47 protein-coding genes and 5 pseudogenes (1 of these 52 cut by a window edge) are annotated in these 57,671 nt (G+C 60.5%); 23 read left to right on the top strand and 29 right to left on the bottom strand.

Annotated elements, in window-relative coordinates; all coding sequences use genetic code 11:
• The 4 genes from ACIGJB_RS32520 to ACIGJB_RS32505 all read right to left on the bottom strand — a co-directional run.
• On the bottom strand, nucleotides 1-592 hold the 5' end (the start) of the coding sequence (locus ACIGJB_RS32520; protein WP_483734969.1) for an MFS transporter. 743 nt of this gene lie to the left of the window's left edge; the window shows 592 of its 1,335 coding nt (coding positions 1-592); the start codon lies at nucleotides 590-592; the stop codon falls past the left edge of the window.
• 75 nt (nucleotides 593-667) lie between these two features.
• Entirely contained in the window at nucleotides 668-1,648 is a 981-nt protein-coding gene (locus ACIGJB_RS32515) for a Bug family tripartite tricarboxylate transporter substrate binding protein (protein WP_483734968.1), read from the bottom strand.
• 122 nt (nucleotides 1,649-1,770) lie between these two features.
• Nucleotides 1,771-2,964, bottom strand: coding sequence for an acetyl-CoA C-acyltransferase (locus ACIGJB_RS32510; RefSeq protein WP_483734967.1), 1,194 nt, complete (start codon nucleotides 2,962-2,964; stop codon nucleotides 1,771-1,773).
• A 106-nt stretch (nucleotides 2,965-3,070) separates the two neighbouring features.
• The gene (locus ACIGJB_RS32505; RefSeq protein ID WP_483734966.1) at nucleotides 3,071-3,997 is read right to left on the bottom strand and encodes a winged helix-turn-helix transcriptional regulator; all 927 of its coding nucleotides are present in this window, start codon (nucleotides 3,995-3,997) and stop codon (nucleotides 3,071-3,073) included.
• Between the two features lie 274 nt (nucleotides 3,998-4,271).
• Between ACIGJB_RS32505 and ACIGJB_RS32500 the strand changes: the two genes are divergently transcribed.
• The 5 genes from ACIGJB_RS32500 to ACIGJB_RS32480 all read left to right on the top strand — a co-directional run bounded on the left by ACIGJB_RS32500 (nucleotide 4,272) and on the right by ACIGJB_RS32480 (nucleotide 10,553).
• The gene (locus tag ACIGJB_RS32500; RefSeq protein WP_483734965.1) at nucleotides 4,272-5,264 is read left to right on the top strand and encodes an NAD(P)H-dependent flavin oxidoreductase; all 993 of its coding nucleotides are present in this window, start codon (nucleotides 4,272-4,274) and stop codon (nucleotides 5,262-5,264) included.
• 19 nt (nucleotides 5,265-5,283) lie between these two features.
• Nucleotides 5,284-7,011, top strand: a complete 1,728-nt coding sequence (locus ACIGJB_RS32495; RefSeq protein ID WP_483734964.1) for an AMP-binding protein — start codon at nucleotides 5,284-5,286, stop codon at nucleotides 7,009-7,011.
• Nucleotides 7,012-7,036: 25 nt separating this feature from the next.
• Nucleotides 7,037-7,831, top strand: a complete 795-nt coding sequence (locus ACIGJB_RS32490; RefSeq protein WP_483734963.1) for an alpha/beta fold hydrolase — start codon at nucleotides 7,037-7,039, stop codon at nucleotides 7,829-7,831.
• 14 nt (nucleotides 7,832-7,845) lie between these two features.
• Entirely contained in the window at nucleotides 7,846-9,360 is a 1,515-nt protein-coding gene (locus tag ACIGJB_RS32485; RefSeq protein WP_483734962.1) for a carotenoid oxygenase family protein, read from the top strand.
• Between the two features lie 86 nt (nucleotides 9,361-9,446).
• A complete protein-coding gene (locus tag ACIGJB_RS32480) occupies nucleotides 9,447-10,553 on the top strand; it encodes a porin (protein ID WP_483734961.1) in 1,107 nt (368 codons plus the stop codon).
• A gap of 604 nt (nucleotides 10,554-11,157) precedes the next feature.
• Here ACIGJB_RS32480 and ACIGJB_RS32475 read toward each other — a convergent pair.
• From ACIGJB_RS32475 to ACIGJB_RS32465, 3 genes are all read right to left on the bottom strand, one after another.
• The gene (locus ACIGJB_RS32475; protein WP_483734960.1) at nucleotides 11,158-11,763 is read right to left on the bottom strand and encodes a UbiX family flavin prenyltransferase; all 606 of its coding nucleotides are present in this window, start codon (nucleotides 11,761-11,763) and stop codon (nucleotides 11,158-11,160) included.
• Between the two features lie 78 nt (nucleotides 11,764-11,841).
• Nucleotides 11,842-13,170, bottom strand: a complete 1,329-nt coding sequence (locus ACIGJB_RS32470; protein WP_483733270.1) for an IS4 family transposase — start codon at nucleotides 13,168-13,170, stop codon at nucleotides 11,842-11,844.
• Between the two features lie 160 nt (nucleotides 13,171-13,330).
• Nucleotides 13,331-13,666 carry a Bug family tripartite tricarboxylate transporter substrate binding protein gene (locus tag ACIGJB_RS32465; protein ID WP_483734959.1) on the bottom strand — a complete coding sequence of 112 codons (336 nt, stop codon included), beginning with the start codon at nucleotides 13,664-13,666 and terminating at the stop codon, nucleotides 13,331-13,333.
• Nucleotides 13,667-13,795: 129 nt separating this feature from the next.
• Here ACIGJB_RS32465 and ACIGJB_RS32460 point away from each other — a divergent pair, with 129 nt between their 5' ends.
• Nucleotides 13,796-15,133 (top strand): IS4 family transposase, encoded by a 1,338-nt coding sequence (locus tag ACIGJB_RS32460; RefSeq protein ID WP_483734868.1) that lies wholly within the window; start codon nucleotides 13,796-13,798, stop codon nucleotides 15,131-15,133.
• Here the strand turns inward: ACIGJB_RS32460 and ACIGJB_RS32455 are convergent.
• The 3 genes from ACIGJB_RS32455 to ACIGJB_RS32445 all read right to left on the bottom strand — a co-directional run bounded on the left by ACIGJB_RS32455 (nucleotide 15,105) and on the right by ACIGJB_RS32445 (nucleotide 18,460).
• Nucleotides 15,105-15,791, bottom strand: a complete 687-nt coding sequence (locus ACIGJB_RS32455) for a Bug family tripartite tricarboxylate transporter substrate binding protein (RefSeq protein WP_483734958.1) — start codon at nucleotides 15,789-15,791, stop codon at nucleotides 15,105-15,107. The genes ACIGJB_RS32460 and ACIGJB_RS32455 overlap by 29 nt on opposite strands.
• Before the next feature lie 14 nt (nucleotides 15,792-15,805).
• The gene (locus ACIGJB_RS32450; protein ID WP_483734957.1) at nucleotides 15,806-17,419 is read right to left on the bottom strand and encodes a UbiD family decarboxylase; all 1,614 of its coding nucleotides are present in this window, start codon (nucleotides 17,417-17,419) and stop codon (nucleotides 15,806-15,808) included.
• Between the two features lie 201 nt (nucleotides 17,420-17,620).
• Nucleotides 17,621-18,460: an IclR family transcriptional regulator gene (locus ACIGJB_RS32445; protein WP_483734956.1), complete on the bottom strand. Its 840-nt coding sequence runs from the start codon at nucleotides 18,458-18,460 to the stop codon at nucleotides 17,621-17,623.
• Nucleotides 18,461-18,683: 223 nt separating this feature from the next.
• On the opposite strand from ACIGJB_RS32445, the gene ACIGJB_RS32440 reads away from it, so the two are divergent.
• From ACIGJB_RS32440 to ACIGJB_RS32425, 4 genes are all read left to right on the top strand, one after another.
• Nucleotides 18,684-19,441 (top strand): IS5 family transposase gene (locus ACIGJB_RS32440; protein WP_483734955.1). Its coding sequence is split into 2 segments (ribosomal slippage): nucleotides 18,684-19,014 and nucleotides 19,014-19,441, totalling 759 coding nucleotides; the frame shifts between segments, so codons are not numbered across the junction.
• 99 nt (nucleotides 19,442-19,540) lie between these two features.
• Nucleotides 19,541-20,860, top strand: a complete 1,320-nt coding sequence (gene hisD, locus ACIGJB_RS32435; protein ID WP_483734954.1) for a histidinol dehydrogenase — start codon at nucleotides 19,541-19,543, stop codon at nucleotides 20,858-20,860.
• Complete coding sequence (locus tag ACIGJB_RS32430) at nucleotides 20,860-21,624, top strand: SDR family NAD(P)-dependent oxidoreductase (RefSeq protein ID WP_483734953.1); 765 nt, start codon at nucleotides 20,860-20,862, stop codon at nucleotides 21,622-21,624. Before hisD ends, ACIGJB_RS32430 begins: the two co-directional genes overlap by 1 nt.
• Nucleotides 21,621-22,634 (top strand): LacI family DNA-binding transcriptional regulator, encoded by a 1,014-nt coding sequence (locus ACIGJB_RS32425; protein WP_483734952.1) that lies wholly within the window; start codon nucleotides 21,621-21,623, stop codon nucleotides 22,632-22,634. Before ACIGJB_RS32430 ends, ACIGJB_RS32425 begins: the two co-directional genes overlap by 4 nt.
• A gap of 106 nt (nucleotides 22,635-22,740) precedes the next feature.
• Here ACIGJB_RS32425 and ACIGJB_RS32420 read toward each other — a convergent pair.
• The 3 genes and pseudogenes from ACIGJB_RS32420 to ACIGJB_RS32410 form a co-directional block, all read right to left on the bottom strand.
• A pseudogene (locus ACIGJB_RS32420) lies at nucleotides 22,741-22,949 on the bottom strand (tol-pal system YbgF family protein); the annotation flags it as partial.
• Between the two features lie 194 nt (nucleotides 22,950-23,143).
• Nucleotides 23,144-23,377 (bottom strand): DUF6429 family protein, encoded by a 234-nt coding sequence (locus ACIGJB_RS32415; protein WP_483734951.1) that lies wholly within the window; start codon nucleotides 23,375-23,377, stop codon nucleotides 23,144-23,146.
• A 25-nt stretch (nucleotides 23,378-23,402) separates the two neighbouring features.
• Nucleotides 23,403-26,336, bottom strand: a complete 2,934-nt coding sequence (locus tag ACIGJB_RS32410; protein ID WP_483734950.1) for a Tn3 family transposase — start codon at nucleotides 26,334-26,336, stop codon at nucleotides 23,403-23,405.
• A 621-nt stretch (nucleotides 26,337-26,957) separates the two neighbouring features.
• Here ACIGJB_RS32410 and ACIGJB_RS32405 point away from each other — a divergent pair.
• The 7 genes from ACIGJB_RS32405 to ACIGJB_RS32375 all read left to right on the top strand — a co-directional run bounded on the left by ACIGJB_RS32405 (nucleotide 26,958) and on the right by ACIGJB_RS32375 (nucleotide 33,684).
• Nucleotides 26,958-27,953, top strand: a complete 996-nt coding sequence (locus ACIGJB_RS32405; protein ID WP_483734949.1) for a Bug family tripartite tricarboxylate transporter substrate binding protein — start codon at nucleotides 26,958-26,960, stop codon at nucleotides 27,951-27,953.
• Nucleotides 27,954-27,973: 20 nt separating this feature from the next.
• Nucleotides 27,974-29,197: a CaiB/BaiF CoA transferase family protein gene (locus tag ACIGJB_RS32400; protein WP_483734948.1), complete on the top strand. Its 1,224-nt coding sequence runs from the start codon at nucleotides 27,974-27,976 to the stop codon at nucleotides 29,195-29,197.
• Nucleotides 29,198-29,259: 62 nt separating this feature from the next.
• Nucleotides 29,260-29,481, top strand: a complete 222-nt coding sequence (locus ACIGJB_RS32395) for a biotin/lipoyl-binding carrier protein (RefSeq protein ID WP_116321256.1) — start codon at nucleotides 29,260-29,262, stop codon at nucleotides 29,479-29,481.
• Nucleotides 29,482-29,491: 10 nt separating this feature from the next.
• Entirely contained in the window at nucleotides 29,492-31,072 is a 1,581-nt protein-coding gene (locus tag ACIGJB_RS32390; protein ID WP_483734947.1) for an acyl-CoA carboxylase subunit beta, read from the top strand.
• 170 nt (nucleotides 31,073-31,242) lie between these two features.
• On the top strand, nucleotides 31,243-31,419 hold the full coding sequence (locus ACIGJB_RS32385) for a hypothetical protein (RefSeq protein ID WP_483734946.1): 177 nt from the start codon (nucleotides 31,243-31,245) through the stop codon (nucleotides 31,417-31,419).
• A gap of 82 nt (nucleotides 31,420-31,501) precedes the next feature.
• Nucleotides 31,502-32,857, top strand: a complete 1,356-nt coding sequence (locus tag ACIGJB_RS32380) for an acetyl-CoA carboxylase biotin carboxylase subunit (protein WP_483734945.1) — start codon at nucleotides 31,502-31,504, stop codon at nucleotides 32,855-32,857.
• A 119-nt stretch (nucleotides 32,858-32,976) separates the two neighbouring features.
• Nucleotides 32,977-33,684 (top strand): GntR family transcriptional regulator, encoded by a 708-nt coding sequence (locus ACIGJB_RS32375; protein WP_483734944.1) that lies wholly within the window; start codon nucleotides 32,977-32,979, stop codon nucleotides 33,682-33,684.
• A 100-nt stretch (nucleotides 33,685-33,784) separates the two neighbouring features.
• Here ACIGJB_RS32375 and ACIGJB_RS32370 read toward each other — a convergent pair whose 3' ends face one another.
• A complete protein-coding gene (locus ACIGJB_RS32370; RefSeq protein ID WP_483734943.1) occupies nucleotides 33,785-34,483 on the bottom strand; it encodes a GntR family transcriptional regulator in 699 nt (232 codons plus the stop codon).
• Nucleotides 34,484-34,886: 403 nt separating this feature from the next.
• On the opposite strand from ACIGJB_RS32370, the gene bioA reads away from it, so the two are divergent.
• From bioA to ACIGJB_RS32340, 6 genes are all read left to right on the top strand, one after another.
• A complete protein-coding gene (gene bioA, locus ACIGJB_RS32365) occupies nucleotides 34,887-36,341 on the top strand; it encodes an adenosylmethionine--8-amino-7-oxononanoate transaminase (RefSeq protein ID WP_483734942.1) in 1,455 nt (484 codons plus the stop codon).
• Complete coding sequence (gene bioF, locus ACIGJB_RS32360) at nucleotides 36,331-37,554, top strand: 8-amino-7-oxononanoate synthase (RefSeq protein ID WP_483734941.1); 1,224 nt, start codon at nucleotides 36,331-36,333, stop codon at nucleotides 37,552-37,554. The genes bioA and bioF overlap by 11 nt, the downstream gene beginning before the upstream one ends.
• Entirely contained in the window at nucleotides 37,551-38,267 is a 717-nt protein-coding gene (bioD, locus tag ACIGJB_RS32355; protein ID WP_483734940.1) for a dethiobiotin synthase, read from the top strand. The genes bioF and bioD overlap by 4 nt, the downstream gene beginning before the upstream one ends.
• A 49-nt stretch (nucleotides 38,268-38,316) precedes the next feature.
• Entirely contained in the window at nucleotides 38,317-39,363 is a 1,047-nt protein-coding gene (gene bioB / locus ACIGJB_RS32350) for a biotin synthase BioB (protein ID WP_483735192.1), read from the top strand.
• Nucleotides 39,360-40,682, top strand: a complete 1,323-nt coding sequence (locus ACIGJB_RS32345) for a cytochrome P450 (RefSeq protein WP_483734939.1) — start codon at nucleotides 39,360-39,362, stop codon at nucleotides 40,680-40,682. Before bioB ends, ACIGJB_RS32345 begins: the two co-directional genes overlap by 4 nt.
• A 499-nt stretch (nucleotides 40,683-41,181) precedes the next feature.
• Nucleotides 41,182-41,442, top strand: a complete 261-nt coding sequence (locus tag ACIGJB_RS32340; RefSeq protein WP_140950091.1) for a hypothetical protein — start codon at nucleotides 41,182-41,184, stop codon at nucleotides 41,440-41,442.
• A gap of 216 nt (nucleotides 41,443-41,658) precedes the next feature.
• On the opposite strand, the pseudogene ACIGJB_RS32335 reads toward ACIGJB_RS32340, so the two are convergent.
• From ACIGJB_RS32335 to ACIGJB_RS32265, 15 genes and pseudogenes are all read right to left on the bottom strand, one after another.
• Nucleotides 41,659-42,538, bottom strand: a pseudogene (locus ACIGJB_RS32335) (IS66 family transposase); the annotation flags it as partial.
• A gap of 7 nt (nucleotides 42,539-42,545) precedes the next feature.
• Nucleotides 42,546-43,635: pseudogene (locus ACIGJB_RS32330) on the bottom strand (IS5 family transposase).
• Nucleotides 43,636-44,118: 483 nt separating this feature from the next.
• A pseudogene (locus tag ACIGJB_RS32325) lies at nucleotides 44,119-44,295 on the bottom strand (DUF202 domain-containing protein); the annotation flags it as partial.
• Entirely contained in the window at nucleotides 44,292-44,651 is a 360-nt protein-coding gene (locus ACIGJB_RS32320; protein WP_483734938.1) for a YidH family protein, read from the bottom strand. The pseudogene ACIGJB_RS32325 and the gene ACIGJB_RS32320, both read right to left, overlap by 4 nt.
• Nucleotides 44,648-44,890, bottom strand: a pseudogene (locus ACIGJB_RS32315) (hypothetical protein); the annotation flags it as partial. The gene ACIGJB_RS32320 and the pseudogene ACIGJB_RS32315, both read right to left, overlap by 4 nt.
• A gap of 29 nt (nucleotides 44,891-44,919) precedes the next feature.
• Nucleotides 44,920-46,086 carry a porin gene (locus ACIGJB_RS32310; RefSeq protein ID WP_483734937.1) on the bottom strand — a complete coding sequence of 389 codons (1,167 nt, stop codon included), beginning with the start codon at nucleotides 46,084-46,086 and terminating at the stop codon, nucleotides 44,920-44,922.
• A 714-nt stretch (nucleotides 46,087-46,800) separates the two neighbouring features.
• Nucleotides 46,801-47,982 carry a beta-ketothiolase BktB gene (bktB, locus tag ACIGJB_RS32305; protein ID WP_483734936.1) on the bottom strand — a complete coding sequence of 394 codons (1,182 nt, stop codon included), beginning with the start codon at nucleotides 47,980-47,982 and terminating at the stop codon, nucleotides 46,801-46,803.
• Between the two features lie 199 nt (nucleotides 47,983-48,181).
• Nucleotides 48,182-48,361, bottom strand: a complete 180-nt coding sequence (locus tag ACIGJB_RS32300) for an SDR family oxidoreductase (protein ID WP_483734935.1) — start codon at nucleotides 48,359-48,361, stop codon at nucleotides 48,182-48,184.
• A gap of 356 nt (nucleotides 48,362-48,717) precedes the next feature.
• The gene (locus ACIGJB_RS32295) at nucleotides 48,718-49,740 is read right to left on the bottom strand and encodes an alcohol dehydrogenase (protein WP_483735191.1); all 1,023 of its coding nucleotides are present in this window, start codon (nucleotides 49,738-49,740) and stop codon (nucleotides 48,718-48,720) included.
• A 387-nt stretch (nucleotides 49,741-50,127) separates the two neighbouring features.
• Nucleotides 50,128-51,549 carry an aldehyde dehydrogenase family protein gene (locus tag ACIGJB_RS32290; protein WP_483734934.1) on the bottom strand — a complete coding sequence of 474 codons (1,422 nt, stop codon included), beginning with the start codon at nucleotides 51,547-51,549 and terminating at the stop codon, nucleotides 50,128-50,130.
• Between the two features lie 46 nt (nucleotides 51,550-51,595).
• On the bottom strand, nucleotides 51,596-52,843 hold the full coding sequence (locus ACIGJB_RS32285) for a CaiB/BaiF CoA transferase family protein (RefSeq protein ID WP_483734933.1): 1,248 nt from the start codon (nucleotides 52,841-52,843) through the stop codon (nucleotides 51,596-51,598).
• 213 nt (nucleotides 52,844-53,056) lie between these two features.
• The gene (locus tag ACIGJB_RS32280) at nucleotides 53,057-54,328 is read right to left on the bottom strand and encodes a cytochrome P450 (protein WP_483734932.1); all 1,272 of its coding nucleotides are present in this window, start codon (nucleotides 54,326-54,328) and stop codon (nucleotides 53,057-53,059) included.
• 160 nt (nucleotides 54,329-54,488) lie between these two features.
• The gene (locus ACIGJB_RS32275) at nucleotides 54,489-54,809 is read right to left on the bottom strand and encodes a 2Fe-2S iron-sulfur cluster-binding protein (protein ID WP_483734931.1); all 321 of its coding nucleotides are present in this window, start codon (nucleotides 54,807-54,809) and stop codon (nucleotides 54,489-54,491) included.
• Between the two features lie 27 nt (nucleotides 54,810-54,836).
• The gene (locus ACIGJB_RS32270) at nucleotides 54,837-56,099 is read right to left on the bottom strand and encodes an NAD(P)/FAD-dependent oxidoreductase (protein WP_483734930.1); all 1,263 of its coding nucleotides are present in this window, start codon (nucleotides 56,097-56,099) and stop codon (nucleotides 54,837-54,839) included.
• Nucleotides 56,100-57,071: 972 nt separating this feature from the next.
• The gene (locus tag ACIGJB_RS32265) at nucleotides 57,072-57,386 is read right to left on the bottom strand and encodes a YidH family protein (RefSeq protein ID WP_483734929.1); all 315 of its coding nucleotides are present in this window, start codon (nucleotides 57,384-57,386) and stop codon (nucleotides 57,072-57,074) included.
• Nucleotides 57,387-57,671 lie beyond the last annotated feature (285 nt).

Here is a 57,671-nt window from a genome sequence, read left to right as displayed (position 1 = left end):
TTTGCGCCTTGTCGAACAAGGCGCCCGTACCCATCACCGCGAAGATGCCCAGGATGGTGCCCAGCGTGAACGCCGCGCCGAGCGTGCCGATCGAGAAGCCGAGCCGGCGTTCCGGCACGTGCTCGGCGATAAAGGTGACAGCGGTCGGGAACTCGCCGCCCATGGCCATGCCCTGGCACAGCCGACACAGCAGCAGCAGCAGCGGCGCCACGGCCCCGGCCTGCGCGTAGGTGGGCAGCAGGCCGATGCAGAGCGTGGGCGCGGCCATGAGGATCAGCGTCACGCCGAACATGCGCTTGCGCCCCAGCTTGTCGCCCAGGACCGACAGCACCAGCCCGCCAAGCGGCCGCACCAGGTAGCCCGCGGCGAAGATGCCCAGGGTCTGGAGCTGGCGCAGCCAGGCGGGCACCTCAGCGGGAAACATCACCGCACTCAGCATCGGCGCCAGGAAGATGAAGATGATGAACTCGTAGAACTCAAGCGCCCCGCCGAGCGTGGACAGGCCAAGCACGCGGTAGTGTTCGGCGTTGAGGCGGCCATGGGCCAGTTCCCCGCCGGGCTGAACGCCGGCGAGCGTGGTGGGTCGGTTCATGTCGTGCTCCGGGCTGGGCCGCTGCCGCGGCCGCGGAAAGGGAAAGACCGGCGCCCGAGGCGCCGGCGGAAGCGATCAGTCCAGCCTGATGCCCAGCGACGCCACCATCTTCTTCAGGCGGCCCGTCTCGCTGCTCACCTGCTGGCGGAACTGCTCCGGGCTGGTCGGCTGCAGTTGCAGGCCGTTGGCAATGAAGGCGGCCTGCACCTGCGGATCGCGCATCGCCTCATGGAACGCCGCGACGAGCCGGTCCCGCACCGCATCGGGAATTCCCGCAGGAGCCCCGAAGCCCAGCCATGACACGGCGCTGAACGACACGCCCTGCTCACGTACCGTCGGCACGTTCGGAAACTGCGGCGCGCGCTTGTCGCCCGTGGTCGCAAGCGCCACGAGCTTGCCCGACTCCACCAGGTTGCGCACGGTCGGCGAGGAGAAGGCCATGTCGACCTGCCCGCCGGCCAGGTCCTGCAGCAGCGGTGACTCGCCCTTGTAAGGCACGTGCAGCAGCTTGATCCCCGCCGTGCTGTTGAACGCCTCGCCCCAGATATGGAAGGCCGTGCCGGCGCCGGTCGAGCCGAACTTGTAGGCACCAGGCTTTTCCCTGGCCTGGTCCACCAGCTGACGCAACGTCCGTATGCCGCTGGACGCCGCCGTCGTGACGATAAACGGCGACTCGTAGCCCATCGTCAGGTAAGTGAAGTCCTTGCGGACGTCGTACTGGGTGGTGGCGTCCAGCACGGGGGCGACCACCGCCCCGGCCTGCGTGATGACACCGATCGTGTAGCCGTCGCGCGGTGCGCGCGCAAGTACTGCGCCACCAATGCGCTGGCCCGCGCCGGGGCGGTTTTCCAGCACCAGCGGCTGGCCCAGGATGGCCGACACCTTGGTGGTCAGGATGCGCACATTGGCATCCACGGGGCCGGGCGGGAACGGCACGATCACGGTGATCGGACGGCTGGGCCACGGCGGTTCAGCGTGCGAGTAGGCCGGTACAGCGGCGGCCAAGGCAACGAGGCCCAGCGCGGCAACGCGCAAGGCGGCATAGGGGCGCTTCATGGTTGTCTCCTGCGGGTGCGCTTGGTCTTGTCGGTCGCCAGCGCGCGTCACCCATCGCTGGCGATCTTTTATACTTCAATAGATGAACCTAGTAGACGGCACAGCACGACGCAAGCGGTCGTTCAGATGCGCTCGACTACCATCGCCACGGCGACGCCGGCGGCACCGGGTATGGCCACTACGGCGTACCGGCCGCCGATGCGCTCGAGTTCGTCCAGTGCCGTGCCTACGAGCATGGCGCCGGTGGCGCCCATCGGGTGGCCGAGGGCAATCGAACTGCCGTTCACATTGAACCGCTCGATGTTAATGCCGAGCGTATCGATGTAATGCAGCGTGACGGCGGCGAACGAATCGCGGACTTCGAACAGGTCGATCTCATCCAATGTCAGCCCAGCGCGCAGCAGCGCCTTCTGCGTGGCCTCGACCGCACCGGTCTGCACGAACGGCACACAGGCGTCCGCCACCGCCACGATGCGCGCGCGCGGTCGCAGGCCGTGGCGTTGCAGCGCATTGCCGGAGGCCACGAGCACGAGTGCCGCGCCGTCCGCCATGCACGGCGAGTTGCCGGCGTGGTGCACGTGGCGGACCGCGTCGAGTTCCGGATAGTGACGCAGCAGCCGGGCGTCGCCGCCCGCTTCGCCTTCCGCGGCGAAGGCCGGCTCCATGGACGCGAGCTTCGCCGCAGTGGCACCGGTCCGAATGGTCTCGTCCTGCTTCAGCACGATCTCGCCAGCCATGTCGCGCACCGGCACCATGGAGGCGGCGAAACGCCCCGCTTCCCTGGCGGCGGAGGCGCGCTGCTGGGACAACACGGCGTAGTCGTCGCAAGCCTCCCGGCTGAATCCATAGCGCGTCGCCACCAGATCCGCGCCGATGCCAGGCGACATGAAATGCGTGGCTTCGGCGATCTCGGGATCATTGCGCCATGCGCCGTTGTCGCTGAACATCGGCACGCGCGACATCATTTCCACGCCGCCGCCAACGGCAAGCCCGTCGGCCGCACCGGCCTGCAAGGCCGCAAGGCTGACGGCGGACAAGCCGGAGCTGCAGAAACGATTGATGGTGGCCGCCGGCATCGACGGGTTCCAACCGGCGTACAGCGCAGCGATCTTGCCGATATTCGACCCTTGTTCACCGGCCTGCGACACACATCCGATCACCGCATCTTCCACCGCGCCAGTGTCAATGCCGGTGCGCGCGGCCAGCGCCTCGTACATCTGCGCGAGCAGGTGTACAGGCTTGACGCCGGCCAGCGCACCGGTCGCGCGCGCCTGTCCGCGCGGTGAGCGCACGGCGTCCACGATAAAGGCATCCAATTCTTTCTCCTTTGCTGTCGGTCACATTAACTTCAATATACGAACTATGTACTGGCGATGTAAAGAAGATTGGATTTGGTGTTTTCCCTAGAGCACCTGAGAGGGCCTAGAACAGCTTGACGCGCTCGCGCTCCAGCACCTCGCCACAGTGGCTGCAGCGCAGGTCGGCATGGAAGGCATGGCCACAGGTGGTGTGGACCATGATCTGCGGCGGGCCCTTGTCGCCGGAAAGCCAGCGGTCGCCCCAGCGCATCAGTTGCAAGGTGTAGTGGTGCTGGGCCAGTCCCTTGGCGGTAAGGAGGTATTCGTCGCGCGGCGGGGAGTCCTGGTAGCGGCGGCGCTCGAGGAGTTCCAGCCCCACCAGTTCCTCCAGGCGCTGGCCGAGGAGGAAGGGCGGAATGTACAGCTCGGCCTCGATCTCGTTGAACCGCCGGCTGCCGCGGAAGATGCAGCCCATCACCATCGGCGTCCAGCGATCTCCCACTGACTGGATGATCTGCGAGCGCAGCGCGTGTTCGCCCGGGCTCTTGACGCTGCTGACGTTCATGCGCCGCCGCGAGCGCGGCGGCAGCATCGGCTCGGTGCCGTGCCCAGGCCCGGGACGGCGCGAGATGTCGGCCAGCTGCAACGGCTGCGCGCAATGGCTGCACGACGACACCGGGCGGATTTCATGGCCGCAGTCGAGGTGATCGAGCCTGAGGCGCATGTCGTTGGGGTCCGGGTCCCAGCTCACCTCCCAATCCCACATGGTCAGCAGCACGCGCCAGAAATCCAGGCCCATTTCGGTCAGCCGGTACTCGTAGCGCTGGGGCACGCTCTGGTATTCCTCCAGCGCAAACATCCCCGATTCGACCAGGTGGTTGAGCCGCTTGGTCAGCACGGCCTTGGGAATGCCAAGGCGCTCGTGGAAGTCGGAAAAGCGTCTGACACCGCGAAACGCTTCGCGCAACAGGCGCAGGACCCACCCGTCACCGACGATGGCCAGGGCTCGGACCACGGAACTGTTGGCGATATGTCTCTGGATCTCAGGCATGAAATTGGTTCGTTAAAGGACAGCGCATTTTACCCACGGCGTCATGGCGTGGCCGATCCCCAACCGAATCAGGGAAGACCCTAGAGCCACGACCCTTGACCTCCGCCGGCCGCACCAAATATATTGGTTCACATGTTGAAGTATATGCCACGGACCTGAATCCGGGCGAGCGCGCCGCGCGCCCCCGGGGGAGTTCTCCATTCAGGAACGTGGCAAAACTTCGACCACAAGGTTCATATATTGAAGTTATGGAACAAGTCCAACGCCCCCAATCATGAAGCCATCTGCCCCCCAAGCCTCCCTGTTAGAGCACCTGAGCCTGCCGCTGATCGTCGCGCCGATGTTCCTGGTGTCCTCGGTCGAGCTGGTCAATGCCGCCTGCGCCAATGGCGCCATCGGCGCTTTACCTTCGCTGAACGCGCGCACGCCGGAAATCCTCGACGAATGGATCACGCAGATCGCCGCGGCCCGCCATGAGCGGCTGTCCGCCGGGCAGCCGTGCGCGCCCTGGGCCGTCAACCTGGTAGCGCATACCTCCAACCAGCGTCTGCAGCCTGACCTGGAGATCTGCGTGCGGCACCAGGCACCGCTGGTCATCACGGCGCTCGGCGGACCGCGTGCCGTGGTGGAAGCGGTGCACAGCTATGGCGGCCTGGTGTTCGCCGACGTCAATACGCCCGAATACGCACGCAAGGCCGCGGCAAGCGGCGTGGACGGCCTGGTGCTGGTGTGCTCGGGCGCCGGTGGCCACACCGGACCGATGGCGGCGCCGGCGTTTGTCAGCGCGGTACGTGAATTCTTCGATGGCTACATCGTCGTCGGCGGCGGCCTGGGCGACGGTGCATCGCTGCGCGCCGTGCAGGCCATGGGCGCGGATTTCGGCTACATGGGCACGCGCTTCATCGCGACGCAAGAAAGCCATGCGGTCCCGGCTTACAAGCAGATGGTGGTGGACAGCGGTTTCGCGGAAATCATCTGCACCAATGCCATCACGGGCGCCTGGGCCAACAAGCTGCGGCCCAGCCTGGTGGCGGCCGGGCTCGATCCCGACAACCTGAAGCCGCGCGACCGCTTCGACCTGAGCAACCGCGAGCAGGACGCCAAAGCGTGGAAAGACCTGTGGTCGGCGGGGCACGGCGTGGGCCTGGTCAATGCCGTGGAGTCGACCGCCAGCGTGATCGGCCGTCTGCGTGCGGAATACCGGCAGGCCGTGATGCGGCTGAACGGCGACCGCTGGAGCCACGGCGTGCACGCCGGACAACTGTGACCAGGACCGGACGCGAACCATGATCATCACTCCGGACCACGATATAGAACGGTACACGCGCGCCGGCTGGTGGGGCAACGAGACGCTGTTCGATGTCTTCCGCGCCGCCGCCTCCACCGCACCGGACGCCATTGCCCTGGTGGACCCGCCCAACCGTCGCGATTTTACCGACGGCGCCCCCGCACGCCTCACCTGGCGCGAGGTGTCGGATCGCGTCGACCGCCTTGGCTGCGCGCTGCTCGATGCCGGACTGCGCGCCGACGACATCGTCGTCGCCCAGTTGCCGACCACCTGCGAGTTTCCCCTGGTTTACCTGGCCTGCTGGCGGCTCGGCATCATCATCTCGCCGGTGCCAATGCAATACCGCGAACACGAGCTGCGCCAGATTGCCGATCACCTCGGCGCCCGGGCCTATATCGGCATGCGTCGCCTTGGCAAGACCTGCCACGCTACGGTGGCGGCTGCGCTGGCGAACGGGCACGCGACGCTCACGCGTATCCTGCTGTTCGGCGACAACGTTCCGCCCGGCATGACGAGCCTGGATGACGTCCTGCGCCTGCCTGCCGACAGTGCACGCCTGGCGCGCCACGAGACACGGCATCCGGTGGACGCCAACGCGATCGCCACCATCATCTGGACCTCCGGCACCGAATCGCGCCCGAAGGCGGTGCCTCGCACGCACAACCAGTGGCTGGTGTCGCGCCGGCTGATGACCGACGCTGCGGGCTTGCGGACCGGTTGCCACATCCTCTCGCCACGCCTGCTCAGCACCATGGGGGGTATTTCGGGCAGCGTGGTGACGTGGCTCGACCGGGCCGCGCGCCTGGTGCTGCACCAGCCGATGACGATCGACGTATTCCTGCGGCAGATCCAGGACGAGCAGATCGAGTTCACCAGCGCGCCCCCACCCATGCTGCATGAACTGCTCAAGCATGACGCGCTGCTGCAGGGCATTGATTTCTCGCGGCTCCGGCACATCAGCTCCGGCTCGGCCGCGCTGCCGGAAGACGTGGTGCGCACGTTCCGCGAACGGCACGGTATCGAGATCCTGAACTTCTTCGGCTCCAGCGAAGGGGCGTCACTGGCCGCCACCGCGCTCGACCTGCCCGACCCGGGCCAGCGCGGCCGCTGTTTTCCGCGCTACGGTGCGCCGCAGTGCGTGTCGACCCAGGGCTCCGCAAGGTATGTCGAAACACGGCTGATCGACCCCGCCACCGGCGCCGCCATCGAGATGTCCGGCCAGACGGGCGAGCTGTGCTTCCGCGGCCCCAATGTGTTTTCGGGCTACTTCAACATGCCCGAGGTCACGGCCCGAACCTTCACTCCTGACGGTTTCTACCGCACCGGCGACCTGTTCCGCATTGCGGGCGAGCGCGGCGAGTACCTGGAGTTCGTCGGCCGCGCCAAGGACATCATCGTGCGCGGCGGGATGAACATTTCGGCGGAGGAACTCGAATCGTTGCTGATCGGCCACCCGGCAGTCGAGAGCGCAGCCGTGGTCGGCTATCCCGACGACAAGCTCGGCGAGAAGGTATGCGCCGTGATCGTGCCGGCTTCATCCACGGCGAACGAACCGCCCACGCTGCAGGCGCTTTGCGATTACCTGCTGCAAGTGCGCCAGGTAGCGATCTTCAAGCTGCCGCAGCGCCTGCTGATCGTCGCCGAACTCCCCCGCAACGCCGCGGGAAAGATCCTCAAGGCCCCGCTGCGCGAACTGGCGCAGCGGACCACGGACGCCACCACCTGACCGCCTTCCACACCCCTAGCAAACCATGACCGAGACACGACTCCCCGACTACAGCGTTACCGGCGACGGTGACACCACGGTCTTCCTGCTCCATGGCGCCTTTGGCGCGAAAGACTACTGGCGCGACCAGGTTGCCGCGTTGGTCGCGAACGGCTATCGCGTCGTGGCCTGGGACGCCCCCGGCTACGGCTTTAGCCCACTGCCGGACCCGTTCAATGTGGACGTTGCCGCTGCCGCCCTGGCGCACCTGATCGACGCGGTCGGCGGGCGACGCAATGTGCTGCTCGGTCACAGCATGGGCGGCATGATTGCCCAGGCCGCGTTCGACCTGCGCCGCGAGCGCGTCCATGGACTTGTGCTGTCGGCCACCAGCGCCGCATTCGGCAAAGCCGAAGGCGACTGGCAGCAGGAATTCGTGCGCGAGCGCGTCGCACCCCTCGATGCCGGCAAGACGATTGCCGAGTTCGGCCCCGGCATGCTGCGCAGGATGATGGCGCCGGACGCCACCGGCCCCGGTGTGGTGCGCGTCATCGATGTGGTCTCCGCGATGCGGCCTGAAACTTTCCGCGCCGCGATTCACGCCATTGTCGGCTTCGACGGCCGCCATATCCTGCCCCGCATGCAGGTGCCAGTGCTGTGCATCGCCGGCGAGCACGACCTGTCGGCCGCACCGCCTGCCGTGATGGAGAAGCTTGCCAGCCGCCTGCCCCACGGCGAGTTCGTCTGCATGCCAGGTGTCGGCCATTTCGCCTGGGCGGAACAGCCCGAGGCCTTCAACCGGCACCTGCTCGATTTCCTCCAACGTCGCCTCAGCGACTGACTCCTGTTCCCATCATGAAGACCATCAACTTCCAGGCCAGTCCCTCCATTGTCTGGCCGAACGAGAACCCCTACCTGAACGATGCGTGGCGTCCGGTCGATACAGAGTGGACCGCCGCCTCGCCCGACCTTGAAGTCATCGGCGAGATCCCGCGCGATCTCAGCGGACTGTACGTGCGCAACGGCCACAATCCGGTGCATGAGTCCCTCGGGCGCTACCACCCGTATGACGGCGACGGCATGGTGCACGCCATGGCCTTCCACGGCGGGAAGGTCCAGTACCGCAACCGATGGGTGCGCACGGTGGGCTTCCTGGCCGAGCAGGCGGCGGGCAAATCGCTGTGGCCGGGCATCATCGAACCGCGCAAGGCCGCGCTGCGTGGCTGGGGCTCGATCGGTGCCATGAAGGATAACGCCGGGACGGACATCATCGTCCATGGCGGCAAGATCCTGGCGGCCATGTCGCAATGTTCGGAGCCGTACCGGCTCTCGCCGTTCAGCCTGGAAACCACTGGCGTGGAACCGAACTGGGCGCGCCGGCTGTTCCCGCGCGGCATCTGCTCGCACTTCAAGGTGGACGAGCACACCGGCCACATGATGTTCTTCAACTTCGGCGAGACCCCGCCATACATGAACTACGGCGTTGTGGACCGGGACAACCAGCTCGTCCACTTCGAGCCCATCGAGCTGCCGGGCCCGCGCTGGCCGCATGACCTGGGCATGACCGAGAACTACTGCGTGCTGCATGACCTGCCGCTGTTCTTCGATCCGGAACGCCTGCGCCAGGGATCGCACCGGCTCGGCTTCTGGCGTGATGTCCCGTCACGCTTCGGCGTCATTCCCCGGTTCGGCACGAATGCCGACGTACGCTGGTTCGAGGCCGAGCCCTGCTACATATTGCACCTGTCCAATACGTTCGGAGATGGCGACGAAGTGGTAATGGATGGCTGCATCCAGACCAACCCGCTGCCTGACCTCTCTGGCTTGCCGGCCGAAGGCTACGAGCGACTGAAGGCCATGCTCGACCTGCACCTGCAGAAGGCCCGCATGCATCGGTGGCGCTTCAACCTGCGCACCGGAGAGACCCGCGAGGAAGATCTCGACGACCAGATCACGGAGTTCCCGATGGTCAACGGACTGCACAACGGGCGCTCCTACCGCTACAGCTACAACGCCATCCCGAACAAGGGCTTCTGGCTGCTGGAAGGCCTGAAAAAGTATGACCTGGTCACCGGTCAGACGCAGACGTACATGCTGCCGCAGGGGTGCTACCTCAGCGAGGCGCCGTTCGCGCAGCGTCGCGGCGCCACCGCGGAAGACGACGGCTACCTCGTCACCTTCCTCACCAACCTCAACACCGGCAAGGGCGAGTGCGCGATTTTCGATGCGCGCGACATCACCAAAGGACCGGTCGCCCGCATTGTGCTACCGCAACAGGTGCCCACCGGCGCGCACGCGTTCTGGGCCACGCCGGCCATGCTGCCGGGATTTGAAGCCGGCTTCGAGGCGGCCCTGCAAGGCCACTACTAAGCCAGCCGGTGCGCTGCTCGGCGCGCCGCCATCGACAGAGGGCCCGCAGAGGCCCAGCCAACCCTTGACAAGACGGAGAAAATTTCATGCAGCCCCTCACCCGCGCCGCGGCGCTGGCCTTTCTCTGCGTGCCGGCATTCGCCGGCGCGCAGACCACCATGCTGGTCGGCGGCCAGCTCAAGCTCGGCCTCGACATGACGTCGATCAGCGGCTCCGACCGTGCAGGCGGCACCGCGGCGCGCGCCTACCGCGAATCAAACAACACCAGCTTCTGGTTCATCGACGGCAAGGAGCAGCTGTCGCAGGGCCTGAAGGCCCTGTATCACCTGGAGTGGGACTTTGCGCTGGACACCGGCGTGCAGGGAGCCGGCCGGTCGTTCTACGTCGGCTTTGACGAAGAGCGCTTCGGGCGCCTGCAACTCGGCCGCCAGTCGGTCTACTTCAGCCACCACTGGTTCATCAACGACACCCACGGCTCGTTCGACGCCGCGCCCAACGCCGCCAACTCGCTCAACGTACTCGGCAGCATCAACGGCGCGAACTTTGCCGGCAACTTCCTGAACAACACGGTGCGCTACGAGTTCCCCACCATCGCCGGCTTCTCGGGCATGGCCTCGTACTCGTTCGACGCCGAACAGCCGGGCGCGGGCCGTAACCACACGTGGTACCTCAGCCCGACTTACACCAACGGCGGCTTCAAGGCCGGTTACTTCCACATGGAGCGCGACAGCCAAGGCACGCTGCCTCTGCAGACGGTCGGCGCGCTGGACCAAATGGCGGACAAGCTGGCCATCGGCTACACATGGAACGGTCTTCGCGTAGGCGTCGTCGTCGACCGCAACCAGGTTACGAACAAGGCCACCAATTCGCGGCAGTATCGCCTCGCATACGCCGTTCCGCTCGGCTACAGCTTCGGCCCTCACCTCGTTGCCATGACCTGGGGCCAAGCGTTCTCGGTACACCAGGACGGCCGGACGCAGGACGATACGGGCGCCAAGATGTTGGCGCTCAGCTATCAATACAGCATGAGCAAACGGACGACGCTGGACGTTTCCTACGTCGAAATCCGCAACGAGCGCAATGGCCGGTACAACTTTTGGCTCGGCGGGATCGGCGGCGGCTCGCAAATGGTCCCTGCCGACGCCGGAGCGCGTGCGCGGATGGCATACGCCGGTATCAAGCACCTGTTCTGAAGCGGCGCGCAGTCAGCATTGCATTCGCGGGACATTGAGGCGACGGTGCGGAAGCGGCGCGGCGGATTTCCAGCAACGCCAACTCTCGCCGCGCGTCGCCTCAACCAGGGGGGCTGCCACACAGGCCGGCGTCAATGGCGTACACCTGACGCAGGCGTAGTGCGACCTTGGTAGCGGCGGCGCCATTACGCGGTTAAGACGATGATCACGGCACGTGGAGAGCGGAATCCGGATGACGGTATTGCCCGGTGTCTGGCACGATGGTTCATGCTGAACCCGCGCCAACTACAGGACTCGGATTTTCAGTCCCTCTCGCCACCGGACGTCTTGGCACTGCCGCAACAGCAAATGCTCGCGCACATCCGGCAGCAGGAACGCGAGATCAAGCTCCAGAGCGCCCAAGATCGAGAAGCTTACCTTCGAAATGGTGCGGCTCAAGGCGGCAGTTCGGGGCCAAGACGGAGGCGACGAGCGCGCCAATCAGCGCCGGCTGTTCGAGGTGCCCCTGGCCGAGTACGAGGCTAGCCTGCAAGCGCAGTTGCAGCAGGCCAGGCGAGCGCTCTGCCGAGGATAAAGCCAAGTCAAAGCGCACGTGGCTTGCGCCCTACGCAGCTCGCTGCGGCTTAATTCCAGACCATCGTTTTAGTTCTGTTGCATGCAAGCCAAACAGATCAAGCGCTCGCCGTGCCGTATGACTTACCAGGTCGTCAATTGTATTTGCCCCTGAATAAAAGGCGGGCACGGGAGGAAAGATGACGCCACCCATCTCCGTAACTGTAGTCATGTTTCTCAAATGCACGAGGTTTAATGGCGCTTCGCGCGTGAGCAAGACGAGGCGTCTCCGCTCTTTCAAGACTACGTCTGCCGCCCTTGCAATCAAGTTGTCAGCATAGCCGGTGGCAATTGACGCAAGCGTCTTCATGGAACAAGGTGCGACTATCATGCCCTCGGTGAGAAAAGACCCACTGGAAATCGCCGCGCCGATATCGCGCGGATTGTAGGCGACGTCGGCAAGCTGCTCCACCTCCTTCCTCGACAGCTGGTGCTCGTGCCACGCATTCAGTACGCCCGCATCCGATATCACCAGATGGCTCTCCCAGCCTTCATACTCTTTCAGCTCCTGCAATATGCGCGCACCATAGGAGAATCCCGTCGCCCCGGTGATGCAAACGATGAGCTTCCGCTTTTCAGGATGCAAGGTTGAATTCAAATCTGCTCCAATTGAAAATTCCCACCAAACATTTCGGTCCGTCTCGAGGCAGGCTATACCCATTTCCTTATACGGAAGTCACGACTCTTCCCGTAGTGCTTGAATGGTGAGCGCGGCGTCCATGGTTCGCTGCATGCCGATCCAGATCGTCTTAGCGCCGGGCTCGCCATCGCTCTTCCGCCCAAGGAAGCCACCCAGGGAAGCAACCAACCGAATCATCTGATTGAGTGTGACCGGTGTCTTCGGGCGAGCTTTCTTGGAGAGCACGTATGCTCCCCGAATCTCGTCGGCATCAAAGAACAGCGACGCATCAAGATCCGGGCAGGTTCTGCCCAACCGCATCAGGCGGGCAATGCGCCACGCCACCACCATATACAGCGCCAAGGCCCGCTCTACACGATCCATGTGCGATAGCTGTAGCGCTTCGACCTTGCAGCCGGTCTTCAGGACATGGAAGAACATCTCCACTTCCCATCGGGCTCGGTACCAGTCGACGAGCTCGATGACAGCATCGGCGTCCTGCGCTTCTCGGTTCGTCAACAGCCGCCAAACCACTGGCTTGATGCCTGCGGGCGCTCCTATCTCCCTGGCCTCTACACAGGTAAGCGCAGGGCCATCCAGACCGGGCAGCCTCATACGTTTTGCGCGTAGTTCCTGTCTGACCTCGCGCGCTTTCTGGCCTGCACGCCCTGGCAAGATAAAGGTGATTTCCCCGAGTACCGGGCTTGCGTCGACGCTACCCCACAACTTGCCGCCCTCAGCAAGGTTGCGGTTGTGTTGACTGCGGATCAGCCAGTCGGCCGGTTGGCCAAGTTCCTGGGCGCGCGCCAGCAACTCGGCGATGTCCCCCTCGCGATCCGTCACATACACCAGCCGTGTCTGGGGCAGCATCGCGGCTTGCTCCGCCACCCGTTCGTACCCCTCAATCCAGCGTACGCTTTCCTTGATCCCGCCGCGGTTCCCGTCGGCGTCCTTTGGCTCGCGAGCCCACATCCAGGCATCGATCACCCCCAGAGGTTCACGGTCAGGCGTCACCGCGTAGGTCGGATGCAAATACATGCCCCGCTGGGCTTCGTAGCTCAACGGACCCAGCCCGTTCATCTCCTGGCCATTGAAGTTCAGCTCGGTCGTATCAGCGATACACAGCACCACCGGGAACTGTGCGACTCTGGCCGCCGTGCGTTCCCAATGCGGCTGCATCACGTCCCGCCAATCGATCTGCTCATTGCTGAGAAAGCGATACGCCGCAATGGTTTGCGACCAGTCATCGCATGCGCCGGGAATGCTGGCCGTAGGCAGGGCCGCAAACCGTTTGAGCAACTCCTTGGCCCGTCGATCCCGCCGCGGATCACCAAGATCCAGACTCTCAAATTCCTCGTCCACCCATGCCCCCGACTCGTTGCTCATTGCTGCACGAAAATCCGAGAGTAAACGCGAGTCTGTCGAAGTTAACAACCCCTTACCTTGAAATTGCCGCGGCCTCAGGCTCCATGCCACAGCGTGGAGGCGGTCCTACTTCTGTATAACGAGATGGGCTATACCGGCGGCCAGCAGTTGGTTTCAGCGCTTATTGCAGACTGATATGCTGGGCCGTTGCCACTCTGCGAAATTGCTCCATTTCAGTCTTGATCGTCTTTGCGAATTCGGCTGGGCCGACGTTTCGTACCGAATTACCGCCGGTTTCAAGTTGCGCCCGCAATTCAGGGGATGACAAGGCTTCGTGAAAGGCTCTGACGAGCTTGCCCGTGACATCTGGCGGTATGCCCGGCGGCGCTACAAAGCCTACCCATCCGGTCGCCGTCATGCTCTGGAGCCCAGCCTCCTTAAATGTCGGGACACCCGATAGGGTCGGTAGCCGGGCCGGGCCGCCCACCGCCAACGCCTTGATTTGGCCGGCATCCATAAACCCACCTCATTACACACAACTCCTGGCGGCTGGTGCTCCGCAGAAAGTCGTTTACGGTCAATGACATAGCGGGTGGGGTTGTAAACTCTTTCGGATTGTCGTTCACTCTTGCATTTTGGGCGGCACATGAAGCGAGAGGCAACGAGTTGGGCAGCGGCAGAATTCAAGGACATTGACTTGGGCGACCAGCGCCTGAACAAGCGGGCGGTGCTGCTAGCGGAGCGGCTCGCAGAGAAGCCGGCGGCAAGCATCCCCAGCGCATGCGGCGGCTGGGCGGAAACGGCTGCGGCATACCGCTTCCTGGCTCAGGATGAACTGGACTGGCGCGATATTCTGGCTCCCCACTGGCAGAACTCAGCCGAGCGGATGCGAGCTTGCGAAGTGGTGCTATGCATCCAAGACACCACGGAGCTGGACTTTAACGGCCAGGCCATCGCCGGCTTGGGACCGCTGTCGTATGAGGCGCAACGCGGGCTATATCTGCACCCGACATACGCGGTAACGCCAGCGCGCGAACCGCTGGGCGTGCTTGACGCCTACATGTGGGCACGCGAGCCCAAGGGTGCGGATGGCGTGCGCCCCGGCATCAAGGAAAGTACCCGCTGGACCGAAGGATATGAGCGGGTCGCCGAACAGGCGGCCGCACTGCCTGCCACGCGACTCGTCTATGTGGCTGACCGGGAATCGGACATCATGGCGCTGATGGTCAAAGCAAAGGAGTTGGGCCACCCGGCGGATTGGTTACTGCGCTCGCAGCACAATCGCACCTTGCCTGGCGGCGGCAAGCTGTGGGACCAGGTAACCGCGGGTGAGCCAGTGGGCAGGATTCACTTTACGCTGGCAGCCCGTCAGGCTCAGCCGGCGCGCGCAGTACGGCAGCAGGTGTGGGCGCAACGTGTCGCGTTGCCTGATGCTGCAGGCGGCGTGGTGAGTGCCACTTGTATCGTCGCCCGGGAGGTCGACCCGCCGGCCGGCGTCAAACCGATTGAATGGCGACTGCTGAGTAATCGCGAGGTGGGCGACCTTGACGCAGCGGCGCAGCTTATTGACTGGTACCGCGCGCGTTGGGAGGTGGAACTGTTCTTTCACGTGCTCAAGAACGGCTGTCGGGTCGAGGCGTTGCAACTCGCATCGATGGCGCGGCTTGAGCGTGCCTTGGCACTGTTCATGGTGGTGGCATGGCGCATCGCTCGGTTGATGCGACTGGGCCGAACTTGCCCGGACCTGGATGCAGGACTGCTGTTCGAGCGGGATGAATGGCGCGCGGCATTCATTCTCAACAAGAAGAAACCACCGAAGACGTCACCGCGTCTGAACGAAGTCGTGCGCTTGGTCGCTATGCTCGGTGGCTTCCTGGCGCGCAAAGGCGACGGCGAACCCGGAGTCAAGACTATCTGGCAAGGCCTGCAGCGAGTGGTGGATTTCGCCGCAGGCCTCAGGTACGCGCGTGAACTTGACGACTGAGATGTGTGTAATCAAATGCCATAAACCGCCTGGCCAGAGTCGTACTACCAATCATGGCCTGCGTCTGACCACCAATCAGATCCTGCAGTGCAGGGGCTTCCCCCTTATATGGCACGTGAACGAATTTTGTATCGGTTGCGCTCTGGAATATTTCAAACCAGAGATGGCCGGCCGTTCCGACACCGGAAGAACCGTAGTTCAATAAATTCGGCTTCGACTTTGCCAGCCGGACCAGTTCGGGAACGTTTGTCACGGGAAGGTCGGAACGGACCAGCAATGCGAAGGTGCCATCAAATGCCAGTGAAATCAGCGTTAGATCCCGGACAGGATCTCGCAGCGAGGCGTTCGGTTCCAATGCCGGAATGATGGCGCCATTGGCCGACGTCAGAACACCGAGGGTGTAGCCATCCGGTAGTGCGTGCAGCAATGCGGCAGTACCGAGCCGCATGCCCGCACCTGGCTTGTTGTCGATGATCAGCGGTTGTCCAAGGATCTTTCCCACCATTTCCGCCACCATACGAATATTGGAATCCACCGGGCCCGGCGCGAACGGGAGAATCACCGTGATAGGCTTGCGTGGCCAGTCTTGTGCGCCCGCGTTGCCAATTGGTATTGCCATGGCCGCCACGAGCCAAAGAATCACTTTGAGTTTCTGCATATCCGTACTCAGCCTCAGAGACCACTATTATCGGACAGTGGCCTACGCATGGACTTCAATTGGTCGCCGTAGCTGCGATAGTTGCCTTCAACTGCTGCGGCAGCGGCCTTGTCAAGCTTATCGCTCCAGTTGCCGAGGTCGTATCCGTACCATGGATTCTTGAGATCAAGAGACGGCAGGCCGAGTTCAGTCCAGATGTCGAGCGCTCGCTCCATGTATTCGCGCTTGGGTAGAGCAATGGGAGGAAATGGTCCCTTCATCGTCGCGTCAATCAACATGACTGAATCTTCGACATCCGTTGATGCTTTCACGAAGCCGTTTTCGTCAATGTCTTGATACGGCGGAGATTTTCCCAGCATGAAATTCGGAAGGATCGTCACATCCTTGTGCGGCTTGCTACGCCCGCCGACCGCCCACATAACACTGGTCAGATCCTGGACGTCAATGTCGTGGTCAACCGCGATCACCATCTTGGCGCCGCCGGCCACAAGACTTGCAACGCCAAGCAAGGCGCGGCGAACCTGATCGGAATGAGGCCGATCGAACTGAATCACGGCGAGCTTTCGCACTGAGAGCAACGGTTCGTGCAGCGAAACATGCTTCACCGACCGGATCCCCATTGTCTCCTGCAAGTGCTGCAGAAACATCGGCTCCGTTCCCAGGCGCCGCATTACGCTGCTCTCGCTAGGGGACACTTGGCTTACCAGCGACGTAAACACCGCATTGCGCCGATGCGTAATGCACTTGATGTTCATGATCTTGGCGAACTGAGTGGGGTGAACATAGCCGTGAAACTCACCGAACGGCCCTTCCGGCTCCATCTCATCAATGGAGATCGTGCCTTCAATCACGATTTCAGCATCCGCTGGGACGATAACGTCGACGGTCTTGCAGCGCACTACCGGAATCGATTCACCCGCTATTGCACCGGCCACAGCCAGTTCATCGCAGCCCGGGGGTACTTTGCTGGCTGCAGCATAAGTGACTACCGGCGGGGCGCCCACAACAATGGCCACCTCCAGCGGCCTGCCCAGCTTCCTGGCCGCTTCCCAATGCGGGCCGATTCCCTGGGTTGGTGTTAGCAATGTCAAGCCAGTCCGGTTGGGCGCCTTCACATGGCCCCGATAGTTGCCAACATTCCTGGCTCCCGTGACGGGATCATGGCTGATCCAGTGCGCGCACGTCAGAAACGGGGCAGGATCGTACCCCGGTGTGGAGATCGGGATTGGAAAGAGATCCAGCCCCGTCCCGGCCGGCGCATTCTCATCCAGCATATGTACGACTTCCTGGCATCGCGCCTCGCGAACCTCCGTGGGGAGAATGGGTCGACGAACCGCATCAACCCACTTCGCGTGGATTTCCTCTGCTGCGCATTGCATGCCAATCGCATAAATCTGTGGATTTGGTGCCAGCCCGCCAGCCAATACAGGAAACGGATAGGTAGTGCCATGGCAGTCGGTGACATTCTCGAACAGGAAAGCCTTGCGTGCGCCCTCCGGCAGTCCGCGGAATTGCAGCCTGACAAGAGGATGGAGTTCAGTATTCTTGTCGACGGGACGGTTGATGCGATGGAGTAGACCTCGCTCCTCAAGGAGGCAAATATGCTGATGCAAGTCCAGATATGCCATGTCACGTTTCCCGGTTTGGTGGTCTGAGGACCCGACCGCTGATGTGGTTGAGCAACGGCCAACAATTTCGTGTGTTGGATTCTTGCGTGCCGTCCGCGAAACCGTAAAGGGAAAACCTGTCTTAAGACCGCCTGATGGACATCAAGGCTGTATCTATTTGATTAATAAGGCTTTGTGTCTGCGGGGCAGGACACTGAGGTTTTACTTCCCGGCTGCGCCGGCGTCCTGGGTTATCACCCTCACTGGTGGAAAATGCTGCAAATCGCTGCGAATCGCGTCGATCATCGCGACAAGGTTTGGGCCGACATCCGCGATTAATCGATCCCGAGGTACGTCGCGTGGCGCGCCAGCGCAGGTAAACGTGTAAATGCCCCCGCCGTCGGACATGACCAGCGGCGCGCCAACCGCATTGATCGAGCGAGACGATGAGCGCAACGAAACCACGAACCCATACTTGTCGTACTCGCGATGGGCGCGTTCCACATTTGCGCGAGCTGTCGCCCAGTCACTCGGCTGAGTCACCCGGAGTTGTTCGAGCAGGTGGGTACGTTCTGCGAGCGGGGCTGCGACAAGATAGGCCATCCCCAGCGCCGTCGCCAGCATGGAGAGGGTTGATCCGGCATCAACCAGAACGACTCGGTCGCGCTGATCTAATCGGACTGCTTCCAACATCACGACATTCAGCCTGTCGCGCGTACCCATCCCAACTGAGATCCGCAGATCCTGCATCAATCTCTTCATGTGTTCCCGCGCAATCGTCTGCACCCCGAGATTTCGATGGATCGCGGCGTTGAGTCCAAGCAAACCTGCACCCACGAAGTACTTCCGGGAATGCGTGTCGCGTCCCAGATATCCCAACGCTGACAGCGTCAGCGTCAAGCGCGTCACCGTCGCGCGGGGTAGTCCGGTTTCCTCGGCAATCTCAACGTTACTGAGATGACGGCCCGTCGCGAACGTTTCAAGGACCGCCAGACCGCGGGCGAGAGTTGTGACGAGAGGAGGATCCTGGGGCGATGTCAGCCCGCGATTCGAAGGATGCATTGGCAAGGCACCAAATGTGGTCTTTAAAGCCCTCGGCTTCGGCCCAATGGCCGAGCACCAGCGGCGCTATGTTACGCACTGGCTCAAGAAACGTCTGACGGGTCACCCGAGCCTCAATAAGCTATTCCAGGCATGCCGGACTTGCCTGCATGGCAGATCGACTAGGGCTTGTTTACATTTGAGCAGATGTGTTTACATCTTGCCTTTTGCGAAGCGAGGCAAGATGGTCCGGACGCTGTTGAGCGACGATGTATGGAACAAGATCAAGGACATCCTGCCTGGCAAGGAAGGCGATCGCGGAAGAACGGCTGCCGACAATCGCTGGTTTTTCGAAGCGGTGCTATGGATCGGCCGCACGGGCAGTCCATGGCGCGATCTTCCCGCGGAGTTCGGCCGCTGGCACACCGTGTACATGCGCTTCGCGCGATGGCGGCGCAATGGCGTCTGGCAGCGAGTCGCACACGCGGTGGCCGGCGAGGGGGAGATCGAACACATCTTGATCGATTCGACCATCGTGAGAGCGCACCAACATTCGGCGGGCGCGTTAAAAAAAGTGGCCCGCAAGCGATTGGACGTTCGCGCGGCGGACTGAGTACCAAGCTGCATCTGGCGATCGACGCTATTGGCCGACCGCTGCGGCTGATCCTCACCGAAGGTCAGGCTGCCGACATCACTTGTGCGACAGAGTTGATCGAGGGCCTGCGCGCTCAAGTAGTCATCGCGGACAAGGGCTACGACGCCAACGCCTTCGTGCAGGCGATTCGAGCCGCAGGGGCCAAGGCCGTCATTCCGCCACGCTCGAACCGGATCAGCAAGCGACGCTACAGCCGGGCCCTGTATCGCACTCGCAATCTGGTCGAACGCTTTTTCAACCGCATCAAGCATTTTCGCCGTGTCTCCACTCGGTATGACAAGCGAGCTGACAGCTATCTTGTCTTCGCATCGCTTGCCTGTGCCTTCGGACCATTAGTTCAATTGTGAACAGACCCTAAGGGTTAACGTTAATTTGCATACGTATGCAAGACCGCAAAAGTACCCTCACCTGCAGGCCTTCAACGACGTTATCCAAAGAATGCACCCATGATCAGATACCTCAAGCAGGGCCGGCCGCCGGCCGCCAAGTCCGCAAGCGACGCCAAGGTGCGCGCAACCGTCGAAGGGATCATTCAAGAGATCGAAGCGAAAGGGGATGAGGCCGTTCGCGCGTACAGTCGCCAGTTCGACAACTGGGATCCCGCTGATTTCCGGCTGTCGCGCGCCGCGATCGAAGCGGCACGCAGGCAGCTTTCGGCGCGGGAGATCGAAGACATCGCGTTCGCCCAGCGGCAGGTGCGCAACTTCGCGCAGATTCAGCGCGACTCGATGACCGACGTGGAAGTGGAGACGCTGCCCGGTGTCGTGCTCGGGCACCGGCATATCCCGATCAATGCCGTGGGCTGCTACATTCCCGGCGGGAAGTATCCGTTGCTTGCTTCGGCGCACATGAGCGTGCTGACCGCCAAGGTCGCCGGTGTGCAACGCGTGGTATCCACGGCGCCCCCGTATCAGGGGCGGCCGCATCCGGCGATCGTCACGGCCATGGACATGGCCGGCGCGGACGAAATCCTGGTCCTGGGCGGGGTACAGGCGGTAGTCGCGATGGCCGTCGGCACAGCGAGCGTGGCGCCCGTCGACATGCTGGTCGGCCCCGGCAACATGTTCGTCGCCGAAGCCAAGCGCCAGCTCTTCGGACGTGTCGGCATCGACCTGTTTGCCGGCCCGACCGAGACGCTCGTCATCGCGGACGACAGCGTGGACGGCGAACTCTGCGCCGTCGATCTTCTTGGCCAGGCCGAGCACGGCCCCACGTCTCCTTCAGTCCTGCTCACCAATAGTGAGAAGCTCGCCCGGGAGACGATAGCCGAGATCGAGCGCCAGCTGAAGATCCTGCCGACCGCTTCGATCGCCGCGCAAGCCTGGGCCGATTGCGGCGAAGTCATCGTTTGCGACACCGAAGAAGAGATGCTGAAGGTGGCCGACGAAATCGCCTCGGAGCACGTGCAGGTCATGACCCGGGATCCGGACTTCTTCCTCAACAACATGACGAACTACGGCGCATTGTTTCTCGGTCCCCGCACCAATGTCAGCTTCGGAGACAAGGTGATCGGCACCAACCACACGCTGCCGACCAACCGCAGCGCGCGCTATACCGGCGGCCTGTGGGTCGGCAAGTTCCTAAAGACTTGTACCTATCAGCGTGTCGTGAGCGATGAGGCCAGCGCGGCGATCGGCGAATATTGCTCCCGCCTGTGCCATATGGAGAATTTCGCGGGCCACGGTGAACAGGCGAATATTCGTGTTCGCCGGTACGGCGACCGTCCGGAACTCCCCTGGTACCAGCCCGTCGAGGCCCAATCGTGATGGCATTGCCCTCCGCACCCGATTTCAGCCTGAGCGGGCGCCAGGCGCTCGTGACCGGCGGCAGCAGCGGAATCGGCCTTGCCGCCGCCGTCGCGCTCGGGCGCGCGGGCGCCCGCGTGACGATCGCTGCGCGACGCGCCGCAGAACTGGAAGCGACGTGCGATGCCATGCGCGCCGAGCGCATCGATTGCGAGGCGCTCGTTCTCGATGTCACCGACTCTGCGGCCGTGGATCGGGCACTCGATGTGCGCGCTCCATTCGATGTTCTCGTCAACAGTGCGGGGATGAACCGGCCCCGCCCATTAATCGAACTCACCGACGACGACATCGATGCCGTCTTGCAGCTCAACCTCAAGTCGACGTTCTACGTGGCTAGAGCCGTGGCGCGCCGGCTCATTGCGGCCAGCATGCCGGGCTCGATCATCAACGTGTCATCGCAGATGGGCCATGTCGGCAGCCCACGCCGGTCGCTGTACTGTGCGAGCAAGCACGCGGTGGAAGGCATGACCCGGGCGCTCGCATGGGAACTCGGACCCGCCGGGATCCGGATCAATACGATCTGCCCGACGTTCATCGAGACACCGATGACCGCACCCATGTTCGCCGAGCCCGGATTCCGGCAATGGGTATGCGACCGCATCGCATTGGGACGCGTAGGCGAGATGCACGAGATCACGGGCGCCGTGGTGTTTCTGGCCAGCAACGCCTCAAGCTTGATGACCGGTAGCGCCCTGATGCTCGATGGAGGATGGACCGCAGGATGAAAACAGCGCCCCGTGCCCAGGATGTCGCCGATCTCGCCAACGTTTCGCAGTCGGCGGTAAGCCGCACCTTCACGCCGGGGGCCAGCGTTTCCGAAGAAACGCGGCGTAAGGTCCTGGCCGCTGCGAAGAAGCTTGGCTACCGGCCCAACGCGCTCGCTCGCAGCCTGATCACGCGACGTAGCCGCATTGTGGCCCTGGTGATGAGCTATCTCGAGAACCAGTTCTATCCTCTGGTGATCGAAAGGCTTTCGCAGACCTTGCAGAAAGCCGGCTATCACGTGCTGATGTTCATCGCCGAAGTCGACGAAGAAGCCGATGGGGTATTGGCCGATATCCTCGACTATCAGGTCGAAGGCATCATCCTGGCGTCGGCCAGCCTGTCACCACGGCTCGCAAAGAGCTGCGCGGATCTTGGCGTTCCCGTCGTGCAATTCAATCGGGTACTGGATCACCCGCGCCGCGGCCAGCACAAGATCAGTTCGGTGACATCCGACAACTACGCCGGCGGCCGCATGGCCGCGAATCTGCTCCTTGACCGTGGCTATACGCGCCTCGCATTTCTGACCGGACTGGAAAACGCCTCGACAAGCCAGCAGCGCGAACGCGGATTTCTAGATGTGCTCGCAGCACGCAAGGTGCCCCTGCTGTACCGCGAAGTGGGGCAATATGATTTCCGTTGCGCGCAAGAAGCCACCAGGCGCCTCTTTACCGCCGCGGTCACGCCGGATGCTCTGTTCGTGGCCAACGACCATATGGCCATTGCGGCCCTGGACGTGCTGCGCCACGAGTTGAAGCGGAAGGTGCCGGAAGAGGTGGGAGTCGTTGGCTTCGATGACGTACCTCAGTCTGCCTGGGCGGGGTACCAACTGACCACCGTGCGCCAGGATCTGGCCCCGATGATCGACAGCGCCGTCGCGCTACTATGCGAGCAAATGAGCGGGGAACTGCGCCCCGCGGATATCGTCATTCCATGTACGCTGGTCGAGCGCGCTACGGTCAGAAGAGGCTGAACGTCGCCGCGCTGTCATCGGGTACCAATTCAGCGAAGTGTTGCGGGCGCGCAAGGCGGGGAGCCTTCGGCATGCGGTGCGGGCTGGCTGGAAGCCGCCCGTGCCCTTACTTCAGCGTCTTCAACCGGTTTTGTTCGCCGCACGCGCGCCTTCGGTACCTGGATACTTGGCCACCACCTGTTCCAGCGTTTTGCGCGCGGCATCCTTCTGGCCGGACTCGAGCTGATTATTGGCCACCGCGATCATGGCGTCCGGCACCTTGGGATGCGTCGGGTTGGCATCGATCATTTTGTGCAGCACCCAGGTGGGGTAATCGTACTTTCCGTGCAAAATCTGGCGGTGACCCGATAGTTACCTTTACAAATCAAAGTGTTAAGAAACTATCCACCTCACCTGTCTGTATCCTTTCGATGCAAAATCTGGCGCCAGCCTTGCGCCAGCCTTGCGCCACAGGCGCAGCCCTTGTGCGGTCTGTGTGCGAGAGATCACATGCGCCCGGTATCCACTTGCTAGACGCTAGGGCGGACGAAGTATTTCGCGAACAACCGTTCGGCCTCGCCTAAGCCCTCCTCCGTTAGCCAAACCGATTTCGCGCGGTTCACCGGATCCCCGATGAGCCCTCTCTCGTGCAGACGGTTCAATGCGTCCCAGTCAAAGCTCCGCCAGGCCCGATTCTCCCCGCATAAATTCAAGTAGAGCAGCGCGAGGACAACCTCGTCGATCGCGTCGGTATTGATGTCCATCTTGCCTCCTCCTTGAAGGTGGCCCTCACGATTCTGCCGCACGCTGCCAGGGCGCCGCTTCGAGCAGCATGTCCTGGTACTGCTCGAGGGGAAATCGCAACGTGCCCCGAAAGTTCACATGCGCCGAATGCGCCGGCCCCATTCGGCGCAGCCAATCGTCCTCGACTCGCTGCCCCTTGCCGCGCCACGCGTCGACTGTCGCCTGCATGCGCTGCGTGTTCCAGGCAATCACCAGATTGGTCAGCAGGGTCAACGAGCCAGAAATCGCGATGATTTCGTCACGACGACGGCCACGCTCCGGTGCGACCTTACCCGTGTAAATCGTACGCTGGAGCTCGTGTACCGACTCGCCGCGATTGAGCAGCGCGTGCAGTTCCCGGCGAAACTCGACGTTGCTGAAATAGTCGCACAGGAACAGGGTCCGCAGCAGCTTGCCAAGTTGTTCCGCCGCCCGATAAATCGGATCCCCTTGGGCTGCGCTGCCGAATCGCTGCAACGCGACGACGGCGCTGACACGCCCTGACTTGATGGATGCAACCAGCCGCAGCAGCCCGTCCCAGCCGTCGCGAATGGGCTTCAGTGAGATGCCATGATCCACGATGGGAGCAAGATCTTTGGCCACGTCCATATCCCGTGGCAGATAGAGCTTGCGCTCCGACAAATTGCGAAGCCGAGGACATAGATCGAAGCCGAGCAGCTTCGAAACCGCCATTCCCACGCTCGTATACCCATGTGTATCAACGGCAAGCGCGAGCAGGCCGCCATCTTCGCGCGTGTCGCTGTGGCGCACTGCCCCTTCAATAGCAACCCCCGCCTGGCGCTCGTTAAGGACGATGGGTTGGTTGTACACGATGCCGTGCTGGTCCAGAACGTGCGTATAGATCCCGACTGCGTGGGTCCGCCTGCGCGGATCGACACGAGCGTAATAAAGATGAGGTGAGGTGTCCAGGCTCATCGAGTCGCTCGAGGCGCGCTGTCCAGTTCCCCACAATTCTGTGATGGGGTGCGTACGTTGAAACTCAACCACCCGCGCATTGGCGCGCGACAGCCGCCCCGACATCTCGAGAACACGCATGGTGTTCGAAATCGCCGCAGCATCGACTTGCTGAATCATGGCGGCGACGCCCTTCGCATCGATCTCGGTGCCATGTGCCATTAGCGCACCATAGAGCGAGACAAGTTCCTTGGCATCGCGTGCCTTCCGCGCCAGCAGTACTTCGCTAAAGCCCGTGCGGACATCCACTTCCATCATCAAGTCCGCAAACTGCGCCGGGCCGATCGCCTTGAACAGCAGGTCGCGTGTGCGCCTAGGTATCCCATCCGTCGGTAGCGCGTCGAATGCCGAGAGATGCAGAGCGCCATCCTTGCCGATTGTCACGCGGCCAGCTTCGCGAGCCTCCTCCAGCGCGGCGAGGCCGGCCTTCAGGTTCTCCGTCAATCGCGCAAGAAAGGGTTCCGCTGTAGCTGGTAGACCTAATAACGATAGGTATCGGCCTCGCTCGGACTCCCAATCTGACGGCGGAATCAGCATCTGGTCGCGTTCACGAAAGGACAGACTATGGTTGATCCACACGGACCCGCGGCGCAGATCTTTGCGCAAGCTCGTGATCGCGGCGGCTTCCAGAGCGCGCAGAGCCCGCTTGCGATCGTCGCAGTCGACCAAGACGCGCCACTTGGCGCTAATTGGCACTCCGTGGTCAATGGGTAACTCTGTCGCGCCGCTATCGTGCAGCCTGGCGATAAGCTCGAGTTGCTGCAGGCTTGGTTCCGTGTCCCGACCCAACAACTCCAGTTCACATAGGGGTGCAAGAAGACTACGGATGCGCCGGTGATCATCAGTCAGCGTCTCTCGCACGCTGGCTGCATGGCTGGCACGAGGCTCGTCCGGTAGTTCCCCAAGCAGTGTTCCAATCTCTGCAATTCGGACTTCTGCCGGGCGTGTGCTGTCACCAACGAGCGCTTTGATCGCGACCAGTTGTTGTCGATATTCAACTGCAGAGTGAGCCTGTTTCGTTGCGGTCTTGTTGTAAGCGTGCCGAACCAGATCGGAAACGCGGCGTCCGATTTGATAGAGCAGCGAATCGGTCAACTCGAGCAGCGTCACGCGTAGGAAAAATACCAGCTCAAGAGTGCGAGTCGACCTTTTGAGTTCGCGGGTCTTCACCGGTCGGCGCGCCTGAATCCGCTGTCCCCAGGCACGCTCCTTATCGATCGGCACGGTGTCCAGCGTCCATGTGTGGACCCCGATCTCCTTGAGAAACCGAATCTTCTCCTGCGTTTCAGTGAGCGTCGTCAGACTGTGTCGGGCCGGCGGCGTCTTGAGCCAGTCGAGAACGGTTATGCCGGCGGTGTCGTGTTGGCTCGATAGTGCTGCGTCGGCGCGCCTCAGTTGCGTCTCAGGGACGGTCCCCTCGATCAGGGCGAGCGTGTTGCGCTCGATCTCAGCCCAGACCGATCGCCCGAGATCCCGCAACGTCCGGTCAGCGGGAATCAGAATCCTTCGCTCGTACAGCCAGTAGTTCGCATGCTGGAGGAGTTCGTCAAGCGTGAGCGATTCCTCGGCATCCTGGCGCATCCATGCTTCGAGGTCTGCCCACTGGTCCGGCCTGATCGACTTCAAGCCCAGATACCCGCAGGCCCAGATCAGGTGGTCATAGAGCGTCTTGTACCGGCGATATAGGGTCCGGAGCGATGCGATCGTTGGCGTCGGCAAGCCGAGCCGCTGGCCGATGTGGTGAAGCAACTGGCGCGGCAGCGTACTGACTTGGCCGAGGCTATGCCCGCTTGCGCGTAGGAATACCAGTTGGATGGCCGCCCCGGCGCGCCGATCGTGTCGAAAGCGCTCATTTAGCGCTGCGACGTCGCTGTCGGTCAGAGCGAAATATCGCTCCACATCGAATTCCGACAGCCGAATCGGCAACCGGTCAGTTCCCACATAGCGAAATCCCAAGCCAGGCATCCCTTGCCCCCAACGAGATGGCGCGATCCGAATCGCGGGCGGATATGTTACGCCCTCCTCTCATTCGTAGCGGCCAACAGGTGTGGGGTTGCCGGAAAGCGTTGTGGATAAAGGCTTTCGGGGAAACCGCCAGATTTTGCACGAAAAGTACGATTACCCCCAGCAGGGTCAACGAGCCAGAAATCGCGATGATTTCGTCACGACGACGGCCGCGCTCCGGCGCGACCTGCCATATCTGAGCTGGCGCATCAGCGACCGGTCACCTGTGCAAAGTCGAGACCTGCGCATAGGGGTCGGGAGAAGACTATCGGGGTTCTCGCCACCAATGAAGTCAACTTCGGCCGCGGCACCGTCGACGCGTTGCTTCGTTCTGCGCCGACTCCACATCACGCCAGCGCCTCATTCGGCTCTTCGGCACCGCCCCCGAACTGGATTTGCCGTCATTTTAGTATCCTTCACAGACTACAATATTGCTTGCAATTTTGTAGTCCTGTCGTATAGTGGAGTCCGAAGCGGGACCCATTGAGGGCACTGCCTAGGAACAAGCCGCTGACGCGTTGCGGATTTGGTCGCGGGCTGGGCAACACCACCATAAGAGACTCAAAACAGAAGGAGACCGAGATGCTGTTATTGATCAATCGAGCTTTTTGCACCGCCGTGCTGGCTCTCATCGGAGTGGCCCTCACCAGCGGCCCCCTGCTCGCGCAAGGCACCTATCCAAATCGGCCCATCAAAATGTTCGTCGGCTTCTCCGCCGGCAGTGCCACAGACACGGTGGCGCGCGTGGTGGCTCAGTACCTGTCGGCACGACTTGGCCAGTCGATCGTTGTCGAAAATAAGACAGGCGTGGGTGGCAGCCTCGCCGCGGAGGCCGTTGCCCGCTCTGCGCCAGACGGATACACCTTACTGACCGTCTCCAGCGCGATCGCTGTCAACCCTGCGGTGTATCCAAAACTCTCGTTCGACGTTGAAAAAGATCTCACTCCCATTGCGCTAGTGGGCCGACTTCCTACCGTATTGCTGGTCAGGAATGACTTCCAGGCCAAAACGCTGAGCGAGCTTTTGGCATATGCGCGTAGCCATCCTAAAAAGATCAACTACGGCTCCTCCGGCGTTGGCGGCTCATCACATCTGGCCACCGAATATCTAGCGACACTAACGAACACATCATTCACTCATGTACCGTACCGCGGCAATTCGCAGGCTGTCGCTGCGTTGTTCGGGGGCGAGATCGACATGGTGATGGACACCATCCTGCTAGCTGCACCTAACATTCAGGCTCGGCGCGTCCGCGCGCTCGCCATCTCCAGCCAGTCACGCTCGCCACTAGCACCAGAGGTGCCGACCTTTGCGGAGGCGGGCCTAAAGGACTACGACGGCAGCTTGTTCTTTGGGCTGATGGGGCCAAAGGGAATGCCTTCGGAGATCGTTCAGCGGATTAATCGCGAAATGAATGACTTGCTGAAAAACTCGCCTGAATTGAAAGAGCGCTTGCAATCGGCGGGGGGCCTGGAACTCGTTGGCGGAAGTTCAAACCAGTTCCGCGACACCTTGCACAAGGAAGTGCTCCAGTGGCGCAGCGTCGTGAAGAACGCCCATGTGACCGTCAACCAATGACACGAGCGGAGATTTCCCGAATGACTCCCAACCAACGTATCCAACCGCTGTCCGGGTACACCGTTGTCGAACTTGGCTCGACCGTTGCAGGTCCTTTTTGCGGGCGGCTGTTGGCCGACTTTGGCGCGACCGTCATCAAGGTCGAGGTGGCCGAGGGCGACGCGTTGCGCTCAATGGGCAGCCATAAAGACGGCGTATCGCTGTACGCCCTTTCCATGTTCCGTAATAAGGAATTGATTTCGGTCGACCTGCGTACTGAAGAGGGACAATCGCTGTTACGACAGCTGATCAACAAGGCCGACTTCGTGGTCGAAAACTTCCGCCCTGGCACGATGGAACGTTGGGGCCTCGCTTACGAGTCCCTAAGTGCAAGCAACCCTGGGTTGATCATGGTTCGTATCAGTGGCTACGGTCAGGATGGCCCATACAGTCTCCAGCCAGGCTACGGCGTGATCGGCGAAGCCATTAGCGGCCTGCGCTCGATTACTGGCGATCCAGATCGCCCGCCGGCACGCGTTGCCACCTCGCTGTCGGACTACCTCACGGGGCTGTATGGAGCGTTTGGCGCGCTGCTGGCGCTGGAAGCCCGCCACCGCACCGGGCGCGGCCAAGTAGTGGATACCGCGCTGGCAGAATGCGCATTTAGCTTCATGGAGCCGCACGTCATGGCCTACGACCAACTTGGCGTTGTCGCCCAACGGGCGGGTTCACAATTGCCAGGGTCCAGCCCCAACAACCTATATCAAGCCGGCGATGACTGCTACATCCATGTGGCAGCGCTTGCGGACCCAATCTTCCGCCGCCTTTGCGTGGCGATGGATCAGCCAGAACTGGCCAACGAACCCCGCTACGCCTCTAACCTGATGCGCAGCCAACACAGCGATGAGGTGGATGCTGTCGTGCAATGCTGGATCGGTGCGCGAACCTACCACGAGATTCACCAGGTGCTGGGCGACCACGATATCCCACATGCCAAGATCTACAACATCGATGATGTCTTTGCCGATCCCCACTTCGCCGCACGCGGCAGCATTCAACGCCGGCCGCACGAAAGGCTGGGCATGGTCGCTGTTCCGAACGTAACGCCGCGGCTCACCGAAACCCCTGGCGAAGTGCGGGAACTTGGTCGCGACACCGGCGCTGACACCGTCACAGTCCTTGCCCGCATGCTGGGGCTTACCTCCGAGGCGGTGTCCACTCTGCAGCGGCGCGGCGTCATTTATGACCCGGCCCTGGCCCACTGAGCCAGACTACACCTCAACTCTTCCCACAACGTTACGACATTTAAATTGCAAGGATGGCGGTCATGAGCATCAAAGTGAAATCGGAGGTGGTTGGTTCTGTCTGGAAGTGCGAGTGCGAGATTGGACAGACCGTAACTGAAGGCGACGTGCTCTTCATCATCGAATCGATGAAGATGGAGATTCCGGTAGAAGCGATGTACGCCGGTACGGTATCTCAGGTACTGGTCAAAGAAGGCGAGCCAATCGCCGAAGGCCAAGTGATGGCAGTAGTCGATCCGGCGTAAGGAGATGGCCATGGAAATGAACCATAGCATTCCCTCCGAGGACCTTCTGGAACTCGAACGGCGCCGCCAACTCGCGTTGGGACTCGGCGGGCCTGAAGCCATCGAACGGCATCATGCGGCCGGCAAGCTGACGATCCGCGAGCGCATCGAGGCACTCTCCGACAAAAACTCGTTCCATGAAGTCGGCCGACTCACCGGCCAAGGCCACTACGACGCGGCCGGTGTGCTGACGAAGGTTACACCAGCGCCATATGTGATGGGGCTAGCTAACGTGGACGGTCGTCCTGTCGCAATCGGCGGAGAGGACTATACCGTACGCGGCGGCACAAGCTGGAGCGGCGACCGGAAAAAAGGCGGTCAAGGTGGCTTCGTCGAAGATCTTGCCCTGAATTACAAGATTCCGCTGATCAACCTGATTGACGGCGTGGGCGGCAGCGTCACCTCTGCGCAACGGCGAGGCCATACAGTCTTTCCTGGTGTGCATGGTTTTGAAACGTCCGCAGCGCTGCTTGGCCAAGTACCGGTTGTCAGTGCCGTGCTGGGTACGGCAGCAGGAGGGCCAGCCGGAAGGGCTATCATGTCACACTGGTCGGTGATGGTGGATGGCACCAGCCATGTTTTCGCCGCAGGGCCCCCGGTGGTGAAACGTTCGCTTGGCCAGGAAATTTCTAAAGAAGACCTCGGAGGCGCCCCGATTGCAGTGGCTTTGGCTGGATCGGTAGACAATGCCGTTGAAACCGAGGCGGACTGCTTCGCGATGATCCGGCGCTATCTGTCGTACATGCCGCAGAACGTGTGGGAACTGCCGCCAGTGACGCCGTGCGATGATCCGATCGATCGTCGCGACGAGGAACTGGCGACCATCGTGCCATCCGCTAGGCGTAAGGCTTATGACATGCGCAAGATTGTGCGCATGGTATTTGACCGTGGCTCGATGTTCGAAATCCAACCCACATACGGCAAGGCGGTAATCACATGCCTAGCGCGCTTGAATGGCAAGGTTGTGGGCGTGGTAGCGAGCAACCCCATGGCTTACGGTGGGGCCATTGATGCCAAGGCTGCGCGCAAGCAAACGCACTTCATCGAATTGTGTGACACCTTCCATATCCCTCTGGTGTTCCTGGTGGATGTGCCCGGCTTTATGGTCGGTCGCGACGCAGAGGCTCAGGGTACCCTTCGCGAAGGCATGCGCAGCGTGTTCGTCAGTCTGCAGGCTACTGTGCCGATAGTGACGGTAGTCATTCGAAAGTGCTACGGCATGGCAGGCATGGCAGCTACCGATAAAAATGGCTTGGGCCTCAAGCTCGCGTGGCCGACGGCGGAATGGGGCTCACTGCCGATCGAGGGAGGCGTGGCTGCAGCGTTTCGGCGCGAGATCGCTGCGTCCGAAGATCCTGCGGCAAAGGAACGCGAGCTCGAACATCACCTGCGTCAGCTCGCATCACCCTTCCGTACCGCGGAGGCCTTCGGCGTGGAGGACATCATTGACCCCCGCGAGACTCGCCAGACGCTATGCCGCTTCATCGACGCCGCTCAGATCTCGCTGAAAACCACGCTGGGCCCGAAACTTAGGGCCGGCGTACGCCCGTAACAGTATCGAGTGCTTTTTTCACTAGTCCACTGAATCATTGAGATGGTAGGTGAACGGCATGTCATGCGGGATACAGCGCTACGTGCAAAGCGCAGCAATAGCACGGCTATTGCGAGCATTTGCAACGACGCGATGTGCCCGCATGACATGGCAGGCATCGATCGATTTTCTTGTTTTCACGAACTGGCGGGACCGCCCGCGTAGTTGGAAATGGTGCGCTCAAGGAGGTGTTCCTTGCCGAACATGCCACCAGCACGTTCGGAGAGCGATCGGGCGGCACCGAGCATTCCGAGCTTGGGCGCATCGCCAAAGTGAATGCGATCGAAGCCAGCACCGGCTTCGACTGAGCGTGGGCGTGGGCGTGGGCGTGGGGCGCCATTCGACGCGCACTTGGGCTCACCAGATATTGAGATCTAGGAGATCAACAACATGCAAACGGTACTCATCGCAAACCGCGGCGCGGTGGCTGCTCGCGTACAGCGAACCTTACACAGGATGGGCCTGCGGTCGATCGTGGTTTATTCCGAAGCCGACCGTGACCTGCCTTATGTGGCGGAAGCCGACCAGGCATATTGCATCGGACCATCACCGGCGGCACAGAGCTATCTGAACGAACCTGCCCTCTTTGACGCAATACGCCGCTCGGGTGCCGATGCGGTGCACCCGGGCTATGGCTTCTTGTCAGAAAATTCAGGATTCGCCAGCCGCGTGGAAGCAGCGGGCCTAACGTTTATTGGCCCCAGCCCGCGCTGGATCGACGCGATGGGACATAAGACCCGCGCGCGCAATTTGATGGCGCAACACGGTATGCCAATGTGCCGCTCCTCTGGCATTATCGGCGACGACGCCGCCGCGATCCGGGCGGCTGGCGTTGAAGTCGGCTATCCGATATTGGTTAAGCCTGCCGGAGGCGGCGGTGGCATTGGCATGATTGCCGCCCACGACGCCGATGAACTCGTGGAAGCCGTGGGCCGCGCAAGAGCGCTTGCACAACGAAGTTTCGGAAATGGCGACGTGTATCTGGAGCAGCTGTTCGAGCGGCCGCGGCATATCGAGTTCCAGATCCTCGGCGATCGGCACGGCAACGTGCAGCATTTGATGGAGCGGGATTGCTCGGTGCAACGACGCCACCAGAAGGTAATCGAAGAAGCCTGCGCGCCTGGACTGCCACCCGGCGAGGCCGACGAAGTCGCAGACCGTGTGGCAAGATTGCTGGGTAAGCTCGGCTACGACGTGATCGGGACGGTGGAGATGCTGCGCGGCTCAGACGGCAGCTACAGTTTTCTCGAAATGAATACCCGCCTGCAGGTTGAGCACGCGGTCACCGAAGCCATTACCGGGGTGGATCTGGTCGAAGCACAAATCCGTCTTGCGGCAGGTGAGGCCCTGCGCGATGTCCTTCCCACGCCGGTGACGGCTTCGGGTCACGCCATCGAGTTGCGAATTTATGCGGAAGACCCCGTCCGCTTCTTCCCCTCGCCGGGCATCCTGCAGACTTTCCATCTGCCATCGGGTACCGGCATCCGAATCGAGACTGGCTATGCGGAGGGAAACACCGTAAGCCAGTACTACGACCCTATGATCGCGAAGCTAGTGATTCACGCGTCAGACAGGCATGCGGCCATCGAGCTTGCAGAGCAGGCACTGTCCGAAACGAGAATTGAGGGCGTAAAGACCAACATTCCGCTCTTGCAGCGCATGCTTGATTTTCCTGCCTGGCGCGCGGGTGATTTGCACACGAGCCTCGTGCAGGACCTTTTCGCCAGCGGAGAGGCGAAGCAATAGCGAGACAAGCGGGTGGGATGGGCGTGTCGCTTTCGTGAGCGGAAATAAGGGAGCTTGCGAAATGCGTTCGCCTTGCACAATTATTAGTGAAGTCGTAGCAACAACGATGGGAACGGGCGATGAACAATGCCGGAACCTCCCAAGTCCTTGGCTCGGAAGTCCGGGCCCGGCAGCGCGGTGACGGTGCGAACAAAGCGCTTGAGATACTGGGGATACTGCGCGCAAGAATCGCGAAGCAAGATCTTCTGCCTGGCGCCAAGGTGAGGGAGCAGGATCTAGCCGAAGAATTTGACGTGCCGCGCCCGCTGGTGCGCGAGGTTTTTGCGGCTCTCGCGCAGCGTGGTCTCATTGAGCGAATACCAAACCGCGGCGCGGTGGTGACGAGGATCGATCTTCAGCAATTATTGCACATCTACGACGTGCGTGAGGTGCTCGACGGGCTTTGCGTCAGATTGGCGACTCAAAACGTACCGCCGGAATCGTGGCAAGATATGGTTGATCTTTTTAACGGTCCGATGGTTCGGTATGTCGAGGAATCCAACCTGGACGCCTTTATTGACGGTTATGATTTCTTTCGCCGGAGAGTTATTGAGGCAGCGGCCAGCCCTCCGCTCACCGAAATGCTCGATAGCATCTGGGACAAGACGCAATTCCTGATCCGACGCATCATCATACTTCCTGGCCGGCCGAAACAAGGCCTTGCCGAGCATTCCGCCGTGCTGAACGCAATGCGGGCAGGCGATGCCGCGGCCGCAGAAGCGTTGCGGCGGAAGAATTTTCAGAGCGCCAAGGAAACCTTGTCTCGTTATCAAAAGTATTTGGTTTAGCGGTGGCGCGCGCCCTGCAATGCCTGTGGCTGCCACCCACCAATCACTACGCGCCTTTCAACTCGGGCTGATGGAGACTTGCGAGCGCCAATATTGGTGCTCAAACGACATACTTGCGGAAGCGGCTTAAATACTCTGCCGCCTCTCTGAGGCTCTGGCGTCGGATCGATTCAGCCTTGTCCGCATCGCGATCACGCAGGGCGGCAAGCACGGCTCGATGATGCTCCAGCCCCAGGCGCGCACGGCCCGGCAGAACGATCGCACGCTGGATAACAGCTAGCGAGCGCTCAACGATCGTGTCAAGCATGCCTTGGATAATCGGGTTATTTGCATTCTTGAAGACGCGTTGGCGAAATTGCTCATAGCCCGCCATGTAGAAATCAAAATCCCCTTTCTCGAGCGCCTCTTCCATTGGAGCCCCGAACAGGGCTATCAGATCGTCCCACTCCCCCTGTGGAGCGTTTTTCGCGGCCAAGCGCACGCCCATGCCTTCAAGTGCTTCACGGGCGCAGTAAATTTGCAGGATCTGCTCAAAGCTAATACGGGTGACGATGGCCCCTCGATTGGGGATACGTTCTACCAACCCACGCTCTTCAAGTGCCGCCAGCGCTTCTCGGATACGCGGGCGCGTCGTATCAAACTCCTGAGCCAAATCGGCTTCCACAAGCTTCGTCCCCGGCAGTAGATCATGGCGAGCGATCCGAGCTCGCAGTTCGTCTGCGATCGCTGTTGCCGACGTCGCCTTCGGTTTCCCCGGGGCGGCGCCTTTCCGTTGGATTGCTTTTGATGTAGCTGACATGGTGTCCTGTGCGCGCAATGTTGCGTGTTCTTGAAAACACAATAGTAAACCCTTTTGTAAGCGCTTTTGACAGCCAGGCGTTCGGCCGCCGTTAACTTTTGCACCTCTTCTTTTGCGAGCCAACAACGGCCATTCCGTCACGTGGCGCGGCAGAAGTCTCCTTTGGCAGTCACATCGTTCGGAGACAGACGATCTGTACACATCACAATAACCATTGTATTCAATTTAGGATACAAATAAGATTACTATTTTGATATCCTCGTCTATACTGATTTCCCGCAGCTTCTGCGACATCGACGGACACGCAAGGCGGGACGTCGGCGGCCAACTCAATGAGCAGCGCACAGAGCGGGGAGAGCCTGGTAGCGATGTTGTCCGCGAACGATCGATAAAGGAGGACGCCATGAAAAACCTCACCCTTTGCAGTGCCAATTCCGGGCCCGTGAAAGGCCCGCAGCTTGCTTCCAAGAGTCTCGCCCAGCGCAGTGTGCAGGCCGTGTGGCATCCGTGTACCGCACTCAGACCCAGTGATATCGTCGAGCCGTTGGCGATAGCGCGTGGCGAAGGCATTTGGTTGATCGACACGGAGGGGCGACGCTACTTTGACGCCACCAGCTCCTGGTGGGTCAACTTGTTTGGTCACGCCAACCCACATATCAATGCCGCCCTGGTGCACCAGCTGGAAACGCTTGAACACGTGATGCTCGCCGGATGCACCCACGCACCCGCAGTGGAACTGGGCGAGCGTTTGTCGTCACTGACCAATGGGGCACTCGGCAATGTTTTCTACGCGTCGGACGGCGCGTCGGCCGTTGAGATCGCGCTCAAGATGAGTTTTCACTACTGGCGCAATATCGGTCTGACAACAAAGCGGGAATTCATCTGCCTTCGGAACGGTTACCACGGGGAAACGGTGGGCGCCCTGGCGGTGACCGACGTCGAGATCTTCCGCGACGCCTACGACCCATTGATCCGCCGGGCGCATGTCGTGATGTCGCCTGATGCACGCCAGGCTGTGAGTGGAGAATCGGCTGCTGACGTTGCGGCGCGTGCCCTCGCGGAAATGGAAGCGCTGCTGCGCGAACGCTCCGGACAAATCGCAGCGCTGATCGTCGAGCCTCTGGTACAGGGAGCGGCCGGCATGGCGATGCACGACCCTTCCTATCTGGACGGGGCTCGGGCGCTGTGCGACCGCTACCGGGTTCACCTGATTGCGGACGAGATCGCGGTTGGCTGTGGCCGCACCGGCACCTTCTTCGCATGGGAGCAATCGCGTGAGGGCGGCGCGCCGTTACCGGGCCATCTCTGGCCGGATTTCCTGTGCCTGTCCAAAGGCATCAGCGGCGGCTACCTGCCGCTATCCCTGGTGTTGTCGCGACCGGACATTCAACGCGCCTTCATTGCCGATGATGTCGCCAGCAGCTTTCTGCATTCGCATTCCTACACCGGCAATCCCCTCGCCTGCCGCGCAGCACTCGCCACGCTAGACCTGTTCGAGTACGACCACGTCATAGAGCAAAATTGTCGGCGCGCGCAATGGCTTGGTGAGGCGTTGGCGTCGCTCGGCGCGGACGCGCGCCTGATGAATACACGCCAGCGTGGTGTGATCTGGGCCGCCGACGTGCGGCCTGAGTTCGCAGGAGCCGACTTTTCCTCGCGCTTCCACCGATCGGCGCTGGCCCACGGCGTCCTGGCACGTCCGATCGGCAACACCCTCTACGTATTGCCACCGTATTGCTTCGACCAAGCGCAGGCGCAATGGCTGGGCCAACAACTGCAGGCTGCGCTCGATGCGACGCTGACCAATGCGTCGCATGTCCAAGGCGGTGCGCCAATGGAGGTCTGCCATGCTGCTTGAGCGACTCGAGCGCGCTGCCGCCGAGCGAGCTGCGAGCGCGCTAACGCGCCGCCGCCGCGTAGCCCATACCGCCAGCGCGCCGCACCAGGCGGTCGGCGACGGTCACGGCGCCCACCGCCCGCTGCTGAGCTTTTGCAGCAATGACTACCTCGGCCTGGCAAACCATCCCGCAGTGGTCGATGCTTTCGCTGAGGGCGCCCGTCGCTACGGTGCCGGCAGCGGCGCCTCCCATCTCGTCAGCGGCCACTCGGTGGCCCACCATCAGCTCGAGGCCGAGCTGGCAGCCTGGCAGGCACCCTATATTCCCGACGTGCGGGCGCTTTACTTTTGCACCGGCTATATGGCCAATCTGGCGGTGCTGAGCGCCCTCGGCACGTCCGACGCTACCCTCTTTTGCGACAAGCTCAACCACGCTTCACTGATCGATGGCGCGCTGCTCGCTCGTGCGGAGGTCCGCCGCTACCCGCACCGGGACACCGCCGCGTTGAGCCGGCAGCTGACCGCCAGCAGCAGCCGGCTCAAACTGATCGTGACCGACGGCGTGTTCAGCATGGATGGCGACATTGCCCCCCTGGCTGAACTGCTGGCACTGGCTGAACTGCACGACGCATGGATTGTCGTGGACGACGCTCACGGCTTCGGCGTGCTGGGCGAGCGCGGCCGAGGTGTGCTGGAGCATCTCAGGCTGATGTCGCAGCGCTTCATCTACATCGGTACGCTGGGCAAGGCCGCCGGGGTAGCGGGTGCATTTGTGGCCGCGCACACCACGATCGTGGAGCACTTGATCAACGTCGCAAGACCTTATATCTACACTACGGCCGCGCCGCCGGCCGTGGCCCATGCGCTTCTAACCAGCTTGGCACTGATCGCGGGCGACGAAGGCCGGCAGCGGCGCGGGGAAGTGGCGAAATCGATCGCCCTGCTGCGCGGTGGCCTGAAGATCTTGCAAGCCCGCCACCCCCGAACTGGCTGGCGCACGGTCAACAGCGCAACGCCGATTCAGCCTTTGGTCGTCGGCGGTAACGCCGCTGCGTTGGCGCTGTCCGAGGCGCTGGAGGCCGGTGGCATCCGGGTCACTGCGATCCGGCCACCGACGGTGCCCGATGGCACCGCGCGCTTGCGCATCACCTTGTCGGCCCAACATACCTGCGCCGACGTGGCACGGCTGTTGAACAGCTTGGGAGTCCTGGCGGCGCACAAGGAGACGGCATGAATACGACGGGGAATTTCGCAAGCATTGCCTGCTTTGTCACTGGCACCGATACCGGCGTCGGCAAGACTTACGCCAGTGCGACATTGCTGCATGCGCTGCGCGCTGCCGGCCATGCCAGCGCAGGGATGAAGCCCGTGGCCAGTGGCAGCGAATGGCGTGACGGCCATTGGCACAACGATGACGTGGCCGCGCTGCGCAATGCGAGCAGCGTGGACGTACCGCCCGCAATCACCTGCCCCTTCCTGCTGCGCACCCCCTGCTCCCCGCATTTGGCCGCGGCGCTCGAGGGCACGCAAATCACGCCCGAACCCATCCAAGCCGCGTTCAGCGAGCTGTGCACACGCGCCAATGCAGTAGTCGTGGAAGGCGTGGGCGGCTTTCATGTGCCGCTATCCGCCGGCCTGGCCCAGTGGACTACGGCTGACCTGGCCGTCATGCTCGGCCTGCCAGTGGTGTTGGTGGTCGGTATCCGGCTGGGGTGCCTTAACCACGCAGTGCTGACTGCCGCCGCAATACGTGCGCGTGGCCTACGACTCGCCGGCTGGATCGCGAACCGCATGGATCCGGATATGGCCCTGGCCGCCGAGAACATAGCCACCCTGTGCGCCTCCCTGGATGCCCCCTGCCTTGGGGAAATCCCCTGGCAGAAGGATCCGCGGGAAGCCGCCGCAGCGATCGATCTGTCTCCGCTACTGACAGCTCCTTTCGCCTAACAACTGGCCGACACCCGCCAAGCTGCCTAACCCGGACTCAGACATGACCATGATCCCCGACACCTCCACCGCGAAAGATGCGACCATCGCTACTATCGATGTCGAAAGCCTGCGCAACTCCGTGCGCCGCCCAACCACAGCTCACGAACCCGCCGGGCGCTGGAGTGTGGCCCAGGTCGACGAACTCTTTGCGCTGCCTTTCAACGACCTGCTCTTCCGAGCCCAGCAAGTGCACCGCGAACATTTCGACGCCAACATGGTGCAGCTCTCCACCCTCCTCTCAATCAAGACCGGAGGGTGCGAAGAGGACTGCGGCTATTGCCCACAGAGTGCGCATCACGATGCCGGCGTCAAGGCCGAGAAGCTGATGGCGCTGGACGAGGTGCTGGAGGCCGCGCGCGCCGCCAAGGCCAACGGCGCCACGCGCTTCTGCATGGGGGCCGCCTGGCGCAGCCCCAAGGACCGTCACCTGGAGCCGGTGATGGAGATGGTGCGCGAGGTCAAGGCGATGGGCATGGAGACCTGCGTCACGCTTGGCATGTTGAAGGCGGAACAGGCGCAGCGCTTGAAGGAAGCGGGCCTGGATTATTACAACCACAATCTGGATACGGCGCCCGAGTTTTACGGAGAGATTATCAGCACTCGCACGTACCAGGATAGGTTGGACACCATCGGCCATGTGCGCGACGCTGGCATCAATGTCTGCTGTGGCGGCATCGTCGGCATGGGCGAATCCCGCGAAGCCCGCGCCGGGCTCATTGCGCAACTGGCCAATTTGGAGCCTTATCCGGAGTCGGTGCCGATCAACAACCTGGTTGCGGTGGAAGGCACGCCCCTCGCCGGCACTCCGCCGATCGATCCCTTTGAATTCATCCGTACCATTGCAGTGGCCCGCATTACCATGCCGCGCGCCATGGTCCGGCTGTCCGCGGGACGTGAGCAGATGGACGACGCGTTGCAAGCACTTTGCCTCGTGGCCGGCGCCAACTCCATCTTCTACGGCGACAAGCTACTCACCACCAGCAACCCCCAGGCCGACCGCGACCGCGCCCTGCTCGAACGCCTCGGCATCCGCACTGAAGGCGACGCAGGATGACGGCCGCCGTTCTGTCTGACCGCGCCAGGGTGCAGTCGGTGGCATCGCAGGACGACCGCGCGCCTTGCGACGCCTTCGTCGATGCCAGCTTCCTGCGCGACCCGTATCCCGCCTACCACGCACTGCAGGCCGCCGGCCCCATTCACTGGAGCGACGAATTCTTTGGTGGAGCCTGGTTGCTAACCAGGCACGAGGACATGGAAGTCGTGCTGCGCGATCCGCTCTACTCGGCGCGCCGCACGGGCGGCTGGGTCATGCGTAACAGCGAAGACGAGCGCCAGGCGCTCTGCCCCTTCCAGCGCCTGTTCAGCCGAGCCATGCTCTTCCTCGACGCGCCCGACCACACGCGCCTGCGCCAGGTGCTCAATGCGGGCTTCCGGCCCGCAGCCCTGCGCGCGTTCGCCGGCACCATCGAGCAAATGACCGCGCTACTGATGGACCGGATTGCGCAGGAACACCAGTTCGATTTCATGGCGGCGGTGGCCACGCCGCTGCCCGCGATGGTGATCGCGACGTTGCTGGGCATGGACGTCAACGAGCAACCGGGCTTTCTGGCTTGGTCAGAAGACCTGGCCGCATTTATCGGCTCGCCGGATCCAGACCTGGCGCTAAAGCGGCGTGCGCAAGCGAGCCTGCTAAAGATAAGCGCCGCCTTCGAAGCCATGCTGGCGCGCCGCAGAACGCAGGCCTCGTGCCCGACTTACCAGCAACCGCAACAGCGGGACCTGATAAGCCACCTGCTGCAGGCCGAGGCTGAAGGGACGATCGAAACCGGGGCCGAACTGCTGGCGCAATGTGCCATGCTACTGTTCGCCGGGCACGAGACGACGCGCAACCTTCTTGGTAATGGACTACATGCCTTGCTCAGACATCCGCAGCAGTGGCAGCGCCTGCAACAGGCACCCGAGCTTGTGCCAAACGCCCTTCGCGAACTACTGCGCTACGAAAGCCCTGTTCAATATACCGGCCGACGCGTCACCGCGGACATCGTCTTGCACGGGAAACAGCTCCGACGCGGTGACCTGATCGTGCCGTTGATCGGAGCCGCTAACCGCGATCCATCGCGCTACAGCGATCCCGACACATTGGACATCACGCGGCGTGATGGCTCGCATCTTTCCTTCGGTCATGGCGCGCATTTCTGCATCGGGGCCGCGCTAACGCTGATGGAGGCGGAAATCGTCTTCCGCAGCCTGCTTACCAGGCTGCCCGATCTGACACTGGTGGATGCGGACCCCCACTGGAACGGGAACCCGGTCTATCGTGGGCTCATCAGCCTGCGGGTGTGGAACAATCGTGCCGTCGGACTGGAGCGGTGAACTACATCGATCAGGCGATACGATGCGCTGCCCGGGAGGCGACCCGCTTGAGGCCGCCTTGGGAAGCGCGTCAATAGCAGGTTCTCGGATCGACGACGTAAATTTATGATTCGACTCGATGGAAGCTGCAACCCGGACGGCGAAGAAGTCTAGGCTTGTAACGCCGTGTATGTCGCCGCCCATTTCCATCGCCGCTTCTGGAAGCGCTACAGGCAGCGATCATCCACAGCTTCGAATTGGAGTTTGAGAGCCGCGGTCAGGACGGCCTAAACGTCTCCCTAAGCGAAACCGAATTGCGCGGGGCATCCGGACCTGATGCCGCGGCCCTCCTACTGGGCTTGCCTCATCGAAGGTGCATCGCGGGTGGATCTGGCGCCCCAAGAGGCTGCGCGCAAATTTCGGTAAGCGCTAAATCCAGCACACCTTGAGGATTCCGGTTGTTACCCGGTAACGTTGCCGCACCGGAGTGTTACCGGGTAACGATCATGAGGAGTGCAGGATGGCGCAGACGACAGCACAGCGGCAGGCCGCCTATCGGGCAAGGCGCGCGACGGCGGGCAAGGACGGCAACGGAGAGCGGCGGCTGGATATGTGGGTCAGTACGGAAGCCGACCTTGCTCTTGCTCGGCTGGCGCACCGTTACACGGTAACGAAGCGTCAGATGCTGGAGCGGCTGATCGCGCGGGCGGACGACGCGATCTTGCGCAGGCTCAATCCGGATTCGGAGCAGTGGGATCTCTATTTCAACGTCCCCCGCTAGCGCCTCGCTGTTACCGGGTAACGAGGGGCTTCTCTCCGTTTGATGGGGTTCCCGATTTGGGGGCAACTGCGTAATCCGGTGAACGTGACCGCCGATTCCGGACGAACGTGACCGATTTTCCCGGCTGTCCGGAATCAGCGGTCACGATGCCGGAATGGCCCGGTCACAATGCCGGAATCGGCGGTCACGTTGAGCCGGCAACGATCGACCCGTCGCTCAGGCAGGGGGCGGCGGCGCGGTCCGCCGCCGGGCAAACTTGAACGGCAACAGGTCGCTGATGTCAGCGTCCGGCGCGCGCTGTGGCAGCTCTGTGAGCACGTGGAGCAGATAAGCATACGGCTCGACGTCACAGGCGCGGCACGTAAGCATCAGGCTGTAGATCATGGCGCTCGCCTTCGCCCCCGCGACGGTGTCTGCGAAGAGCCATGCCTTGCGCCCTGTGCAGAATGGGCGGATGTCACGTTCGACCGGATTGTTATCGATGGGCGCACGCCCATCGATAACATAGATGCTCGCAGTCCTCCGCGCTGCGATACACCCACATGTACGATTTGCTCTGCGCGGCCTTGCCTTCCTCCTTGAGCACCTGCACCGTTGTCTCGTCGCCATGGATCAGTGGCTGCGACAGCAGCGTGCGGCGCAGCGCCTCGTACAGCCGGCTGTAGTGCAGTTGCGCGGGCCGGATGATCCAGTTCGCCAGTGTGCCGCGGCCAACTGCAATGCCGGCGCGACCCAGCGCGTCTTCCATGCGGTACAGCGGCGTGCCGTCCACGTACTTGGCGGTGGTCACCGTCGCCAGCATCGCTGGGCTGGCGTTGCTGCCCGGCAGTGGTTGCGCCGGCATCGGCGCAGTCACCACCGGCGTGCGTTCGGCATTGTGCTCGCAGTGCCGACACGCATATTTGAAGCGGACGTGCTGCAGAACGGACACCTTTGCTTCGATGTGCAACTGCTCGCTGACTTCCTCGCCCATGCGGTGCATCGAACCCTGGCAACATGGGCAGATCTTCTGGTCCTCGGTCAGGTCGTACTCGATTCGCTGGCGCGGCATGTCCGCCGAGTTTTTCGGCGGTTGGCGCCCATTTCCAGCCCCTTTTCCCCGACTACTGCAACTGCGGACGGATTTGTCCCAGCGAACGCATGCGCACGAGGTTGCACGCGGCCATGCTCAGGACAAACATCTGGTCGACTCGCTTCAGTCCACGCACCATCACCTGGCGCATGCGCCCGACCGTCTTGACCCAACCAAAGCCTTTCTCGATCAGCTTGCGCTTTTGCTGGGAGATGGCGTAGCCCACGCTGCCGGCAATGGCATCAGGGACGGCCGAGCGTCGACCCCAGGTGTTTTGCCCGACATGCGGTGTCACTCGCATCTCCAGGCACGCCTCAATGAACTCCTGCGCGTCGTAGCCCTTGTCTGCGCCCACCGTGATTTCGACGTCCGGGTCGACCGTTGCCTGCCGGGCATCGTTGAGCATGGCCTTCGCAGCCTCGCGTTCGGCGTGGCCATCTGCAGTGCTCACCAGGGCGCTGACCACCAGACCGTGACGGTTGTCACTCAATGTGTGCCCCATGTAGCGCAGTTCACTGCCAGTCCTGCCTTTGCGATAGAGCTTCGCATCGGGATCGGTTTTGGACTGATGTGTCTCGTTGCTGCGCTGCTGTCCCCGGAAGTCGCCGCTGTCGTCGTCGCCATCGCTGCCATCCTTGCGCACAAAGCTCTTGTGGCCTGCCCATGCCTGAATTAGCGTGCCGTCGACGCTGAAGTGCTCGCCCGACAGCCAGTTCTTCTTCTGCGCGAGGGCAAGCACCTAACTCGATCACCGCATCGTGCTGGATCAGGCGTGCCCGGTTCTTGGTGAAGACCGTGGGTACCCAGACTGCGTCGTCCATCGACAACCCGACGAACCAGCGAAACAGCAGGTTGTACTGCGTCTGCTCCATCAACTAGCGCTCGGACCGGATGCTGTAGAGCACTTGCAGCAACATCGCTCGGAGCAATTTCTCCGGCGCAATGCTCGGGCGACCGCCTTTGATGTCGGCCTCATACATTCCGGCAAACAGTCGATCCATCTTCGCCAGCGCCTGATTGGCCATCGTGCGGATCGCGCGCAGCGGATGGGACCTGGGTACGAAATCGTCCAGCCGACGCATGGTGAACAAGCTCTCGGTGAAGGTGTCGGCGCCACGCATGAATTATCGGAATGTGAAGTCGTGTCGAGTTTACGGATCCCCTATTCCCACTCCTCGTCTTCTGCAGACCGATCTGGCAGGCGGGCAACATCCCTCACGGAGCCTTTGCGGTTGGTATTGTGCTTGGCGGTTAATTGAAATAATGACAAAGGCACCACGACCCGGCAAGTCAGCGACCTAGGCGATGCCGGTCGCGACCGAGCGCGAGCGCCATCAGCGAGGGCGCGCATACCATGCAGTCAAATCCCCTGCGGATGAGTTCACGGTAAAGCTCGTAGCCGCAGGGGCCGGCCTCGTATTCGATCCGGATATGGCGTGCTTTGGCCTACAGGCATCTGCACAGGCGATCGTCTCCAGCACAATGCACAGAACCTCCGCTGCACATGCGAACCAAACAGCTACCACGAGCGTAGTTACCAATGCCACATGAGGAGGTGACGGGGGTGATGCTGCCTGCAGAAGGGCACTCCCCCTGCGCCAACCCACGAAGAACAATGCCACGGCCGCCAGAGAAACCAGAATGGAAACCGCCCAGGCCAGCAGTGACTGGGTTTCTGCCGCCGAGCGGACCAACAGGGCACCATTGACAAGCATCGTCAGGGCCGTGCGGTGCCAGGCAAGCGCCGTACGTTCGGATTGAACCCCTGGGTCGCGACTCATCGGACCTTCAGCAAGAGCCCGAGCGCCAGAACAAGCGCAACGCAGATGGTCGCGGTACTCAGCAATGGAATGCCGCTTGACGCCGGCAATGGGCCGGAGTTTCGGATGGCAATCTCGTTGCCTTTCCAGCGGGAATATGCGCAATAGGCAATCACCGCCCCCAAGAATGACAGCACCAGCGCCACCCCCGCCAGCAAGGCCTTCGGCTCAACACGCTCGGCGAACTGGTCGAGCAAGACTCCCCCGGCAAGGATCGCGAGTGCGGTCCTGATCCAGGCAAGAAAGGTGCGTTCGTTTGCAAGCGAAAAGCGGTAGTCAGGTTCGCTTCCCCCCTTCTGCCATTGCGGTCGGTTCATATTGTCTCTTCTGTCTGTAGGCGTGACGTGCTATTCCCCGGGGTACGAAGGCGAACCTCACTCTGAATCACCTCCACCTCCACCTCCACAGAGGACAGCCTCGCATCGCGACACGGCCCGTCAATGCAGACGCCGTCGCCAAAGCGGAACAAAGCGGAATGATGGGCACACATCATGACCTCGGCCACATACGTGCAGATGGTGCCCGGATCGAAGTCCAGTGGAATGGAAAGTGGAGGGGAGAAGGCTCGCATGGATGACAGACGTTTTAGAATTTGTGACGAATGCCCACCGCCGCACCAAACATAGTGCTCTGGCCATTGGCCAGGACGTAACTACTGCCCAGCGACAAGCTGTTTGCATATATCGTGGCACCGGACTCGAGCATTAACCCCGCATTCTTCCCGAATGCACTCGTCAGATAGATATCGGTGCGCTTTGAGATGGCGTAGTTAGCCAAGAAAAGGACCTGCCACGGGTTCGGGCTATTCGTACCAAAGTAGCTCTTCATGTTGTCGTAGCTGTACTCCAGCGTCAGGCCAACCGCGGGTGTCAGTTGGTAATTACCGCCGATCCAGTAGTAATCGTCCCTCTGAATCGTCGTGTCTGACGAATCCTTGTTTTGTCCCCAGCGATAGCCCCCCATGACCTTAGCCACGCCGAAGCTGTAGCTTGCCGCGACGAGCGCCTTTTTCACCGTCCCGCTGCTTGTTCCGATGGTCGGATTCCATTGGTCGTAGCCAGCCGTTGCGCCGAAAGCGCCTGACGCATACGTCACCGCCACCCCATAGGCTGAATCACGACGTGCAGACCCAGGGTTTTCGCCGCTTCCCCCAATCGGCGTGGCCACGCCCACCGCCGCCGGCAGCGCCAAGCCTGCGCCGACGGAGAAGTGTGCACCCACCGTGGCGGGGCCGAATTGTCCCGAGTACTTGATGGTGTTGTCCTCACGGTAGTTTGCCCCTGCGACCAGAACGGTGGGCTCGTACTGCGTGGCGAAGGCAGCAGGAACGAAGCTACCCAGCCCATCAAACATGGAAGTGTACTGGCGCCCAAAGGTCAATTGCCCCCACCCCGTGCTCTGTAGACCCACGAACGCTTGACGGCCAAAGAGACGACCGGCCTGTTGGAAAGTACCCGTGTCAGACCCAAAGCCACTTTCCAGCACAAATACGCTCTTGATATTGTTCCCGAGGTCTTCCGTTCCACGCAGACCCCATCGCGAACCGGAGAAGCCACCAGGATTCATGCGGAACACATTATGCGAAGGACCGGGGTTGAACTGATTGGGTGCAAAAGGCACGTTGCCGATATGATTCACGTACTCGATGTTGGTGTCGACAACGCCGTACAGGGTGACGTTCGACTGCGCTAAGGCATTCGCCGAAAGGACGGCTGATACTGCCACACCACACGAGATAAATTTTTCTTTCATTAAAGACGATCCTCCAAATTAATTGTTATTTATACACCGCAAAGACGCTGCAAATGTCATCTTTAATGCTTGCCAAAAAATGGTGCGCCAATATAATTCCCGCGGTTCCTACACATACCAACCAATACTTGTCCATATTTACTTTTCTGTAAGAGAAGTTGATTTATAACGACCGAAGGATTTCGATGCAATAATCAATTTACGCAATTAATCAATTGTCCCGACAATCGCGATCAACTTGGAATCGGACAGAGAAGCAGCCGATTTCGATGAGACACGGCGGCTACACCGACGCGCTTCTCTATCCGAATGAATTAGCTTCACGGCTGAGGCGGCGCCTGACAATTCGATTGTGAGGGTCTATGACGAACTTCTTTGGTGCGCCAGGTGGCTACAACTGCGGGGCGGTCGAGAGGATGCGCGGATCTCATCGAGGCTGTGGATGTGGGCGGGCCTTGGCTCTCGCCCACCAGGCAGCGTGCAGACCATTTCTCACACTAAAAAGAGGCTGGCAAAATCGTCGGGGCCATACATGCACCGAAATCAAGGCTCCCCCTCTATCCGACTGCCTCTCGGCAGAGGTTCGCAAGCTACTACACGACGCTGTCGGCCGGCAGAAAGCCGGCCCAGCTTCCGGGAATATGTGTCATTTTCGGCTTTATCCCGGCACGTCCCCAGGCGATTATTTATTCCCGCTATTTACGGGACATTGTACTAGCAGCGTTCGAACACAGCGGCAATGCCCTGCCCGCCCCCGATGCACATGGTGACCAGTGCATACCGTCCCCGGACTCGTTGCAGTTCGTGCACAGCTTTCGTCACAAGAATGGCTCCCGATGCGCCGATCGGATGACCAAGGGAAATGCCAGAGCCGTTCGGATTGATCTTCTCGGGATTGAAACCAAGCTCGCGGGCCACTGCGCATGCCTGAGCGGCGAAAGCTTCGTTGGCCTCGATGACGTCGATATCGTCCAAGGACAACTCGGCCCGCGCAAGAGCCAGCCGAACCGCAGGGACAGGACCAATTCCCATGTAGGCGGGGGCAACGCCAGCGTGCGCGTACGAGACCAGCTTAGCGATCGGCCGATGCCCGTCTCGGCTCGCCGCTTCCGCGGTGGCCAACACTACCGCCGCCGCACCGTCGTTAAGGCCCGATGCGTTGCCGGCGGTGACCGTACCAGTAGCCGAGAACGCAGGCTTCAGTTTGCCGAGGTCCTGAAGCGAGAGGTCGCCACGGACGTGTTCGTCAGTGTCGAAAAGCACCACCTCCTTCTTCTGGCGAACAGGCACGGGGACAATCTGGGACTTGAAATGCCCTGCGGCAATCGCCGCCGCGGCGCGGCGATGCGATTCCAGTGCGAGCGCATCCTGTACTTCACGCGAGATAGAGAACTTCGCCGCGACGTTCTCGGCCGTTTGGCCCATGTGGTACTTCTCGAATGGGTCCGTCAGTGCGCCGACCATCATGTCGACGACTTTCGAATCTCCCATACGAGTGCCCCAGCGAGCGTCCAACAAGGAATAAGCCGCGCGCGACATACTTTCCGCGCCACCGGCCACTATGTACTCAGCGTCGCCCAGTGCCAGAGATTGTGAGGCTGAGACGACCGCCTGCAGGCCAGACCCGCACAGTCGGTTGACCGTCAACGCCGAAGAATGCTCTGACAGACCGCCCTCCATACCGGCTACACGGGCCAGGTACATGTCCGCGGGCTCCGTGTGGATGACGTTCCCGAACACAATCTGGTCGACCTTGTCGCCGCTCAGCTCCGTGCGCTTGAGCGCCTCCCGCACAACAAGCGCTCCAAGGACGGTTGGGGACATCGAAGCCAACGATTTGCCAAAATCGCCGATTGCGGTGCGAACCGCGCTGAGAACCACTACTTCGTTGGACATGACAACTCCATTTTTCGGCGCTCGCGCGCCAACGTTCGAGAAAACAATTGTGTCTAACGCACGTGTTGCTTCAGCGTCACAGCGAGCTGACGAGATGATCACTGTCCACTGCTAGGCACCGCGCCGTTCATGGATGACGACGCGTCGGATGCCAAGAGAACCATCGAACCATTGAACTCATGGAGCTGACCGAGCCTTCTCATCGGGTACGCTTGATGAACGGGGCGCCGGCATCCGACTGAAAGAACCTCTGGCTTAGCTCCGTCTCAAAGTAGCTTGGAGCAATGGCATTAACCAGGATCCCTATCCGGGCCAGCTCAAGGGTCAATGCTTGCGTCATTTGGACAGCGCCAGCTTTGCATACAGTGCAGGCATTCACTTACTGTGCGACGCGAAGACCCAAGATGGAAGCAATGCTTATGACGTTCCCCGGCTGCCCAGCACCCTTTACGAGTGATGCAAAAGAGCGGGTCATCTTCCAGGCTCCAGTCAGGTTGACCTCGAGTGCCTGGGACCCAAAGATTCCCCTGATGTCTCCATTGCAGATGGCTGATGAACGATGCCTGCGCTGTTGACGACCTGCACGAATACCGCCTTCAGGCCGCACCCAAGATCCTACGTGCCGCGAAGGCCCTAGCGCGAACCGGCCAGGTTGCCCCATGTCCGGCGCACTACGGTATCCCCACCGACCTCATGATTGGCAAAGTCGATGCCAGCATCGACAAGGCCGGCCGATCAGTCGCTATCTGCCATACGCATGACAACGCGCCCCACCACTGTCCCGGCCTTTAGTTCCGCGAGAATGTCGCTCACTTCGTCACTCGGCCTGAGGTTCACTGGCAAAGGTATAAGCTTTCCGCTCTTGGCCAAGTCCACGAGCTCCCGCAGCTCTTTCAATGTACCGACATACGATCCCACAAGGCCAACTGCCCGCTGAGCAATAGGGGGCAAAGAAAGTCGAAGCTCGCCACCGTATAGTCCAACGACAACGACGCGCCCTCCCTTTCGCAAACCGTTCAATGCAAACTGTGCTGTCTCCGGGGTTCCGACAAAATCGATTGCCCCAGCAAGAGCGCCATCTACAATTGAAGCTAGGTTCTCTCCGGCGTCAGATTTTCGGGTGTTTACCGTGAATGCTGCGCCCTGCTCGCGGGCAGCAGCGAGCTTCGCATCGTCAATGTCGCATGCTACGATGTTCCTCACACCCTTCGCCCTCAGTATGGAGATGCATACTAGGCCGAGCCCGCCACAACCCACGACTGCCACGTAGTCCCGTGTCGACAATGCCGGAAGTTTTGCGGAGGCGCTGTATGCCGTTAGCCCCGAGCAGGCGAGCGTCGCAGCAAAGCCCTCATCGATGCCAGAGACATCGACCAAATACTTAGCATCCGGCACCAGGAGGTGACTAGCATAGGCACCACTCCTAAAGGCACCAATAAACTGCGGAGCTGCCACGCAAAAATTTTCCTGATCCGACTCACAGACAGCGCAGCGACCGCATCCGATCCATGGATACACCAAGTACGTGTGGCCGGCACTGACGTCAGTTACACCTTCTCCCACCTTCTGCACAATACCGAGCGGCTCGTGCCCCAATGTAAACGGGGGAACGCAGCCTCGGTCCTTCACGTAAGAGCGCTTACCGGCTCCGAGATCAAAATAGCCATCCCAGATGTGAATGTCCGAATGGCAGACGCCCGAGTGAGTGATACGCATGAGAATTTCACCCGGCCCTGGCTCTGGGGTTCGACGTAGCACTTTCTGCAGCGGCTCGCCATGTTCAATAATATCGTAACTAATCACTTTTGCCTCCAATGCGTCTATTTTTTTTAAAAATAGTGACTTTTGAAAAGTCGCCGTCCCCAACGTAACATTTAAATGAATTCAAGTAAAACATTTTGATGTCGATCACCCCCACAACCCGGCTTTGAATCACAGCTTCGTCACGCTTGCACGACTCCGAACGGTCGTCGTGCAGCGCATCGTCTTTTTTTGGCGAACAACAGGTGATTGCTCCCTACAGGAGCCCCGTTGATGCTTGTCCGCCAACGCGGTTTGACCCGCGAGGCAACGAATGCCGAACCTGGAAGGGAGCCGAGCCTCGTTTTCCATGAGTCTCCTCCGACTCTCGGAAGATACGGCCTATCAGACGCCATCCCATTGTTGCGGCAACTGACCTACCCCTGTTCGAATCGTGAATCGCTTTGTTTGCGTGCAGCCTTCGATCGCGTCGATACCAAAGGCTCCGCCGAGTCCGCTAGATTTGAAGCCGCCAAAGGGCAAACCGGAATCCATCACTAACGTACTGTTGCCATGCACCACTCCAGCATCGATGGCGTCCATCATGCGTACGAGTCGCCCTGCGTCTGACGTCCATACGTATGCAGCCAAGCCGTACTCGGTCTCATTGGCAAGCGCGGAAGCATCATCCTCAGTGTCAAATCGTGAGACGGTTAGCACAGGACCGAACACTTCCGCGCGACCGACGTCCAGATCTCGATCGCCAAGATCAAGGAGCGTGGGCGCAACATACAGGCCGCGGTCTTCGCGGAGGTGCTGTGGCTTGCCCCCTCCTGTCACCAGCGTCGCACCCTGTTGCACCCCCCGGTCAATAAGCCCCATGACATGATCGAACTGTCGGCGGCAGACGATAGGACCGACCTGCGTACTTTCGTCGTTCGGGTCGCCAACCACAATGCGGCTGAATCGCTCCCGCAATTCCGACACAAACTGACTGGCAATTTCGCGATGCACAATGAGCCTGCTGCTGGCAGCGCAGATTTGTCCAGCGTTTGCCGCGATTCCCATCACCACCGCTCGCGCTGCCGAATCGAGATCAGCGTCAGGAAAGACGACGATTGGAGACTTACCGCCCAATTCGAGCGTTACCTTCTTAAATGTGTCGGCTGCGGCATGAAGGATCCGACGGCCTGTTCCCGGCGACCCCGTGAACGAAATGCCACGAATTCCGGGATGCGCCGAAAGGGCACCACCGACCTCTCCAGTACCATGTACGACCTGCAAAACTCCTTCGGGAATGCCCGCCTCCAAAGACAGACTGACGAGCCGTGACGCGGAAAGGGGTGAAAGCTCGGAAGGCTTCACGATTACGCTGTTCCCGCAGGCCAAAGGAGGAGTGGCACGCGCCATGAACGAGTGTGCGGGGGCATTCCACGGCAAAATGACCAGGTAAGCGCCTAGCGGCTCTCGTTTCGTATAAGACAATCGTCCTGTAACATCGGCAAGCTGTTGACCGTAGATTTTATCGGTCATACCTGCCCAATATCTGGCATGCCTGGCACCGCGTCGTGCATCTACACGCGCATCACGGAGTACCTTTCCCGTACAACTCGTGTCTAGCCGTGCAATCTCCTCATAATGTTTCTCGATCAATGCGCCCCATGCCCAAAGCCGCTCACTTCGCACTTCCGGCGCCATCGCAGCCCACACCTTCTGAGCGCGAATGGCTACTTGAACCGCATCGTTGATCTCATGCTCAGATGCTCCATTCAGTGTCTTGATCGTCTCTCCGTTCACAGGACTAATTACTTCAAAGGTAGTGCTCATGTTTGATCCGATTTAATTATATAAAATCACTTGGTTGTGGCGCGTTTTAAATAATACGTTTTTCGATGAGTCGATCTATCTCTTCTTTTCCATACCCGAGAAGATCCCCAAGTATCTCCTGGTTATGCTCACCAAGAGACGGACCTGATCGCCAAACTCGACCGGGCGTCCGTGAGAATTTTGGCACGACATTTTGCATCCGAACGGCGCCAAAATCTGAGTCGTCAACACTGACTACCGCCTCTCTGGCTGCAAAGTGCGGATCCTCGAAAATATCCTTAACATCGTAAATTGGGCTGAATGACACATCGTGGTCAGTAAGCGTTCGCGCAACCTCGGTAGCAGTGCGCGCCCGGAACCAATCCCGCACCTGTTGCTCAATTTCCCCGCGGTTACTCAGTCGCGCCACATTGGTGCTAAATCGATCGTCTGTAAGCCACTCTTGCCGATCCAATGCGTGAGCCAGACGCGAGAAGACGCTAGGAGCGCTGACGGCCAACCCGATCCATTTGTCGTCGCTTGTCCGGTATACGTCACTGGGCGCTGAGTACGCACTTAGATTGCCCGAACGCTTTCGGATATGTCCTAGCTGGTCATATTCGATCGCCATGAAGTCGATTATCCGAAACATAGCCTCTGTTGCTGACAAGTCGATCTCTTGGCCTGGGCGGTCGGGGTGACGGTCTCGGTGATGGAGCGCGGCCGCGACGGCCATCGCGCCGAACACACCCGTCAAGGAGTCAGAAACCGGGTAGCCTGCGTACATAGGCGGACCATCGGCTGACCCGCAGATGTTCGTGAAGCCGGAAAGGCCTTCGAAGATGCGTGCGAAGCCCGGCTTGCCACAGTACGGTCCAGTTTGTCCGAAACCGGTGACCCGCAGAACAATCAAATGAGGATTGATTTCGAAGATCCGTTCACTGGACAGTCCCCATCTCTCAAGCGTTCCTGGACGAAAATTCTCGACCAGCACATCTTGAGAGGGGAGAAGTTCCTCAAGAAGCGACAGACCTTCTGAAGTACGGAGGTCGAGTGTAATTCCCTTCTTATTGCGGTTCACCACCTTGTGCCAAAGCGGGATGCCGTCCTTGTGCGGGGGAAGATAACGCAGATGATCGCCGCTGTGTGGCATCTCGACCTTAAGCACCTCTGCACCAAGGTCGGCTAACAATGTCGCGGAAAGCGGCCCAGCAATTACCGTAGCGATATCAAGAACCTTGATTCCCTTCAGTGGTCCACAGGAAAGATCTGATGCGGACTGTTCGAATCCTTCGCTATGCACAATCGTCTCCATAAATTTCTATGTAAGATGAACAAAATTCTGCTCTGTTCACTTCAAAGCAGATCGTTAAAATTTGTTACCTTACGTGCATTTTCCGACGGGAAGCTAGGCGAAGTTCCTCAAACAAAGGAAGCGGATTCCTTTGTATGGCTCAACCCCGGGCTAGCGCCATCGCTGCCATATATGGCAGCAAAATTTCCTCAACGATCAACCTTAGGTGCGTCTTCATTCTTCGCCGAACCTTTTCAGTCGCACTTTCATCGAATTAAAGCCGTGAATAATATTTGAGTATGTGCGCTGCGGTTCTTCGAGCACCTCGACTTGCATGTCACGTTTCAGCATCTCCTCCCACAGGATTTGCAATTGGAGTTCAGCAAGCCGGTTTCCGACGCACCGATGTATGCCGAATCCAAACGAAAGATGCTGCCGCGGGTTGGGGCGATCGATACAGAAGAGATCCGGATTTGAAATGACCTCCTCGTCTCTGTTTCCCGAGAGATACCACATAACAACACGATCTCCCTCTCGGATTTTTTTCCCTCCGAAGGTTGTATCTTGCTTCGCAACCCTCTTCATGTGAGTAAGCGGTGTCTGATACCGAATAACTTCAGATACCATGCTAGGAATCAGCGTTGGATTCGCGCGCAGCTTTCTTCCCTCCGAAGCGTACTTATCCAGGAAGTAGACGGAGGCGCTCATGGTGTTGCGAGTAGTGTCGTTCCCTCCAACAATCAGGAGTTGAAGGTTTCCTAGAAATTCACGCGGCGTATCAGGTAAGTGCTTTGTAGCATCAGCGTGCGCCATCATCGAAATAAGGTCTGGCGCCATCGGCTTTGACCCTCGATCCTTCCAAAGGCGGGTAAAGACATCCAACATTGTCGCAAGCTCATCGTCGCGCTGTTGCTCCGTCGTGATCGGCCCTCCCGCATTCAGGTCCATGTGGGCGATATCCGACCAGTAAGTTAGGCGATAGCGGTCTTCATAAGGGAAGTCAAAAAGAGTCGCCAACATGCGAGTGGTCAGTTCGATTGAAACGGCCTCCACCCAATCGAATGGCGTGTCGAACTTCAGATTGTCGAGCACGTCGGCTGTCCTAATACGGATACCATCTTTCAGCCGCAAGAGATTCTCCGGCGCTACAATTGGGCTGACCGCTTTGCGCTGTTCGTCGTGCATTGGTGGATCCATTGCAATGAACGCCGGCCGATCAAGATGTTGCGGACGATCGTTTAAGGTGATGCCGGTGAACGTTTGGGACGAGAATACCTCGTGGTTTGAGTCGATTTTGACAATATCCCGATAGCGAGTCACCGACCAGAAGTCGCCCGAATACCCACCCTTGCGGTAAAAAACCGGCGCTTCCTTGCGCAATCGAGCGAGATACTGACCAATCGAGTCGTCTTCGAAGTGTGCCGGATGGCTAGGATCGATGTCCTCCAGACTAACCGACGACGGATCGAGTCGTTCCTCTTTATGTTGATGCACTAAACTGTTCATCGCTGCCACCTATAATCTTAAAAAAAGACCTATTTGATGCCCAAGCACAAAGGCAGTCGTCTTCTTCGATCTGTCGTTGATTGCTTGGCTGTCCAGCTAGCCAGCGGCCGACCTTTCTTGCGAACTTCTGGAAATTGGCCAACGACACCGAGGAGACATCCTAGTGCTGCCCGATCGGCAAAAGTACGGTGATACCGTCGATGTCCTCTCGCATACTGATTTGGCAAGCGAGCCTTGAATTCGGCCTCGAGCCCGCAGCAAAATCCAGCATTTCGTTCTCTCGTTGATGACGCGGCTCAAGCTTCGCTAACCACATTTCATCAATGAACACGTGACATGTTCCGCACGCGCACTCACCGCCGCAGTCGCCGTCGATACCAGGAACGCCATTGTTGAGAGCTGCTTTCATCAAGCTCTCGCCGACTTCTACATCAACCGTATGTTCGGTGCCGTTATGTTCGATAAATTTTGCCTTTGCCACTTTTATCTCCTTCTGAATTTGGTAGCGTTATTTCACGCATTCTCCGGTGACCACCACCGAATCAAATGTTGAATTAGTATCTGCGAGCCTCATCGGATCGACTCTCACCCTCTTGGCGATCAAGCTCTTTCCGAGAACAAAGCTCCCTGCGTTATTGACTGCTTCGACTGCAGTAACTATTTCATCTTTCATGTGGAATATTGCGAAAGCACCGGAGACGGCGTCACCTCGGACCACGCTATGATCGGCATTTGATGCGAAGCCTGCCATTTGGAATTTCACGTCATACTGATCCGACCAGAACCACGGGACTTCAGGCGTTGCTGCTGGCATTCCGCAAATCGAAGCCGCTGCACGCCTCGCCTGGTCGTTTGCCGCAGCGATGCTCTCAAAACGGCTACCGACTCGCAGGCGTGTTGGGTCATAAACATCGTCGCTAGCCGTCGTGCAGTCGCCCACCCCATATATGTGCGGCACGCTGGTGCGACATTCAGCGTCCACTACGATTCCGTGGTTGCACTCGACGCCGGCCAATTTTGCAATTGAGTCGTTTGGTGTCGCTCCGATGCCAACCACTATGCAGTCGCAGTCGAGCTCTTCGCCATTATCAAGAACGACCCCGGAAACCCGGCCAGCAACTGCGTTATATTTGGCGACACCTAGCCCGCAGATTGTCCGAACGCCGTGGGCGGAGTGCTTGTCCTGCGCGTACGCCGAGATTCGCGGGCTTACAACTCTTGCCAGGACCCGTTCAGCTTTCTCCACCAAGGTTACGTCGAGTCCGAGCTGGCGCGCGGATGCCGCGACCTCCAAGCCGATGAATCCCCCACCAATAACGACTAACCGCCTGGCGCGCCCGAGTTCGCCCTTCATGCGTTGCGCGTCGCTTAGATCCCGGAGCGTGAGAACGCCTTCTAGCTTGCTGTCCGATCCACTCAGCACAACAGGCGATGCTCCAAAAGCGCAGACGAGATGTTCATAACGCACCTTGGTTTCATCATGAAGAGTGACTGTTCTAACAATCGGATCTATTGATGTGACTTCTGCTCCGAGACGAAGGCGAATACGCTTCTTCTCATAGAAGTCATGAGGTCTAATTTCGAGTGCAGACAAAGATGCTTTTGAACAAAGCCATTCCTTGGAAAGCGGCGGGCGTTGATAGGGAGCATACGGTTCAATGCCGATGATCTCGATATCTTTCCCGTAGCCGAGCTGTCGCAACGTAATTGCTGTCATCGCTCCCGCTTGGCCTCCGCCAACAATGACTACGCCGGATCTTTCATCGCTCATAGTTCGTCGCTCCCATAGCTAGTTGTCTCGAATCTTAACCAGCGCCGGGGAAGGCGATGCAGCAAAACTCATAAAGCAGCTATTCAGATCGAGCAAGTCGGGGCATCCGTCAACTCTGCACCGGTCCGAGATCTGAGGAAACGGAGGAATAGTCCGTTAGCGACTGCGCTGGTGAGGCGCGTTGTCCAGCGTCTGTTAGCGTACGGGCGGCGCGTCTTGCGCTGTGGTAAAGGCCTGGCCCCCTTCACGAGTCTCGAGGCTTCTGGGGCGTGCCTGCCAATGTCACTACACCGGCCGCTCAACCTGGCGCTTGAAAACGCGGAGATTCCGGCTGCGCGGCAGACCATCAAACCGTCTTCGACAACAGCGTCGATGACCTTGAAACGATTTTCGAGGTTATTGGCGCCGGTGGCGCACACCGCACTTCAACATCGGGGCCGCATGACGACGACGAGCGGGTAGCCATGTACTTATTCCCGCCCGAAGGGAATGAATAGTTGGAGCCGATATCAGTGCGAGCACGTTCACTTCGATCGGCGTAGCTATAAGCGGTGTACTGGTGCTCCGAAAAAGCTGGCTAGAAAGATGCTTCTAGTGCCGCTCTCAAACAGTTGGCGGAGGTTAGCTGAGCCGCGACGCCTGTCCCAATACCCCACAGTTGGCACGGCCCGGCGGCTACGTGCTTTGCGGGTTGGAGCTTTCTGGCGCGTTGCCGTGGTGCGCCTTTGATGCCGACCAAAGCTCGATTCGCTGGTCAAATAGGCACCTCATCGGCCGGCATGGGCACGATGTGCCCCCGCGACGTGCCGACAAAGCACGGTTCGTTGGCGCGGCCAGATTGCGTTCGCGCTCGTCGCTGCTCAACGCCTGCGCTAGCGTGGGACATAGGTCCCTGGGCGGTGGTCGCCGGCCATCAAGCGTCCATGGGGCCTTCCTGCGTTGCGGCGTGCGCACGGTCGGCGGTCGTGCCAGCTACCTGGCAGGCCAGCACAGGCGAGTATCGCTTGCGTGAATGGTTTCTAGATGGCGCATGGCTAATTCAGTCTTTCGCCATCTGAAAAAGCAAGCCCCGGCGACTAAGCATGCTGTGGTCGCGCATAGCAGACATAAAATGCGCAGCACGCACGAGTCGGCCGTGTGCAAGGCTACCTGGTCGAGTACAACGACCGTAGCCAAAAGTGCTATTGCAGTGCGAGCCCATGCGAGGAAAGTTCGTTCGTTTGCCAATGAGAGCCGGTAGTCGGGGTCCTCACCGCTCCACTTACCTTTGTTGATATTCCTAAACATTTCTCTCACCTGGATGGGGTACGATGCACTTAGTCGAGCGGTACCAAACCCGAAGGACGATGCATCATTCATGTGAAAGCTTGGCACGATTGGGCCAGTCGTGATCCAGTGCTACAACGATGAACTCCCTATTCACATTGATAGAGTCGCATGTTGAGCAAGGGCTTGGCCTTCGCGCGAAACAAGTTGGAATTCCTTAAGGCGGTACGCTGCCTACGGGGCGCGCATTCATCCACGGCAACGCGGTCCGACATTCTGGCACGCTATACCGGGAGAAAGTTGTGA

The organism is Cupriavidus sp. C2SS-8b (genome assembly GCF_057073745.1).
The sequence above is the reverse complement of the archived record's forward strand: the minus strand, read 5'-3'. Positions and strand labels throughout refer to the sequence as shown.

Bases quoted from the DNA above. Each gene is read 5' to 3' on its own strand.
- ACIGJB_RS32375 (WP_483734944.1), top strand. From the start codon at position 32,977: ATGAACAATGCCGGAACCTCCCAAGTCCTTGGCTCGGAAGTCCGGGCC.
- ACIGJB_RS32495 (WP_483734964.1), top strand. From the start codon at position 5,284: ATGATCATCACTCCGGACCACGATATAGAACGGTACACGCGCGCCGGC.
- ACIGJB_RS32400 (WP_483734948.1), top strand. From the start codon at position 27,974: ATGACTCCCAACCAACGTATCCAACCGCTGTCCGGGTACACCGTTGTC.
- ACIGJB_RS32390 (WP_483734947.1), top strand. From the start codon at position 29,492: ATGGAAATGAACCATAGCATTCCCTCCGAGGACCTTCTGGAACTCGAA.
- ACIGJB_RS32340 (WP_140950091.1), top strand. From the start codon at position 41,182: ATGGCGCAGACGACAGCACAGCGGCAGGCCGCCTATCGGGCAAGGCGC.
- bktB (WP_483734936.1), bottom strand. From the start codon at position 47,982: ATGTCCAACGAAGTAGTGGTTCTCAGCGCGGTTCGCACCGCAATCGGC.
- ACIGJB_RS32505 (WP_483734966.1), bottom strand. From the start codon at position 3,997: ATGCCTGAGATCCAGAGACATATCGCCAACAGTTCCGTGGTCCGAGCC.
- ACIGJB_RS32515 (WP_483734968.1), bottom strand. From the start codon at position 1,648: ATGAAGCGCCCCTATGCCGCCTTGCGCGTTGCCGCGCTGGGCCTCGTT.
- ACIGJB_RS32490 (WP_483734963.1), top strand. From the start codon at position 7,037: ATGACCGAGACACGACTCCCCGACTACAGCGTTACCGGCGACGGTGAC.
- ACIGJB_RS32415 (WP_483734951.1), bottom strand. From the start codon at position 23,377: ATGGACATCAATACCGACGCGATCGACGAGGTTGTCCTCGCGCTGCTC.
- ACIGJB_RS32310 (WP_483734937.1), bottom strand. From the start codon at position 46,086: ATGAAAGAAAAATTTATCTCGTGTGGTGTGGCAGTATCAGCCGTCCTT.
- hisD (WP_483734954.1), top strand. From the start codon at position 19,541: ATGATCAGATACCTCAAGCAGGGCCGGCCGCCGGCCGCCAAGTCCGCA.
- ACIGJB_RS32445 (WP_483734956.1), bottom strand. From the start codon at position 18,460: ATGCATCCTTCGAATCGCGGGCTGACATCGCCCCAGGATCCTCCTCTC.
- bioF (WP_483734941.1), top strand. From the start codon at position 36,331: ATGCTGCTTGAGCGACTCGAGCGCGCTGCCGCCGAGCGAGCTGCGAGC.
- ACIGJB_RS32285 (WP_483734933.1), bottom strand. From the start codon at position 52,843: ATGGAGACGATTGTGCATAGCGAAGGATTCGAACAGTCCGCATCAGAT.
- ACIGJB_RS32265 (WP_483734929.1), bottom strand. From the start codon at position 57,386: ATGTTTAGGAATATCAACAAAGGTAAGTGGAGCGGTGAGGACCCCGAC.
- ACIGJB_RS32480 (WP_483734961.1), top strand. From the start codon at position 9,447: ATGCAGCCCCTCACCCGCGCCGCGGCGCTGGCCTTTCTCTGCGTGCCG.
- ACIGJB_RS32345 (WP_483734939.1), top strand. From the start codon at position 39,360: ATGACGGCCGCCGTTCTGTCTGACCGCGCCAGGGTGCAGTCGGTGGCA.
- ACIGJB_RS32270 (WP_483734930.1), bottom strand. From the start codon at position 56,099: ATGAGCGATGAAAGATCCGGCGTAGTCATTGTTGGCGGAGGCCAAGCG.
- ACIGJB_RS32485 (WP_483734962.1), top strand. From the start codon at position 7,846: ATGAAGACCATCAACTTCCAGGCCAGTCCCTCCATTGTCTGGCCGAAC.
- ACIGJB_RS32395 (WP_116321256.1), top strand. From the start codon at position 29,260: ATGAGCATCAAAGTGAAATCGGAGGTGGTTGGTTCTGTCTGGAAGTGC.
- bioA (WP_483734942.1), top strand. From the start codon at position 34,887: ATGAAAAACCTCACCCTTTGCAGTGCCAATTCCGGGCCCGTGAAAGGC.
- ACIGJB_RS32455 (WP_483734958.1), bottom strand. From the start codon at position 15,791: ATGCAGAAACTCAAAGTGATTCTTTGGCTCGTGGCGGCCATGGCAATA.
- ACIGJB_RS32425 (WP_483734952.1), top strand. From the start codon at position 21,621: ATGAAAACAGCGCCCCGTGCCCAGGATGTCGCCGATCTCGCCAACGTT.
- ACIGJB_RS32380 (WP_483734945.1), top strand. From the start codon at position 31,502: ATGCAAACGGTACTCATCGCAAACCGCGGCGCGGTGGCTGCTCGCGTA.
- ACIGJB_RS32460 (WP_483734868.1), top strand. From the start codon at position 13,796: ATGAAGCGAGAGGCAACGAGTTGGGCAGCGGCAGAATTCAAGGACATT.
- ACIGJB_RS32430 (WP_483734953.1), top strand. From the start codon at position 20,860: ATGGCATTGCCCTCCGCACCCGATTTCAGCCTGAGCGGGCGCCAGGCG.
- bioB (WP_483735192.1), top strand. From the start codon at position 38,317: ATGATCCCCGACACCTCCACCGCGAAAGATGCGACCATCGCTACTATC.
- ACIGJB_RS32410 (WP_483734950.1), bottom strand. From the start codon at position 26,336: ATGCCTGGCTTGGGATTTCGCTATGTGGGAACTGACCGGTTGCCGATT.
- ACIGJB_RS32450 (WP_483734957.1), bottom strand. From the start codon at position 17,419: ATGGCATATCTGGACTTGCATCAGCATATTTGCCTCCTTGAGGAGCGA.
- bioD (WP_483734940.1), top strand. From the start codon at position 37,551: ATGAATACGACGGGGAATTTCGCAAGCATTGCCTGCTTTGTCACTGGC.
- ACIGJB_RS32500 (WP_483734965.1), top strand. From the start codon at position 4,272: ATGAAGCCATCTGCCCCCCAAGCCTCCCTGTTAGAGCACCTGAGCCTG.
- ACIGJB_RS32290 (WP_483734934.1), bottom strand. From the start codon at position 51,549: ATGAGCACTACCTTTGAAGTAATTAGTCCTGTGAACGGAGAGACGATC.
- ACIGJB_RS32370 (WP_483734943.1), bottom strand. From the start codon at position 34,483: ATGTCAGCTACATCAAAAGCAATCCAACGGAAAGGCGCCGCCCCGGGG.
- ACIGJB_RS32465 (WP_483734959.1), bottom strand. From the start codon at position 13,666: ATGGATGCCGGCCAAATCAAGGCGTTGGCGGTGGGCGGCCCGGCCCGG.
- ACIGJB_RS32470 (WP_483733270.1), bottom strand. From the start codon at position 13,170: ATGAGCAACGAGTCGGGGGCATGGGTGGACGAGGAATTTGAGAGTCTG.
- ACIGJB_RS32280 (WP_483734932.1), bottom strand. From the start codon at position 54,328: ATGAACAGTTTAGTGCATCAACATAAAGAGGAACGACTCGATCCGTCG.
- ACIGJB_RS32320 (WP_483734938.1), bottom strand. From the start codon at position 44,651: ATGAACCGACCGCAATGGCAGAAGGGGGGAAGCGAACCTGACTACCGC.
- ACIGJB_RS32405 (WP_483734949.1), top strand. From the start codon at position 26,958: ATGCTGTTATTGATCAATCGAGCTTTTTGCACCGCCGTGCTGGCTCTC.